This is a genomic window from Escherichia sp. MOD1-EC6300, from assembly GCF_002965045.1.
GTDB classification, from domain to species: Bacteria; Pseudomonadota; Gammaproteobacteria; order Enterobacterales; family Enterobacteriaceae; genus Escherichia; species Escherichia coli_F.
Genome location: NZ_PTRH01000020.1, coordinates 1 through 56,505, shown reverse-complemented (window position 1 = coordinate 56,505; position 56,505 = coordinate 1). Strand labels below are relative to the sequence as shown.

The following is a 56,505-nucleotide window of genomic DNA, read 5'->3' as shown; positions in this document are numbered from 1 at the left end:
CTGATCGGGCTGACTGTGATAACCGCCCCGCCCCGTCCTGTGCGGGGCATCACCGGAGAAATGAGGATGAGCGAATATTTCAGAATACTTCAGGGGCTGCCTGACGGTCCTTTTACCCGCAAACATGCCGAAGCCGTTGCCGCACAGTACCGGAACGTCTTTATCGAGGATGACCACGGCGAACAGTTTCGCCTGGTTGTCCGTAATAACGGTGCAATGGTCTGGCGTACCTGGAATTTTGAGGACGGTGCCGGGTACTGGATGAACCATGCCATCCGTGATTTCGGCATTCTTAAGTAAGAGAGGTGCCGGACGGGAACGCGTCCGGCAGACATACAACCATCCCGGTCAAAGGAGAAATATATGTCAGTTACAGAGTCTAAGACAAAAACGGAGCGTAAATCCAGCCGTAAACCGTCAAAAGAGCAGGAGACTGCCCTGTCTGCCCTGCTGGCGCAGACGGAGGAAGTGAGCGTGCCGCTGGCCTCACTGATTAAGTCACCGCTGAATGTGCGCACGGTGCCGTATTCTGCGGAGTCCGTCAGCGAACTGGCGGACTCCATTAAAGGTGTCGGCCTGTTACAGAATCTGGTTGTTCATGTCCTGCCAGGTGACCGCCACGGTGTCGCCGCAGGTGGTCGCCGACTGGCAGCACTCAACATGCTGGCAGAGCGTGGCATCATTCCGGCTGACTGGCCTGTCCGTGTGAAGGTCATTCCGCAGGAACTGGCGACTGCCGCATCAATGACTGAAAACGGTCATCGTCGGGATATGCACCCTGCCGAACAGATTGCCGGATTCCGCGCAATGGCGCAGGAAGGCAAAACACCTGCACAAATCGGTGATTTGCTGGGCTATTCACCCCGCCACGTTCAGCGAATGCTGAAACTGGCTGACCTTGCGCCTGTCATCCTCGATGCGCTGGCAGAAGACCGCATCACCACAGAGCACTGTCAGGCGCTGGCGCTGGAGAACGACACCGCACGCCAGGTACAGGTGTTTGAAGCTGCCTGTCAGTCGGGATGGGGCGGAAAACCGGAAGTACAGACCATTCGTCGTCTGGTGACCGAAAGTGAAGTGGTGGTGGCGGGGAACAGTAAATTCCGCTTCGTGGGGGCTGATGCCTTCTCGCCAGATGAACTGCGCACCGATTTGTTCAGCGACAACGAGGGTGGCTATGTGGACTGCGTGGTGCTCGATGCCGCCCTGCTGGAAAAACTCCAGGCTGTTGCTGAACACCTTCGGGAAGCCGAAGGCTGGGAATGGTGCGCTGGACGTATGGAGCCTGTCGGTTTCTGCCGTGAGGATGCCGGAACATACCGCAGTCTGCCGGAGCCGGAAGCTGTGCTGACGGAGGCGGAAGAAGAACGCCTGAACGAACTGATGGCACGTTACGACGCGCTGGAAAATCAGTGTGAGGAATCTGACCTGCTGGAAGCAGAAATGAAGCTGATGCGCTGCATGGCGAAGGTCAGAGCGTGGACGCCGGAGATGCGTGCCGGAAGCGGTGTGGTGGTGTCCTGGCGTTATGGCAACGTGTGTGTCCAGCGTGGTGTGCAGTTGCGCAGCGAGGATGACGTGGCTGACGACGCTGACCGCACGGAACAGATGCAGGAGAAAGCGTCAGTGGAGGAAATCAGTCTGCCACTGCTGACGAAAATGTCTTCCGAACGCACGCTGGCAGTCCAGGCGGCACTCATGCAGCAACCGGACAAATCTCTGGCACTGCTGGCATGGACGCTCTGCCTGAATGTGTTTGGCAGCGGAGCGTACAGTAAACCAGCACAAATCAGCCTGGAATGTAAACATTATTCGCTGACCAGCGATGCGCCGTCAGGGAAGGAAGGTGCCGCGTTCATGGCGATGATGGCAGAAAAAGCCCGTCTTGCGGCCCTGTTACCGGAGGGATGGTCACGGGACATGACGACGTTCCTGTCACTCAGTCAGGAGGTGCTGTTATCCCTGCTCAGTTTCTGCACCGCGTGCAGCATCCACGGCGTTCAGACCCGCGAGTGTGGTCACACGTCACGCAGCCCGCTGGACACGCTGGAGAGCGCCATCGGTTTTCACATGCGCGACTGGTGGCAGCCGACAAAAGCAAACTTCTTCGGACACCTGAAAAAGCCGCAGATTATCGCAGCCCTGAATGAGGCAGGACTGTCCGGTGCCGCACGGGACGCGGAGAAGATGAAGAAAGGCGATGCGGCTGAACATGCAGAGTTCCACATGAAAGACAACCGCTGGGTGCCTGGCTGGATGTGTGCACCACGCCCACAGACGGATGCCACTGAACGAACCGATAACCTGGCTGATGCCGCCTGATGAACAACCACACCGCCCCGCCGGAGACGGGGCGGCAGCAAGGGAGATACCGTGATGAAAACTGAACTGCCCCTGAATGTATTACAGACCATGAACGCACAGGAATATGAAGATATCCGGGCTGCCGGAAGTGATGAACGCCGTGAGCTGACTCACGCCGTGATGCGGGAGCTGGATGCGCCGGATAACTGGACGATGAACGGCGAGTACGGCAGCGAGTTTGGCGGCTTTTTCCCCGTCCAGGTCCGTTTCACGCCTGCCCACGAACGTTTTCACCTGGCGTTATGTTCACCGGGCGATGTCTCTCAGGTCTGGGTGCTGGTTCTGGTGAATGCCGGTGGTGAGCCGTTTGCGGTGGTTCAGGTACAGCGGCGGTTTGCACCGGAAGCCGTCAGCCATTCACTGGCACTGGCGGCGTCACTGGATACGCAGGGGTACAGCGTTAACGACATCATCCATATCCTGATGGCGGAAGGAGGTCAGGTATGAGCGTACGTTCACAGGCACTGGTTCCCCTCAGCACAGAGCAACAGGCCGCATGGCGGGCGGTGGCGGAGACAGAAAAACGCCGCCATCAGGGTAACACGCTGGCGGAATATCCGTATGCGGGGGCGTTTTTCCGCTGTCTGAACGGAAGCCGCAGGATATCGCTGTCTGACCTGCGATTTTTCATGCCGTCCCTGACCGCAGAAGAACTGCACGGCAACCGTCTTCAGTGGCTGTATGCCATTGATGTGCTGATTGAAACACAGGGCGAGGTCTGCCTCCTTCCCCTTCCCGGTGATGCTGCAGAGCGGTTGTTTCCGTCGGTGCGGTTTCGTGTCAGGGAGCGCAGTCGCCATAAATCCGCGCTGGTCATGCAGAAGTACAGCCGCCAGCAGGCACGGGAGGCAGAGCAGAAAGCCCGTGCGTACCAGGAGCTGGTCGCTCAGGCTGAAATCGAACTGGCATTCCATTCGCCGGAAACAGTCGGAAGCTGGCATGCACGCTGGAGTGACCGGGTGGCAGAGCATGACCTGGAAACCCTGTTCTGGCAGTGGGGCGAGCGTTTTCCGTCACTGGCCGGAATGGAACGCTGGCAGTGGCAGGATATGCCGTTCTGGCAGGTTATTGCGGAAGCCAGTCTTGCAGCAAGAGAGGCCGGTCACGCTGTCCGTGAGATGGAGCGGTGGATGGTGCCGAACAAACTCCGGGAGGCAGCGTGATGCGGCAACAATCACACAGATTACCCGTAAACAGCCTGAATGAGCGGATTATTTTCAGGAAAAGTGAGTGTGGTCAGCGTGCAGGGATATGGGCTATGATGTGCCCGGCGCTTGAGGCTTTCTGCCTCATGACGTGAAGGTGGTTTGTTGCCGTGTTGTGTGGCAGAAGGACAAAAGCCCCGTAGTTAATTTTTCATTAACCCACGAGGCCCCTGCATGCTTAGACAACATCAGGATAGCCTCTTACCGCGCTTTGCGCAAGGAGAAGAAGGCCATGAAACTACCACGCAGCTCTCTTGTCTGGTGTGTGTTGATCGTGTGTCTCACACTGTTGATATTCACTTATCTGACACGAAAATCGCTGTGCGAGATTCGTTACAGAGACGGATACAGGGAGGTGGCGGCTTTCATGGCTTACGAATCCGGTAAGTAGCAACCTGGAGGCGGGCGCAGGCCCGCCTTTTCAGGGCTGATGCTGGTCTGACTGCACTGAAGCGCCTTTATAAAGGGGCTGCTGGTTCGCCGGTGGCCCCTTTCTCCTTGCTGGCATTGTACGGGCATGAACAACCAGACTGCCAGGAAGGCCGTTTCCCTCCGGGAACGGGGATGAACGTGCGCCTGCGGCGCCCGTTCTTTTCCCCCGCCTTCTCTGTTTATGACCTGTCAGAAATCACATCACCTTCCCTTTGATTATTCTCTTTTTCCTCCTGTTCTGACTCTGATTACTGCTGCCCTGATTATTGTCTGTTTTGTTGTTCTCCTGCTTATGCCTTTTCCGGGCGTCCCCCTGGCGGGGCGGGCTGTCGTGAACGGAGCCAGCGAAGCTGTCTCCGCCCTGGCGGGCTTCCATCCCTGACGCGAAACCCCGGGCTTGCAGCGACCGTTCCGGTCGCGCCGCCTCTGTCGCGCCGTGGCCTGCGCTCCCGGCATCCCGGCAAAAGGCCGCCGGGATGTAAGGGGCAACGCCGTTTCGCAAACCGCGCTTCACGTCGTTGCGGCGGGTCCCTGCCCGTTGTTCTGTCCGGTGCCATTCACCTGTTTAAGCCCCTGTCGCCGGGGGCTGATACAGCCACAACCGTCTCCGCCAGTCCAGGGGGGAAATGCACATCCCGCAAAAGTTTTTGCCCAGAAGCAGGCAAAAACTTTTGCGGTCTGCCCCCGGACAGTCGTTTCCGGCCGTGGCAGTGATGCCCCTTGCGGCGAAGGTTCTCAAAAAGATGATGGTGAATACCGGAGGGAACAAAAGGCAGGTCCCCGCAAAACGTCAAAACCGCGGCTCCCGAAACTCAAAAGATGATGGGGGCTGAAAACAAGAGAGAGGAGAAAGCAGGATGAGTACCCGAAATATCCACGTTAACACCGCGTTGTACACGCTTCTTGTTGCCGGGAAGAAAAAAACACCGGGGAAGAGTGGGACGTCCTGGAATTCAGCAGCCTGACTGAGCTGAAAAAATATCGCAAAAGCCACCCGGAAAAGATGGCCTTCAGCTATAGCTACGCGCTCAGCCGGGGTGTGGATACGCAGTTCCGCCATATCAACATTGCGGAAGCCGATCACCTCAAACAGTTCCTGCGTCAGATTAAGCGTGCCGGCCTCGATATCCGGGCGATCTGCTGACTGGATGTTATGAATAATCCTCCTGATTGTTGCAATCTTGTTAATGGTGACCGGGAGGGATGATATTAAGCGGAAAAAATTTTTATTAAATTTATTCTTTCATAAAGGAGTAGCTGTTATGCGATCAGCTTCCCGTTTTGGTCGGTATAATTTCATCCGCCGTGAACGTCCTTTAACGGATGATGAATTAATGCAGTTCGTGCCTTCGGTATTTTCCGGTGATAAACATGAGTCCCGGAGTGAACGTTATACGTATATTCCAACAATCAATATCATCAATAAGTTACGTGATGAAGGTTTCCAGCCATTCTTTGCCTGTCAGAGTCGGGTTCGTGATTTGGGACGTCGCGAATACAGTAAACATATGTTACGTCTTCGCAGGGAAGGGCATATTAACGGGCAGGAAGTTCCTGAAATTATCCTGCTTAATTCACATGATGGTTCATCCAGTTATCAGATGATCCCCGGAATTTTTCGTTTTGTCTGCACAAATGGCCTGGTGTGCGGAAATAATTTTGGCGAAATCCGCGTTCCACATAAAGGTGATATTGTCGGGCAGGTTATCGAGGGAGCGTATGAAGTACTCCGTATCTTTGATAAGGTCACTGATAATATGGAGGCGATGAAAGAAATTCATCTTAACAGTGACGAGCAACATTTATTTGGCAGAGCTGCACTGATGGTCAGGTATGAAGATGAAAATAAAACGCCAGTGACGCCTGAACAGATAATTACTCCCCGTCGTTGGGAGGATAAACAGAACGATCTCTGGACAACCTGGCAGCGGGTTCAGGAGAATATGATAAAAGGTGGATTATCGGGGCGAAGTGCCTCCGGGAAAAATACCAGGACAAGAGCCATTACAGGTATTGATGGTGATATAAGAATCAACAAGGCGTTATGGATGATTGCCGAACAGTTCAGAAAGTGGAAGTCATGATAATATAAGTAAAGCCCCGAAAAATTTTCGGGGCTTTACTTATATTATCATTCTTCGGCATCGCTGTGTCGTCTGATATACCTCAATTTCATCAACTGGCTTTCCGGTTGTCTGTAAATATTGTGCCCGCGAAAAATGGTCTGGCAGGAGGCTGCGCAGTTACCGGGTATATATAAGATGGGTTCCCGCTTCGCGGGGCTTCAGCCAGTCAGTATTGTCACTCATATGATATTTTTGTGTGTGGCCTTCCATGCCGCTTTTGTGGCATAACCGGTATCTGACAATGTTTGTAAGATTAATTGTTCTGCACGCTGTTAATTTCCGGAAGTGATTTCTTCGTGGCCGGAATCCGGATACCTTTACTGCTTTTTATCCCGGTATAAATCCGGTAAACATCTGATGCGTAGGCAAGACGTCTCTGGTTCTGGCGTTCGGTCTTCCTGAATCCGGCATTGTATGCACCAACGGCCTCCCAGGAGACGCCCCATTTTTTAAAGGCTATTGCCAGATAATAAGCACCGGTATAAATGTTCATGCAGGGATCTGTTGTCAGATGTTCCGGCTTAATTCCATAGCGGGCCAGTTCGTTAAAATGCTGGGAATCTACCTGCATCAGTCCGCTGCCATATCCCGTTACCGGATTAATACCGATGGCATTAACCCGGTAACGGGATTCTTTCCATGATATTGCTCTCAGTAAATCAGGATCTATTTTGTAATCCCGGCCTGCAAGATCAAAGCAATCAGTGGCATGGCAGATCTCATTTATAAACATCAGGCAGATGGCTAACATCCATTTTTTCATTTTTCCACCTCTGGTGACTTTATCCGTAAATAATTTAACCCACTCCACAAAAAGGCTCAACAGGTTGGTGGTTCTCACCACCAAAAGCACCACACCCCACGCAAAAACAAGTTTTTGCTGATTTGTGTTTTAAATCATGTAATTAATGAATTGTATTTATATTATATAATTTTGAATTATATTGCAGAGATTCGTGATAGATTCGATAGTGAATCTATCACGAATTGTCAATGATTCAGTAATGACTATTTTTTTTGAAAACATCTATTTACTTGGCGCGTGAATCTATATTAGATTCGTCATTTGATGATTGCTGATTCGTATAGTGAATCGTGATTTTAGTATGATGAATCTAATGGCGATTCGTCATAAGGTGCAGAATAGAGAGCACGAAAATATATTGTTTGTTTAGGAAGGTGAATAAGGTGTGTTATGGCCAAAATTCAGGTTTATGTTAATGACCATGTGTCTGAAAAAATAAATGCTATTGCTGTGCAAAGGCGAGCAGAGGGAGCAAAAGAGAAAGATGTTAGTTATTCAAGCATTGCCTCTATGTTGCTTGAGTTAGGATTGCGAGTTTATGAAGCGCAGATGGAACGAAAAGAATCAGCGTTTAATCAGGCAGAGTTTAATAAACTTCTTCTTGAGTGTGTTGTAAAAACGCAGTCAACGGTGGCAAAGATTTTAGGTATTGAGTCTCTTAGCCCTCATGTTTCCGGAAAACCGAAGTTTGAATATGCCAATATGGTTGAAGATATCAGAGAGAAGGTGTCGGTTGAGATGGAAAGGTTCTTTCCAAAAAATGATGATGAATAAAGTGAAATAAATTTTGACTTTGTTCAAATATCATGGTTTTTTATGGTATCAAACTGATGACAATAATCAGAATAATTAGTATATTGATTATGTGGTTAATGCCACGTTAAAAATTGAAACTGAAAATCGCCGATGCAGGGAGCAGCCACTCCCTGCATCGACTGTCCATAGAATCCTTAGAGGAGGTTCCTATGTGTGCGATGGATCGTAGAGAAAGAGCACTCATCAGTCAATTGCATTTCCCTCATAGTCTTGGAGAGGCTATTTCGTTTTTAAAATATCCAGTATGTGTCCGCTTCGAGGATGGTTCTTTTATTCAGGAAAATAACCGCTTTGAAAAACTTATCAGATCGTCATTTAATTCATGTGATGAATGGTTTGATAGTTTAACGTTGGAATGTAAATTACAGTTATCCAGAGCAGAGATTGAATCATGCTCTTCAGTTTATGGTGTAAATTGTAATAATGACATATTACTTAATAATATGTTATGGAGTGTGATCATAGAAAGTGTTATCACACCATGCGGCTATTTCTTTATCTGGAGATTTATTTGGGTAGCAAATGATAATCTGTCATCGTTTGTTGTGTCTAAATACACCAATGAATTAATTGTACTATCTGATGAATATGTAGGCATTGAGCCATATCTGATAGGGTTTAGCCATCATTATTCATCAGCAAAGATGAACATCACTGTGTCTAAATCAAAGAAGAAAACCATGAAATTATTTAAACGACATGGATTTAGTTCTAGAGATCTCTGGTTGGATGAAATGATTAGAACAGAAAAGATACTTCCTTTATATGCTAAAGTAAAAGAAATATTGGGAAGATAGGCTGTTAACTTATTGTTACTTTGCGGGAACCATTGGTTCCCGTTTTTGTTAATATAATTTACTCTATTTTTGTTTTCATTAAAGATGATTTATATGATTATATTTTATTATCTCAAGTAATTATGCGGAGGAAACGTGAGCAGAGGGAGAACCAGAGCCGCACCGGGTAACAAAGTCTTATTAATACTGGATGAGACAACTAATCAGAAACTTTTAGCAGCTAGAGATCGTAGCGGAAGAACAAAAACTAATGAGGTGTTCATTAGACTAAAAGATCATCTCAATCGTTTTCCAGACTTTTATAATGCATCTTTAGTAAAGGAGGAAGCTGAAAGCATAGACGATATATAAAGAGTTTTATTTTTCACTATCAATATTAAACAGAGGAATCATATGGACGCCGTTTTAAGTGTTCAGGGTGTTTCTGCGCCCGTCAAAAAGAAGTCGTTTTTTTCTAAATTCACTCGTCTGAATATGCTTCGCCTGGCTCGCGCTGTGATCCCGGCTGCTGTTCTGATGATGTTCTTCCCGCAGCTGGCGATGGCCGCCGGCAGCAGTGGTCAGGACCTGATGGCAAGTGGTAACACCACGGTTAAGGCGACCTTCGGTAAGGACTCCAGTGTTGTTAAATGGGTTGTTCTGGCTGAAGTTCTGGTCGGTGCGGTCATGTACATGATGACCAAAAACGTCAAGTTCCTGGCCGGTTTTGCCATCATCTCTGTATTTATTGCTGTGGGTATGGCCGTCGTTGGCCTCTGACAGGAAATAAAACGATGTCGGGAGACGAGAATAAACTTAAGAAATATCGTTTCCCGGAAACACTGACCAACCAGAGCCGCTGGTTTGGCCTGCCACTGGATGAACTGATCCCCGCAGCAATCTGTATTGGCTGGGGTATCACAACATCGAAATATCTGTTCGGTATTGGTGCAGCGGTTCTGGTTTATTTCGGGATTAAAAAACTGAAAAAAGGGCGGGGCAGTTCCTGGTTACGTGACCTGATTTACTGGTATATGCCAACAGCCCTGCTGCGCGGTATTTTTCATAATGTTCCCGATTCGTGTTTCCGGCAGTGGATTAAATAGAACTGATACCAGGATTGTTATATGGAACACGGTGCCCGTTTAAGTACCAGTCGTGTAATGGCCATCGCCTTTATATTTATGTCAGTGCTTATTGTTCTCAGCCTCTCTGTTAACGTCATTCAGGGGGTGAATAACTACCGTCTTCAGAATGAGCAACGCACTGCCGTGACGCCAATGGCATTTAATGCCCCCTTTGCCGTGTCACAGAACAGTGCCGACGCCTCTTATTTACAGCAGATGGCGCTGTCATTTATTGCCCTCCGTCTGAATGTTTCATCAGAAACCGCCGATGCCTCACATCAGGCGCTTCTGCAATATATCCGCCCGGGCGCACAGAACCAGATGAAAGTTATTCTGGCTGAAGAAGCGAAGCGTATTAAAAACGATAACGTGAACTCAGCCTTTTTCCAGACCAGTGTTCGTGTCTGGCCTCAGTATGGCCGTGTGGAAATTCGTGGTGTGCTTAAAACCTGGATTGGTGATTCAAAACCTTTCACTGATATCAAACATTACATCCTTATTCTGAAGCGGGAAAACGGGGTGACCTGGCTGGATAATTTCGGGGAAACAGACGATGAGAAAAAATAATACAGCAATAATATTAGGCGGCCTGTTTTTTTCCTGCAGCGTGATGGCCGGAGTCGGTACGCTGGCCCCCACCGTGGTGCCAATGGTGAACGGTGGCCAGGCCAGTATTGCCATCAGCAATACCAGCCCGAATCTGTTTACCGTTCCCGGTGACCGGATTATCGCCGTGAACAGTCTGGATGGTGCCCTGACCAATAATGAGCAGACCGCCTCCGGCGGTGTGGTGGTGGCCACCGTCAACAAAAAGCCCTTTACGTTCATTCTGGAAACAGAACGTGGTCTGAATCTTTCCATTCAGGCCGTTCCCCGTGAAGGCGCGGGGCGTACCATTCAGCTGGTCAGTGACCTGCGCGGAACCGGAGAAGAAGCCGGTGCGTGGGAAACGTCCACGCCTTACGAATCCCTGCTTGTGACCATCAGCCAGGCCGTCCGTGGCGGAAAATTACCCGCAGGCTGGTATCAGGTCCCAGTGACAAAGGAAACCCTGCAGGCCCCGGCGGGGCTGTCTTCAGTGGCAGATGCCGTATGGACGGGGAATCACCTGAAGATGGTCCGCTTTGCCGTGGAAAATAAAACGCTGTCTGCCCTGAATATCCGGGAAAGTGACTTCTGGCAGCCGGGAACCCGTGCCGTGATGTTCAGCCAGCCTGCCAGCCAGTTACTGGCAGGTGCGCGCATGGATGTGTATGTCATCCGTGACGGGGAGGGCAACTGATGGCCAGTATCAATACCATTGTGAAACGCAAGCAGTACCTGTGGCTGGGGATTGTGGTTGTCGGTACAGCCTCCGCGATTGGTGGGGCACTGTATCTGTCTGATGTGGACATGTCCGGTAACGGTGAAACCGTGGCTGAACAGGAGCCTGTGCCGGATATGACCGGTGTGGTGGATACGACCTTTGATGACAAGGTGCGTCAGCATGCCACCACCGAGATGCAGGTGACGGCAGCGCAGATGCAGAAGCAGTATGAGGAAATCCGTCGTGAGCTGGATGTTCTGAACAAACAGCGCGGTGATGACCAGCGTCGTATTGAAAAGTTGGGACAGGACAATGCCGCCCTGGCAGAGCAGGTAAAAGCCCTGGGTGCTAATCCCGTCACGGCGACCGGTGAGCCTGTACCGCAGATGCCTGCCTCACCGCCCGGCCCGGAAGGCGAACCACAGCCAGGAAACACCCCCGTATCCTTCCCGCCGCAGGGCAGCGTTGCTGTTCCACCGCCGACGGCGTTTTATCCCGGGAATGGTGTCACGCCACCACCACAGGTGACGTACCAGTCTGTGCCGGTGCCTAACCGGATACAGCGTAAGGTGTTTACCCGTAATGAGGGAAAACAGGGACCATCACTGCCGTACATTCCGTCAGGAAGTTTTGCGAAAGCCATGCTGATTGAAGGGGCGGATGCCAATGCCTCTGTCACCGGTAATGAATCCACGGTGCCGATGCAGCTGCGTATCACCGGCCTGGTGGAAATGCCGAACAGCAAGACGTATGACGCAACGGGATGTTTTGTGGGTCTGGAAGCCTGGGGGGATGTGTCCAGTGAGCGTGCCATTGTACGCACCCGCAATATCAGTTGCCTGAAGGACGGCAAAACTATTGATATGCCGATTAAGGGGCATGTCAGCTTCCGGGGTAAAAACGGTATCAAGGGCGAAGTGGTGATGCGTAACGGCAAAATCCTCGGCTGGGCATGGGGCGCGGGATTTGTTGACGGTATCGGTCAGGGAATGGAGCGCGCCTCCCAGCCGGCTGTCGGGCTGGGTGCCACAGCCGCTTACGGGGCTGGTGATGTCCTGAAAATGGGTATCGGTGGCGGCGCATCGAAAGCCGCACAGACGCTCAGTGACTACTACATCAAACGTGCCGAACAGTATCACCCGGTGATACCGATTGGTGCGGGCAACGAAGTGACCGTGGTGTTCCAGGACGGCTTCCAACTGAAAACCGTGGAAGAGATGGCGCTGGAACGCACGCAGAGCAGAGCGGAAGAAGACAATCCGGAAAGTCCGGTTCCTGTTCCGCCATCGGCTGAAAGTCATCTTAACGGCTTTAATACTGACCAGATGCTGAAGCAGCTGGGCAACCTGAATCCGCAGCAGTTTATGTCCGGCAGCCAGGGAGGGGGCAACGATGGCAAATAATATGTCGTCCCGTCAGGCGTGCCATGCCGCCCGGTATGTTGTCGCCCGGGTTCTGCGAGGACTGTTCTGGTGTCTGAAGTACACCGTCATTCTGCCACTGGCCACAATGGCCCTGATGGCTCTGTTTGTTTTATGGAAGGACAACACCACGCCGGGGAAATTACTGGTTAAGGAGATTAACTTCGTAAGACAAACAGCACCTGCCGGACAGTTCCCGGTCAGTGAATGCTGGTTTTCTTCCTCTGATTCTTCAGGCAGATCAGAAATACAGGATATCTGCCATTACCGCGCGGCTGATGCTGCAGATTATGTCAGGGAGACTGACCGGTCACTGATGCAACTGGTCACCGCATTATGGGCAACACTGGCACTGATGTATGTCTCGCTGGCAGCGATCACCGGGAAATATCCGGTGCGACCCGGAAAAATGAAATGTATCCGGGTGGTAACCGCAGATGAACATCTGAAGGAAGTTTATACGGAAGACGCTTCCCTGCCGGGAAAAATCAGGAAATGCCCTGTTTATCTTCCTCATGACAGAACAAACAGAAACAACGGAGATAAAAATGAACATGCGTAATATTAATGTTATTACAGCCCTCTCTGTGCCGGGTAAAACCGTGTCAGATGATTTTATGCATGCTGTTCTCAGTAACTGCGCCACAAGAATCGTACTTCCTGCACCGGAGAAATTCGGTTCTGAGTCATTGCCGGACAATTTTAATATGACTGCTGTCGGTGTGATGAAGAATTCAGAAATATAAGGAACCCTTCGATGAATAAGCTGGTTTCTGATGGCAGCGTCAAAAAAATAAATTATCCGGTGCTGTATGAGTCCGGAATAACACCTCCGTTATGTGAAGTCAGTGCACCAGAACCTGATGCGGGTGGGAAACGCATTGTGGCATATGTTTATAAATCATCACGGAGTACGGTTTTTGAAAATCCTGACATTGTAAAAACCTGTACGGTCAGGGATTTGAAGAAGGATTTTGTGAACTGCGATGAGAAAGGTGAGGGACAATGAAACAGATTTCTTTCTTTATTCCTCTGCTGGGGACCTTATTACTTTCCGGCTGTGCCGGAACCAGTACGGAATTTGAGTGTAACGCCACCACATCCGATACCTGTATGACGATGGAGCAGGCCAATGAGAAGGCCAAAAAACTGGAGCAGTCCTCAGAAGCAAAGCCGGTTGCGGCATCACTGCCGCGCCTGGCTGAAGGGAACTTCCGGACAATGCCGGTGCAGACCGTCACCGCGACCACTCCGTCCGGCAGCAGACCTGCGGTGACAGCACATCCGGAGCAGAAACTGCTGGCACCTCGCCCGCTGTTTACCGCTGCCCGGGAAGTGAAAACGGTTGTTCCGGTCAGTTCAGTTACGCCGGTAACACCTCCTCGTCCGCTAAGAACGGGTGAGCAGACGGCAGCATTATGGATAGCGCCTTATATTGATAACCAGGATGTTTATCATCAGCCATCCAGCGTGTTTTTTGTTATTAAACCGTCTGCGTGGGGAAAACCACGTATTAATTAACTGGCCCTGAAGTTGTATATCAGCCGGCAATGCCGGCGGGCTTTCTGTATTCAAAATCTGCCTGTAAAACGAGTGCCCTGTGCGTGAAAAGGGATGGGCGGTAGCGTGTCAGAACATGTCGGGAGGAATATTCCGTGAGTGATGAAGCCGATGAAGCATATTCAGTGACAGAACAACTGACCATGACAGGAATAAACCGGATACGCCAGAAAATAAATGCTCATGGTATTCCTGTTTATCTCTGTGAAGCATGCGGAAATCCTATTCCGGAAGCCCGGCGGAAAATATTTCCCGGTGTGACGTTGTGCGTTGAATGTCAGGCGTATCAGGAAAGACAGAGAAAACATTATGCATAAGTCAGTCGCAGAACATAGTGATTTAATTCCGGATGAACATGAGTGGATATTCAGAAAACAGAAATCTTTGTATATGCGCCGGGAAATGGCGCGTTAATTACAGGTATTCCCTTCATGGCTACCGCATTTCTCGCTTTATTTTTCAACTAAGGAATTCATGTGAATAACCCACTTGAGGCCGTCACTCAGGCGGTTAACTCCCTCGTCACAGCACTGAAACTGCCTGACGAATCCGCAAAGGCCAATGAAGTTCTGGGCGAAATGAGCTTCCCGCAGTTCAGCCGTCTGCTGCCGTACCGTGATTACAACCAGGAATCCGGTCTGTTCATGAATGACACCACGATGGGCTTTATGCTGGAAGCCATCCCCATCAATGGGGCGAATGAGTCCATTGTGGAGGCCCTCGATCACATGCTGCGCACCAAACTGCCGCGCGGTATTCCGTTGTGTATCCATCTGATGTCCAGTCAGCTGGTTGGTGACAGGATTGAATACGGGCTGCGTGAGTTCTCCTGGTCAGGTGAACAGGCTGAACGGTTTAACGCCATTACCCGGGCCTATTATATGAAAGCGGCAGCGACACAGTTTCCGCTGCCGGAGGGGATGAATCTGCCCCTGACCCTGCGCCATTACCGGGTGTTTATCTCGTACTGTTCTCCTTCGAAGAAAAAAAGCCGGGCCGACATTCTGGAAATGGAAAACCTGGTGAAAATCATCCGGGCGTCGTTACAGGGGGCCAGTATCACCACACAGACGGTGGATGCACAGGCCTTTATCGATATTGTCGGGGAGATGATTAACCATAACCCGGACTCCCTGTACCCGAAAAGACGTCAGCTGGACCCGTATTCTGATCTGAATTATCAGTGTGTGGAGGACAGTTTTGATCTGAAAGTCCGGGCTGATTACCTGACGCTGGGCCTGCGTGAGAACGGCAGGAACAGCACGGCCCGCATCCTGAATTTCCATCTGGCCCGTAACCCGGAAATCGCCTTCCTGTGGAACGTGGCCGACAACTACAGCAACCTGCTGAACCCGGAACTGTCCATCTCCTGTCCGTTCATCCTGACGCTGATTCTGGTGGTGGAAGACCAGGTGAAAACCCACAGCGAAGCCAACCTGAAGTACATGGACCTGGAGAAAAAGTCGAAGACCTCCTATGCCAAATGGTTTCCGTCCGTGGAGAAAGAGGCGAAGGAGTGGGGGGAACTGCGTCAGCGGCTGGGCTCCGGTCAGTCCTCCGTGGTGTCCTACTTCCTCAACATCACAGCATTCTGCAAGGACAATAATGAAACGGCGCTGGAAGTGGAGCAGGACATCCTGAACAGCTTTCGTAAAAACGGTTTTGAGCTGATTTCACCGCGCTTTAACCACATGCGCAATTTCCTGACCTGCCTGCCCTTTATGGCCGGGAAAGGGCTGTTTAAACAGCTGAAAGAGGCCGGAGTGGTTCAGCGCGCAGAGAGCTTTAATGTTGCCAACCTGATGCCGTTAGTGGCGGATAACCCCCTGACACCGGCAGGTCTGCTGGCACCCACCTACCGTAACCAGCTGGCGTTTATCGATATTTTCTTCCGGGGGATGAATAACACCAACTACAACATGGCGGTCTGTGGCACCTCCGGGGCCGGTAAAACCGGGCTGATACAGCCACTTATCCGCAGCGTGCTGGACTCCGGAGGCTTTGCCGTGGTGTTCGACATGGGGGATGGATACAAGTCCCTGTGTGAGAACATGGGCGGGGTGTATCTGGACGGTGAAACCCTGCGTTTTAACCCGTTTGCGAACATCACCGATATTGACCAGTCAGCGGAGCGTGTCCGTGACCAGTTGTCAGTGATGGCCAGCCCCAACGGTAACCTGGATGAAGTGCATGAAGGTCTGCTGTTGCAGGCGGTCAGAGCCTCCTGGCTGGCCAAAGAGAACAGAGCACGTATTGATGACGTGGTGGATTTCCTGAAAAACGCCAGTGACAGCGAGCAGTATGCCGAGTCACCGACTATCCGCAGCCGTCTGGACGAAATGATTGTGCTGCTTGACCAGTACACTGCCAACGGCACTTACGGCCAGTATTTTAACTCTGATGAGCCGTCCCTGCGGGATGACGCAAAAATGGTGGTGCTGGAGCTGGGCGGACTGGAAGACCGTCCGTCACTGCTGGTTGCGGTGATGTTCTCCCTGATTATCTACATCGAGAACAGGATGTACCGCACGCCGCGTAACCTCAAGAAACTGAACGTTATTGATGAAGGCTGGCGTCTGCTGGACTTCAAAAATCACAAGGTCGGTGAATTTATTGAGAAAGGCTACCGTACGGCCCGCCGTCATACCGGTGCCTATATCACCATCACACAGAACATCGTCGACTTTGACTCTGATAAGGCCTCCAGTGCTGCCCGCGCGGCATGGGGTAACTCCTCCTACAAAATTATCCTCAAACAGAGTGCGAAGGAGTTCGCGAAATACAACCAACTGTATCCGGACCAGTTCCTGCCACTGCAGCGCGACATGATTGGTAAGTTTGGTGCGGCCAAAGACCAGTGGTTCAGTTCCTTCCTGCTGCAGGTGGAAAACCATTCCTCCTGGCACCGTCTGTTTGTGGACCCGTTAAGCCGCGCCATGTACAGCTCTGACGGCCCGGATTTTGAGTTTGTGCAGCAGAAGCGTAAAGAGGGGCTGAGTATTCATGAGGCAGTGTGGCAGCTGGCGTGGAAGAAGTCAGGGCCGGAAATGGCTTCGCTGGAAGCCTGGCTGGAAGAACATGAGAAATACAGGAGTGTGGCATGAGTTCAACGCAGAAACCCGCCGACGTCACGGCAGAACGACGCAGCCACTGGTGGTGGACGGTGCCGGGATGCCTGGCAATGGTGTTACTGAACGCAGCCGTCAGTTACGGCATTGTCAGACTGAACGCACCGGTGACTGTCGCCTTCAACATGAAACAGACCGTGGATGCGTTTTTTGACAGCGCCAGTCAGAAACAACTGTCAGAAGCGCAGTCAAAAGCCCTTTCAGCGCGTTTTAACACGGCACTGGAAGCCAGCCTGCAGGCGTGGCAGCAGAAACACCACGCGGTCATTCTGGTGTCGCCTGCTGTGGTACAGGGGGCACCGGATATCACCCGGGAAATCCAGCAGGATATTGCCCGGCGAATGAGGGCGGAACCATGAGATGCCGGGGGCTGATTGCCCTGCTGATATGGGGGCAGAGTGTGGCCGCCGCCGATCTTGGTACCTGGGGCGATCTGTGGCCGGTAAAGGAGCCGGACATGCTGACGGTGATCATGCAGCGCCTGACGGCACTGGAGCAGTCCGGTGAGATGGGCCGGAAAATGGATGCCTTTAAGGAGCGGGTAATCCGCAACAGTCTGCGGCCCCCTGCCGTGCCCGGTATCGGACGCACGGAGAAATACGGCAGCCGGTTGTTTGACCCGTCCGTCAGACTGGCTGCGGATATCCGGGATAACGAAGGGCGGGTGTTTGCCCGTCAGGGTGAAGTGATGAATCCGCTGCAGTATGTTCCTTTTAACCAGACGCTGTATTTCATCAATGGCGATGATCCGGCGCAGGTGGCCTGGATGAAACGCCAGACGCCGCCCACACTGGAGAGCAAAATTATCCTCGTGCAGGGCAGTATCCCGGAGATGCAGAAGTCTCTGGACAGCCGTGTTTACTTTGACCAGAACGGTGTGCTCTGCCAGCGCCTCGGCATTGATCAGGTCCCGGCACGGGTGAGCGCCGTTCCCGGCGATCGCTTCCTGAAGGTGGAATTTATTCCGGCAGAGGAGGGCAGAAAATGAAGCGAAGGCTGTGGCTGCTGATGTTATTCCTTTTCGCCGGTCATGTCCCTGCGGCGTCTGCGGATTCTGCCTGTGAGGGGCGTTTTGTAAACCCGATCACAGATATCTGCTGGAGCTGTATTTTCCCGCTCTCGCTGGGCAGTATCAAAGTCAGTCAGGGTAAGGTCCCCGACACGGCGAACCCGTCGATGCCCATTCAGATTTGTCCGGCACCGCCGCCGCTGTTCAGGCGTATCGGGCTGGCCATTGGTTACTGGGAGCCGATGGCGTTGACGGACGTCACCCGGTCACCGGGATGCATGGTGAACCTGGGCTTCAGCCTGCCGGCTTTTGGTAAAACGGCACAGGGAACGGCGAAAAAGGATGAGAAGCAGGTAAATGGGGCGTTCTATCACGTTCACTGGTACAAATACCCGCTGACGTACTGGCTGAACATCATCACATCGCTGGGCTGTCTGGAAGGTGGTGACCTGGATATCGCTTATCTTTCTGAAATCGACCCCACCTGGACGGACAGCAGCCTGACCACCATTCTCAATCCGGAAGCTGTCATCTTTGCCAATCCGATAGCACAGGGAGCCTGCGCAGCAGATGCGATTGCCAGCGCCTTTAATATGCCTCTCGATGTTCTGTTCTGGTGTGCCGGTTCGCAGGGAAGTATGTACCCGTTCAATGGCTGGGTGAGTAATGAGTCCAGTCCGTTGCAGTCCTCCCTGCTGGTCAGTGAACGCATGGCGTTCAAGCTGCACCGTCAGGGCATGATTATGGAAACCATCGGGAAAAATAACGCCGTCTGTAATGAATATCCGTCCCCAATCCTGCCCAAAGAACGCTGGCGTTACCAGATGGTGAATATGTATCCGGACAGCGGGCAGTGCCACCCGTTCGGGCGCAGCGTGACCCGCTGGGAAACCGGGAAAAATCCGCCCAACACAAAGAAAAACTTCGGCTACCTGATGTGGCGTAAACGTAACTGTGTCTTCCTGTGAGGTGAATGATGAAGCTGAGTATGAAATCTCTGGCAGCACTGCTGATGATGCTGAACGGGGCGGTTATGGCGTCAGAAAACGTGAACACTCCTGAAAACCGCCAGTTCCTGAAGCAGCAGGAAAATTTAAGCAGACAACTGCGTGAAAAACCTGACCATCAGCTGAAAGCCTGGGCGGAGAAACAGGTGCTGGAAAACCCCCTTCAGCGTTCAGATAACCATTTCCTGGATGAGCTGGTTCGTAAACAGCAGGCTTCGCAGGACGGGAAACCCCGGCAGGGTGCTCTGTATTTTGTGTCGTTTTCCATTCCCGAAGAGGGGCTGAAACGAATGCTGGGCGAAACCCGGCACTACGGTATTCCGGCCACACTGCGGGGCATGGTGAACAATGACCTGAAGACCACCGCTGAAGCTGTGTTGTCCCTGGTGAAAGACGGCGCGACTGATGGTGTTCAGATCGACCCGACGCTGTTTTCACAGTACGGCATTCGCACTGTACCGGCACTGGTGGTGTTCTGCAGTCAGGGATACGACATCATCCGGGGAAACCTGCGGGTCGGCCAGGCGCTGGAGAAAGTGGCCGCCACGGGTGACTGCCGGCAGGTGGCTCATGATTTACTGGCAGGGAAAGGAGATTCCGGGAAATGAAACGTATTTTACCTCTGATACTGGCTCTGGTTGCCGGCATGGCACAGGCTGACAGCAACAGTGATTACCGGGCCGGTTCTGATTTTGCTCACCAGATCAAAGGGCAGGGAAGCAGCAGTATTCAGGGCTTTAAGCCACAGGAGAGTATTCCCGGCTATAACGCGAATCCGGACGAGACAAAATATTACGGTGGCGTGACTGCCGGCGGGGATGGCGGCCTGAAAAATGACGGCACCACGGAATGGGCGACCGGTGAAACCGGAAAAACCATTACAGAGTCATTCATGAACAAGCCGAAAGACATTCTTTCACCGGATGCACCGTTTATCCAGACCGGCAGGGATGTGGTGAACCGGGCTGACAGCATTGTGGGAAACACCGGGCAGCAGTGCAGTGCGCAGGAGATTAGCAGGAGTGAATACACGAATTACACCTGTGAGCGGGATTTACAGGTGGAGCAGTACTGCACACGAACTGCCCGTATGGAGCTGCAGGGGAGTACCACATGGGAAACCCGGACGCTGGAGTATGAAATGAGTCAGCTACCTGCACGTGAAGTGAATGGTCAGTATGTTGTCTCCATTACCTCTCCCGTTACCGGTGAAATTGTCGATGCGCATTACAGCTGGAGTCGTACTTACTTGCAGAAGAGTGTACCTATGACAATTACAGTACTGGGAACCCCACTGAGCTGGAATGCCAAATACTCAGCAGATGCCTCATTTACACCAGTACAGAAAACACTGACTGCCGGTGTGGCTTTTACGTCATCTCACCCCGTCCGGGTCGGGAATACAAAATTCAAACGTCATACGGCAATGAAGCTGCGTCTGGTTGTCAGGGTAAAAAAAGCCTCGTACACCCCGTATGTTGTCTGGTCTGAAAGCTGCCCGTTCAGCAAGGAGCTGGGGAAACTGACAAAAACAGAATGTACGGAGGCTGGCGGGAACAGGACGCTGGTGAAAGACGGTCAGTCATACAGCATGTACCAGAGCTGCTGGGCATACCGGGACACGTATGTCACGCAGTCAGCAGACAAGGGAACCTGTCAGACCTACACCGACAATCCTGCCTGTACCCTGGTGTCACACCAGTGTGCCTTTTACTCCGAAGAAGGTGCCTGTCTGCATGAATATGCCACGTACTCCTGTGAGTCAAAAACATCCGGGAAAGTGATGGTCTGTGGGGGAGACGTATTCTGTCTCGATGGCGAATGCGATAAGGCTCAGAGCGGGCAGAGTAATGATTTTGCCGAAGCCGTTTCTCAGCTGGCGGCACTGGCCGCAGCAGGTAAGGATGTTGCGGCGCTGAACGGGGGGGATGTCCGTGCTTTCACCGGTCAGGCGAAATTTTGTAAGAAGGCTGCAGCCGGATACAGCAACTGCTGTAAGGACAGCGGCTGGGGACAGGATATCGGGCTGGCCAAATGCAGCAGTGATGAAAAGGCCCTGGCTAAAGCAAAATCAAACAAACTGACCGTCAGCGTCGGGGAGTTCTGTTCGAAGAAAGTGCTGGGTGTCTGTCTGGAGAAAAAACGCAGCTACTGTCAGTTTGATTCGAAGCTGGCGCAGATAGTCCAGCAGCAGGGGCGCAACGGTCAGTTGCGTATCAGTTTTGGTAGTGCGAAGCATCCTGACTGTCGGGGGATTACGGTTGATGAGCTGCAGAAAATTCAGTTCAACAGACTGGATTTCACTAACTTCTACGAAGACCTGATGAATAACCAGAAAATCCCGGACAGTGGCGTTCTGACGCAGAAAGTGAAAGAGCAGATTGCTGACCAGCTGAAACAGGCAGGACAGTAAGGTATGGGAAATAACCGGGGGAAATGATGAAAGTCATATTCACGTCGAACCGTTTTATTGATTTTCTTATCCGGCTTTTGATTACAGCGATTGTCATTTCTCCGGTAATTATCTGGTTGTGGGATACGGTAAAAGAAACCACGGCAGACGGGATGCTTGCCGCTGCTTTCGTTATCCTTTACTCCGGTGTGCTCCTGTTTATTCTGTATTTTTGTTTTTCTGCCCTGACTGACCTGCAGAAATCTGATGAAAGAAAAAGTGATGAAAGGAATGAAGATGAATAAAGCATTACTGCCACTGTTACTCTGCTGCTTTATTTTTCCGGCGTCAGGAAAAGATGCAGGCTGGCAGTGGTATAACGAGAAAATAAATCCGAAGGAAAAAGAAAATAAACCTGTACCTGCAGCCCCCCGTCAGGAACCGGATATTATGCAGAAACTGGCCGCACTGCAGACGGCAACAAAGCGGGCGCTGTACGAAGCCATTCTGTATCCCGGCGTGGATAATTTTGTGAAATATTTCCGGCTGCAAAATTACTGGACTCAGCAGGCCGGGCTTTTCACCATGAGCGCCAGAAAGGCCATGCTGGCACATCCTGAACTGGACTATAACCTGCAGTACAGCCATTACAACGGCACGGTACGGAACCAGCTGGCAGCAGACCAGGCGCAGCAGCGACAGGCCATTGCGAAACTGGCTGAACACTACGGCATCATGTTTTTTTACCGGGGGCAGGACCCCATCGACGGGCAACTGGCGCAGGTCATTAATGGCTTCCGGGATACGTATGGTCTGAGTGTTATTCCCGTTTCCGTGGATGGCGTGATTAATCCGCTGTTGCCGGATTCCCGGACTGACCAGGGGCAGGCGCAGCGCCTCGGCGTGAAATATTTCCCGGCCATGATGCTGGTTGACCCGAAACAGGGCAGTGTTCGCCCGTTATCATACGGCTTTATTTCGCAGGACGACCTGGCAAAACAGTTCCTGAACGTTTCTGAAGATTTTAAACCCAATTTTTAATCGCGGATTTGATTTATGAGTGAAGATTATTTGAAAATGTTTACAGGTGTTGTTCTGTTAATATTTGTCATTATTGCCGGTTATTTCTTTTCTGAGCGTAATGACAGGAAAATGTTTCTCCTGAGCTCACTGGTTTTCCTTGTTATTAATATCGCGTGTTTATATGTGCTTACCGCCAGTCTCTGGTTTCTGTGTGGTGCAATTATGAGTCAGGGCGCAGCACTGGTTGTTTCAATAGTTGCGGCCGCATTACCGGACGTTACGAGCTTCGACAGGTTCAGAAGAATATTTATCTGTATTGTGTTGTCATCGGTATGGTCCGGAGTGATGTGGTTTTTTATAAGGGGGCTTATGACAGGCTAAGTCATATAAAACGGTCATAAAAACCATACAAAATAATGAGGTTGATTACTGAAGACCATATGATAAACCATACCGCAATCCAGTGGCTTCTGAATAGCTCACAAAAATAAATATAGATAATTGAAAATAACCATAATACAACGATGCCTGCTGCGATACTTAATAAACTTATTACAAGATAGTCAGGGAAGGCATTGACCGGTAATGAATGTGATGCTGCATATATCAGCGCAATAATTGCCGCATTTCCCAGTAACGACTCTCTTATTATGTTTCTGATTATTTCCAGTTTTTCTTTAAAAGATCGCTTTTCCATTTGTACCTCTGATTAATATCACACAAACGCGAATATTACAGACATGAATACTCTCATGTAAATAATAACCGGAGTTTAACATGATAAGTAAACGCAGATTCTCTTTACCCCGGCTTGATATTACGGGAATGTGGGTATTTTCCCTGGGTGTCTGGTTTCATATCGTCGCCCGTCTTGTTTACAGCAAACCCTGGATGGCTTTTTTTCTGGCGGAGCTGATTGCGGCCATTCTCGTACTGTTCGGCGCATACCAGGTGCTGGATGCATGGATTGCCCGTGTCAGCCGGGAAGAGCGTGAGGCACTGGAAGCCAGGCAACAGGCCATGATGGAAGGGCAGCAGGAGGGCGGACATGTCTCTCACTAAATCACTGCTGTTCACCCTGTTGCTGAGCGCCGCTGCTGTGCAGGCCTCCACCCGGGATGAAATAGAGCGACTCTGGAATCCGCAGGGTATGGCTACGCAGACTGCACAACCGGCAGCAGGCACGTCAGCCAGGACAGCAAAGCCGGCTCCCCGCTGGTTCCGCCTCAGTAATGGCAGGCAGGTTAACCTGGCCGACTGGAAGGTGGTGCTGTTTATGCAGGGGCATTGCCCTTACTGTCACCAGTTTGACCCGGTACTGAAACAGCTGGCACAGCAGTACGGCTTTTCCGTTTTTTCCTACACCCTGGATGGTCAGGGGGATACGGCCTTTCCTGAAGCATTACCGGTGCCACCGGAGGTGATGCAGACCTTCTTCCCGAATATCCCGGTGGCCACACCGACCACCTTCCTGGTCAACGTCAACACGCTTGAGGCATTACCGCTTTTACAGGGGGCAACGGATGCCGCCGGTTTTATGGCGCGGGTGGATACCGTTTTGCAGATGTACGGAGGAAAAAAAGGTGCGAAATAAGCAGGTGGTGTTACTCATTGCCGGAATATCCGGCATCGTGACGGGAATAATCGTCAGCCTGAATATCCCCTTTATCCGTCAGGGGCTTTTTTATCCCGCCAGCCCTGTAGAAATTGTCGTTTCGCTGAGTCTTACCTTTTCTGTTTCTGTTGTGTTTTTTGTGGGGGCAATTGTGGGATGGATTTCGGTGTCTGAAATATATTACAGCCGCAGGACTGGTCTGAATGAATTATCGGAAATATCAGAGGGAACTTATAATGAGAGAAAATAAAAATAATCCTGAACTCAAAATCAGAAGTACAGAACGAGATTATAAATACATTTCCAGAATTACTGACAGGTATGCTGGATTGCCTCTGGTATTCCTGACTGCCGGAATTGTTTTATGGACAGCTATGAATATTATTTTTGATGCCTGTATTGATTCGTGGAAAATGGACCAGGAATTAAATAATTCGATTTATATGTGGAATATCCTGATATATGTCATTCCGTATGCGTTATATGCGCTTGCAGTCGGGTTTCTTGTTACATTTTTTCTGTTCCCAATGTACGAATTAATATACGGAAATATCGGGATATTCCTGTTGAAACGCCGTATGCGCCGGGAGAACACATTAAGGGAGGGCAGCAATAATGCTTCGCATTAAGCCTCTTTTTATTCTTTGTGCCGCCTTACTGACGGTGACGCCTGCAGCGTCAGCGGATGTGAACAGCGACATGAATCAGTTCTTTAACAAGCTGGGCTTCGCCTCCAATACCACACAGCCGGGCGTCTGGCAGGGGCAGGCTGCCGGCTATGCTTACGGCGGCTCCCTGTATGCCCGTACTCAGGTCAAAAATGTTCAGCTGATTTCCATGACGCTGCCGGATATCAATGCCGGATGTGGCGGCATCGACGCTTATCTCGGTTCGTTCAGTTTTATTAATGGTGAGCAGCTGCAGCGTTTTGTTAAGCAGATTATGAGTAATGCTGCCGGTTACTTTTTTGACCTTGCCCTGCAGACAACGGTGCCGGAAATCAAAACCGCAAAAGACTTCCTGCAGAAAATGGCAAGCGACATTAACAGCATGAACCTCAGTTCCTGCCAGGCGGCGCAGGGGATTATCGGCGGGCTTTTCCCCCGGACGCAGGTGTCCCAGCAAAAAGTCTGTCAGGACATTGCCGGTGAGAGCAATATTTTTGCTGACTGGGCGGCTTCCCGGCAGGGATGTACCGTTGGCGGTAAATCTGACAGCGTCAGGGATAAAGCCAGCGACAAGGATAAGGAGCGGGTGACCAAAAACATTAACATCATGTGGAATGCGCTTTCCAAAAACAGAATGTTTGACGGCAACAAAGAGCTGAAAGAGTTTGTGATGACGCTGACCGGCTCACTGGTGTTTGGTCCTAACGGCGAAATCACACCCTTGTCAGCCAGAACCACTGACCGCTCAATTATCCGGGCCATGATGGAAGGCGGCACAGCAAAAATTTATCACTGCAACGATTCTGATAAATGCCTGAAAGTGGTGGCAGACACACCGGTGACCATCAGCCGGGATAATGCACTGAAGTCTCAGATTACTAAACTTCTGGCCAGCATTCAGAACAAGGCTGTCAGTGACACGCCTCTGGATGACAAGGAAAAAGGCTTTATTTCCAGTACCACCATCCCCGTCTTCAAATACCTGGTTGACCCGCAGATGCTCGGTGTTTCCAACAGTATGATTTACCAGCTGACGGACTATATCGGTTACGACATCCTGCTGCAGTACATTCAGGAGCTGATACAGCAGGCCCGGGCGATGGTGGCCACGGGAAATTATGACGAAGCGGTTATCGGGCATATTAACGACAACATGAATGATGCCACCCGGCAGATTGCGGCGTTTCAGTCACAGGTGCAGGTACAGCAGGATGCGCTGCTGGTTGTCGATCGTCAGATGAGCTACATGCGTCAGCAGCTTTCCGCCCGCATGCTCAGTCGTTACCAGAACAACTATCACTTCGGAGGGAGCACGCTGTGAATGAAGTTTATGTGATTGCCGGTGGTGAGTGGTTGCGGAATAACCTGAACGCCATTGCCGCCTTTATGGGAACCTGGACGTGGGATTCCATTGAAAAAATTGCGCTCACATTGTCTGTTCTCGCGGTGGCCGTAATGTGGGTACAGCGGCACAACGTGATGGATTTGCTGGGCTGGGTGGCCGTGTTTGTGCTTATCAGCCTGCTGGTTAATGTCCGCACATCGGTGCAGATTATTGATAACAGTGACCTGGTCAAAGTTCACCGGGTGGATAATGTGCCGGTCGGACTGGCGATGCCACTTTCACTGACGACCCGTATCGGGCATGCAATGGTGGCCAGTTACGAGATGATCTTCACGCAACCGGACAGCGTCACCTACAGCAAAACGGGGATGCTGTTCGGGGCGAATCTGATTGTGAAAAGCACCGATTTCCTGTCCCGGAATCCGGAAATCATCAATCTGTTCCAGGACTACGTCCAGAACTGCGTGCTGGGTGATATTTACCTGAATCATAAATACACGCTGGAAGACCTGATGGCCTCCGCTGACCCCTACACGCTGATTTTTTCCCGCCCCAGCCCGCTACGGGGCGTTTATGACAACAATAATAATTTCATAACTTGTAAGGATGCGTCGGTCACGCTGAAAGACAGGCTGAATCTCGATACAAAGACGGGAGGCAAGACCTGGCATTATTATGTGCAGCAGATATTTGGCGGCAGACCGGACCCGGACCTGTTATTCAGACAACTGGTCAGTGACAGTTACAGTTATTTCTACGGCTCCAGTCAGTCTGCCAGCCAGATTATGCGCCAGAACGTCACCATGAATGCCCTGAAAGAGGGTATCACCAGTAATGCAGCCCGTAACGGTGACACCGCCAGCCTGGTAAGTCTGGCCACCACGTCATCGATGGAGAAACAACGTCTGGCACATGTCTCCATTGGTCATGTAACTATGCGAAACCTGCCGATGGTCCAGACTATCCTGACGGGGATTGCCATTGGTATATTCCCGCTCCTGATACTGGCGGCTGTCTTTAACAAGCTGACATTGTCTGTATTAAAGGGGTATGTGTTTGCCCTGATGTGGCTGCAGACCTGGCCGTTGTTGTATGCCATTCTGAACAGTGCCATGACATTCTATGCGAAACAGAATGGTGCGCCGGTCGTGTTGTCTGAACTCTCTCAGATACAGCTGAAATACTCTGACCTGGCCTCCACTGCCGGGTATCTTTCAGCCATGATCCCCCCGTTGTCATGGATGATGGTAAAAGGCCTTGGCGCAGGTTTTTCCAGCGTGTACAGCCACTTCGCCTCTTCATCTATCAGTCCAACGGCCAGTGCAGCAGGCAGTGTGGTTGACGGTAATTACTCCTACGGCAACATGCAGACGGAAAACGTGAACGGCTTCAGCTGGAGCACCAACAGCACCACGTCGTTTGGTCAGATGATGTACCAGACCGGCAGTGGCGCAACCGCCACACAGACCCGTGACGGTAATATGGTGATGGATGCAAGCGGAGCGATGTCCCGGTTACCGGTCGGTATCAATGCAACGCGTCAGATTGCAGCGGCACAACAGGAAATGGCCCGGGAGGCGTCGAACAGAGCCGAAAGTGCCCTGCATGGTTTCAGCAGCAGTATTGCCAGTGCCTGGAACACACTCAGTCAGTTTGGCTCTAACCGGGGGAGCAGTGACTCTGTCACTGGTGGTGCTGACAGCACGATGAGTGCTCAGGACTCCATGATGGCCAGCCGTATGCGCAGTGCAGTGGAAAGCTATGCGAAGGCGCATAATATCAGTAATGAGCAGGCGACGAGAGAACTGGCCTCGAGAAGTACAAATGCGTCGCTTGGCCTTTACGGTGATGCTTATGCTAAAGGGCATTTAGGCATAAGTGTATTGGGTAACGGTGGAGGGGTTGGTCTCCAGGCCGGAGCTAAGGCAAGCATTGATGGCAGTGATCTTGACTCACATGAAGCCAGTAGTGGTTCACGGGCCAGCCATGATGCTCGTCATGATATCGATGCCAGAGCTACACAAGACTTTAAAGAAGCCAGCGATTACTTTACCAGCCGCAAAGTCAGTGAATCCGGCAGCCATACTGACAATAATGCTGATTCCCGTGTGGATCAGTTGTCTGCAGCCCTGAATTCAGCGAAACAGAGTTACGACCAGTACACGACGAATATGACCCGCAGCCATGAATATGCTGAAATGGCATCCCGTACTGAGAGTATGAGTGGGCAGATGAGTGAAGATCTGTCGCAACAGTTTGCACAGTATGTGATGAAAAACGCACCGCAGGATGTTGAAGCTATTCTGACAAATACCAGTTCGCCGGAGATTGCAGAACGCCGTCGGGCTATGGCGTGGTCTTTTGTGCAGGAACAGGTACAGCCTGGTGTTGATAACACCTGGCGTGAATCCCGTAGAGATATAGGTAAAGGAATGGAGAGCGTACCTTCGGGTGGTGGCAGCCAGGTTATTATTGCTGATCATCAGGGACATCAGGCCATTATTGAGCAAAGAACGCAGGACAGTAATATCCGTAATGATGTAAAACATCAGGTTGATAATATGGTCACAGAATATCGAGGTAATATCGGAGATACTCAGAACAGCATCCGAGGCGAGGAAAATATTGTAAAAGGGCAGTATTCTGAACTACAAAATCATCATAAAACAGAAGCATTAACTCAGAATAATAAATATAATGAAGAAAAGCTGGCTCAGGAAAGAATACCTGGTGCTGATAGTCCGAAAGAGCTTTTAGAGAAAGCAAAGAGTTACCAGCATAAAAAATAATCATAACATGTTGGGTAGGGTATGGAGAGACCATGATTACACAACAAATTATCAGTAGTGAGTTGGAAGTTTTAAAGAAACATATTGACTCAGGAGATATTAGAATTCCGTCACTATGGCAGGGATTAAAACCCGGGCTTATCATCATGGGGTGGATGATTTTTTGTCCCTTGCTAATGTCATTTCTAATAACACAAAAGACAAGTGAAACACTCACTGCTGTGTTAGCCGGAGGATGGCTTGGACTTATTATTCTGTTTATTGTGGCAAGGATTAGAATGTTATATTTCTCTCTGCCGGAAGAATTCCTAAAGACATCATCCGTAATGAGGGTTATATCATCAAAACTTAAAGTGTATTTCATTGTGTATATGGGGGTTATATTTTTATGGTCTTTTTTAGGTGGAGGGATTATATACGGTTTTGGCGCAATTTTAGTGACGGTTATTATGGCGTTCTTGATTCAATTAGATATCGGTAGATATCAATTTGTTGGTGTTATTGATGCAATCAATAGTTACGTCAAAAACAAGAAGTTATCAAGAGTAAAATAAAAGATATTAGAGAGTAAATATATGATGAAAACAAAAAAACTAATGATGGTTGCACTGGTCAGTTCCACTCTGGCCCTTTCAGGGTGTGGTGCGATGAGCACAGCAATCAAGAAGCGTAACCTTGAGGTGAAGACTCAGATGAGTGAGACCATCTGGCTTGAACCCGCCAGCGAACGCACGGTATTTCTGCAGATCAAAAACACGTCTGATAAAGACATGAGTGGGCTGCAGGGCAAAATTGCTGATGCTGTGAAAGCAAAAGGGTATCAGGTGGTGACTTCTCCGGATAAAGCCTACTACTGGATTCAGGCGAATGTGCTGAAGGCCGATAAGATGGATCTGCGGGAGTCTCAGGGATGGCTGAACCGTGGTTATGAAGGCGCAGCAGTTGGTGCAGCGTTAGGTGCCGGTATCACCGGATATAATTCCAATTCTGCCGGTGCCACACTCGGTGTGGGCCTTGCTGCTGGTCTGGTGGGTATGGCTGCAGATGCGATGGTGGAAGATGTGAACTATACCATGATCACGGATGTGCAGATTGCAGAGCGTTCTAAGACAACGGTGACAACGGATAATGTTGCCGCCCTGCGTCAGGGCACATCAGGTGCGAAAATTCAGACCAGTACTGAAACAGGTAACCAGCATAAATACCAGACCCGTGTGGTCTCAAATGCGAACAAGGTTAACCTGAAATTTGAAGAGGCGAAGCCTGTTCTCGAAGACCAGCTGGCCAAATCAATCGCAAATATTCTCTGATTATCTTCAGGAGGCTGGTCTGACCGGCCTCCTGACTGATGTCTCGCTTTGCTCGTGGTCCAACCCCGGAAAGAAAAAAATAAATTTTATTTCTCCCCGGCGTTTCCGAAATAAATATGAAAACACTGAGCGGTTGTGCAAATTCTTTGTGCGACCGTGAAGTGTTGCCGGCGAAGCCGGAATTTAACGGTTATTAATCTTTTCATCATTAATAATCAGTCTGACTGACTTTTTTTCTTCGGAATATCATCATGAGTTTTAACGCAAAGGATATGACCCAGGGCGGTCAGATTGCGTCCATGCGTATCCGCATGTTCAGCCAGATCGCCAATATCATGCTTTACTGCCTGTTTATTTTTTTCTGGATACTCGTTGGTCTGGTTTTATGGGTAAAAATAAGCTGGCAGACGTTTGTGAACGGCTGTATTTACTGGTGGTGTACCACGCTGGAAGGCATGCGGGATTTAATCAAGTCCCAGCCGGTATATGAGATCCAGTATTACGGCAAAACCTTCCGGATGAACGCTGCTCAGGTACTGCATGATAAATATATGATCTGGTGCGGAGAGCAGCTATGGTCCGCATTCGTTCTGGCTACAGTTGTGGCACTGGTTATTTGCCTGATTACCTTCTTTGTTGTCTCCTGGATTCTGGGGCGTCAGGGTAAACAACAGAGCGAAAATGAAGTCACAGGTGGTCGTCAGCTGACAGACAATCCGAAAGACGTTGCCCGGATGCTGAAAAAAGACGGCAAGGACTCCGATATACGGATTGGCGACCTGCCGATTATCCGGGATTCCGAAATCCAGAACTTCTGTCTGCACGGCACGGTCGGGGCCGGTAAGTCGGAAGTTATCCGTCGTCTGGCCAACTACGCCCGTCAGCGTGGAGATATGGTGGTGATTTATGACCGTTCAGGGGAATTTGTTAAAAGTTACTATGATCCCTCCATCGATAAAATCCTGAATCCGCTGGATGCCCGCTGTGCCGCCTGGGATTTGTGGAAGGAGTGCCTGACACAGCCGGATTTTGATAATACCGCGAACACGCTGATCCCGATGGGTACAAAAGAGGACCCGTTCTGGCAGGGGTCAGGACGTACCATTTTTGCGGAAGCGGCGTACCTGATGCGTAATGACCCCAACCGCAGCTACAGCAAACTGGTGGACACACTGCTTTCCATCAAAATCGAAAAACTGCGTACCTTCCTGCGTAATTCACCGGCGGCCAACCTGGTGGAAGAGAAAATTGAGAAAACGGCGATTTCCATCCGTGCTGTGCTGACCAACTACGTGAAAGCCATCCGTTACCTGCAGGGGATTGAGCATAACGGTGAGTCTTTTACCATCCGTGACTGGATGCGTGGTGTCCGGGAAGATCAGAAAAACGGCTGGCTGTTTATTTCGTCGAATGCCGACACCCATGCCTCCCTGAAGCCGGTGATCTCCATGTGGCTGTCCATTGCCATTCGTGGTCTGCTGGCAATGGGAGAAAACCGTAACCGTCGTGTGTGGTTTTTCTGTGATGAGTTACCCACGTTACACAAACTGCCGGACCTGGTGGAGATCCTGCCGGAAGCCCGTAAGTTCGGTGGCTGTTATGTGTTTGGTATCCAGTCCTATGCCCAGCTGGAAGATATCTACGGTGAGAAAGCGGCTGCCTCGCTGTTTGACGTCATGAACACCCGTGCCTTTTTCCGTTCTCCCAGCCATAAGATTGCAGAGTTTGCTGCCGGTGAAATTGGTGAGAAAGAGCACCTGAAAGCCAGCGAGCAGTATTCCTACGGTGCTGATCCGGTACGTGACGGGGTATCGACCGGTAAGGATATGGAGCGCCAGACGCTGGTCAGTTATTCCGACATTCAGTCTCTGCCGGATCTGACCTGTTATGTCACCCTGCCCGGACCGTATCCGGCAGTAAAACTCTCTCTGAAATATCAGACACGACCGAAGGTCGCTCCGGAGTTTATTCCGCGTGACATCAACCCGGAAATGGAGAACCGTCTGAGTGCCGTACTTGCCGCAAGGGAAGCAGAAGGTCGTCAGATGGCCAGCCTCTTCGAACCGGATGTCCCGGAGGTTGTTTCCGGAGAAGACGTGACTCAGGCTGAACAGCCGCAACAGCCGGTGTCTCCTGCCATCAACGATAAGAAGTCAGATTCAGGTGTGAATGTTCCGGCAGGGGGGATCGAGCAGGAACTGAAAATGAAACCGGAAGAAGAGATGGAACAGCAACTGCCACCCGGGATCAGTGAATCCGGTGAAGTGGTGGATATGGCCGCTTATGAGGCATGGCAACAGGAAAATCATCCGGACATCCAGCAGCAGATGCAGCGTCGTGAAGAGGTGAACATTAATGTGCACCGGGAGCGCGGGGAGGATGTTGAGCCGGGAGATGATTTCTGATGAACAGGTCAACTCCAGTCTTCAATTCTCAGGCCGCCCACACGTTCAAATTCCCGGGTGTTATTAGTCACAATAATCAGTCCCCGACTGCGGGCATGACCTGCGATCATTTGATCAAATGGCCCGACAGGGCGTCCCTGACGGGCAAGTTCTGCTCTTATCTGGCCGGTGTGTGTGGCAGCAGCAGCGTCGTAATCCAGAACGTCAATGCGGGAAACAAATCCCTCGATCACAGCGAGATTACGTTCAGGCATCTGGCTTTTTTCTGCACCATATATCAGCTCCATCAGAGTGACCGAACTGATGCACATTCTCCCCTGGTTCAGGTTAAAACGTTCCCTGACACTGGCGGGTTTGTTCTTTATCGTAAAAATGCAGATGTTGGTATCGAGCATAAACTTCAGCATCAGAATGACTCCCTTTCCTGCATACCAGGCTGTTCCCTGTTATCCATAAAATCAGCGCTGACACTGTTTCCGTCGAACCATTCGTCCCATGTCTCTCCGGCAGGCGTAATGATTCGGGTTCGTCCGACAGCAATCACTTCAACGCGTTTTACGTTTTCCGGCAATGCAACCGCTTTTGGCAGTCTGACCGCCTGGCTGCGGTTGCTGAGAAATACGGTGGTTTCCATTATTTGCCTCCTTATGTGGATATGTCTTGTGTATATCCATTGTGGGATTGATGCCGGGATATGTCAAAGGGATATACGTTTATGATGAGTATTGCGCAGGTCAGATCGGCCGGAAGTGCCGGGAACTATTATACCGACAAGGATAATTACTATGTGCTGGGCAGCATGGGAGAACGCTGGGCCGGCCAGGGGGCTGAACAACTGGGGCTGCAGGGCAGTGTCGATAAGGATGTCTTTACCCGCCTTCTGGAGGGCAGGTTGCCAGACGGGGCGGATTTAAGCCGCATGCAGGATGGCCGTAACAGGCATCGTCCCGGCTACGACCTGACCTTTTCCGCTCCCAAAAGTGTCTCCATGATGGCCATGCTCGGGGGGGACAAACGTCTTATTGAAGCACATAACCAGGCCGTGGATTTTGCTGTCCGTCAGGTGGAGGCGCTGGCCTCCACACGGGTGATGACGGACGGACAGTCAGAAACGGTGCTGACCGGTAATCTGGTTATGGCACTGTTTAACCACGACACCAGTCGCGATCAGGAACCACAGTTACACACGCATGCGGTGGTGGCTAATGTCACGCAGCATAACGGCGAATGGAAGACACTGAGCAGTGACAAAGTGGGGAAAACGGGGTTCATTGAGAATGTGTACGCTAATCAGATTGCCTTTGGCAGGCTCTACCGGGAAAAACTGAAAGAGCAGGTTGAGGCGCTGGGCTATGAAACTGAAGTGGTCGGTAAGCACGGTATGTGGGAAATGCCGGGCGTACCGGTGGAGGCCTTTTCCGGACGCTCGCAGACTATCCGGGAGGCCGTCGGGGAGGACGCCTCGTTGAAATCCCGGGATGTGGCGGCACTGGATACGCGAAAATCCAAACAGCACGTCGATCCTGAAGTCAGAATGGCTGAATGGATGCAGACGCTGAAGGAAACCGGGTTCGACATCCGGGCATATCGTGACGCGGCGGATCAGCGTGCGGAGACCCGCACGCAGGCGCCCGGGGCTGTTTCACAGGAGGGGCCGGATGTGCAGCAGGCGGTGACACAGGCGATTGCCGGATTAAGTGAACGAAAAGTGCAGTTTACGTACACGGACGTGCTGGCCAGAACGGTCGGTATACTGCCGCCGGAAAATGGTGTGATTGAACGGGTACGCGCCGGTATCGATGAGGCCATCAGTCGTGAGCAGCTTATCCCCCTCGACCGTGAGAAGGGGCTGTTCACATCAGGAATTCATGTGCTCGATGAGCTGTCCGTCCGGGCACTCAGTCGTGACATCATGAAACAGAACCGGGTGACCGTACATCCGGAGAAAAGTGTCCCCCGGACGGCTGGTTACAGCGATGCGGTCAGTGTTCTGGCACAGGACCGTCCGTCGCTGGCCATTGTGTCCGGGCAGGGCGGTGCAGCCGGGCAGCGTGAGCGGGTGGCTGAACTGGTCATGATGGCCCGGGAGCAGGGGCGGGAAGTGCAGATTATCGCTGCTGACCGTCGCTCGCAGATGAACCTGAAGCAGGATGAACGGCTGTCCGGTGAGCTGATAACCGGACGTCGTCAGTTGCTGGAAGGCATGGCCTTCACGCCGGGCAGTACTGTTATCGTTGACCAGGGCGAAAAACTCTCCCTGAAAGAGACGTTAACCCTGCTGGACGGTGCCGCACGTCATAACGTACAGGTCCTGATAACCGACAGCGGGCAGCGAACCGGTACAGGCAGTGCGCTGATGGCCATGAAGGATGCCGGGGTGAACACATATCGCTGGCAGGGGGGAGAACAGCGACCGGCCACCATCATCAGTGAACCGGACCGTAATGTCCGCTATGCCCGGCTGGCAGGAGATTTTGCGGCCAGCGTGAAAGCCGGAGAAGAGAGCGTGGCACAGGTCAGCGGGGTACGGGAACAGGCCATACTGACACAGGCCATTCGCAGTGAGCTGAAAACACAGGGCGTGCTCGGACGCCCGGAGGTAACCATGACCGCCCTGTCGCCGGTCTGGCTGGACAGCCGGAGCCGTTATCTGCGGGATATGTACCGTCCGGGGATGGTGATGGAGCAGTGGAACCCGGAGACACGCAGTCATGACCGCTATGTTATCGACCGGGTGACGGCGCAGAGTAACAGCCTGACCCTGCGGGATGCGCAGGGTGAAACGCAGGTGGTGCGTATTTCCTCCCTGGACAGCAGCTGGTCGCTGTTCCGGCCGGAAAAAATGCCGGTGGCAGACGGCGAGCGACTGAGGGTGACAGGGAAAATTCCCGGACTCCGCGTCTCCGGCGGTGACCGCCTGCAGGTGGCATCCGTCAGTGAAGATGCGATGACGGTTGTTGTGCCGGGGCGGGCTGAACCGGCCTCCCTGCCTGTGAGCGATTCACCATTCATGGCACTGAAGCTGGAGAACGGCTGGGTGGAAACGCCTGGGCATTCCGTCAGCGACAGTGCGAAGGTTTTTGCCTCCGTCACACAGATGGCAATGGACAACGCCACCCTGAACGGTCTGGCCCGCAGCGGTCGTGATGTCCGGCTGTATTCCTCACTGGATGAAACCCGTACTGCGGAAAAACTTGCCCGCCATCCCTCCTTTACGGTGGTTTCTGAGCAGATAAAGGCGCGTGCCGGTGAGACATTGCTGGAAACCGCTATCAGTCTGCAGAAAACCGGGCTTCACACGCCGGCACAGCAGGCTATTCATCTGGCGCTTCCTGTGGTGGAAAGTAAAAACCTGGCCTTCAGCATGGTGGACCTGCTGACAGAGGCGAAGTCGTTTGCTGCAGAAGGAACCAGTTTTACTGAACTGGGAGGGGAAATCAATGCGCAGATAAAACGCGGTGATTTACTGTATGTGGATGTGGCAAAAGGCTATGGCACAGGCCTGCTGGTTTCCCGTGCGTCGTATGAGGCAGAAAAGAGCATTCTTCGCCATATTCTCGAAGGTAAGGAGGCGGTCACGCCACTGATGGAGAGAGTACCTGGCGAACTCATGGATAAACTGACATCAGGACAGCGTGCCGCTACCCGCATGATACTGGAAACGTCCGACCGTTTCACGGTGGTGCAGGGCTATGCCGGTGTGGGTAAGACCACACAGTTCCGGGCGGTGATGTCAGCCGTGAACATGCTGCCGGAGAGTGAACGTCCCCGTGTCGTGGGGCTGGGGCCCACGCACCGTGCGGTCGGTGAGATGCGCAGCGCCGGCGTGGATGCACAGACGCTGGCGTCCTTTCTGCATGACACGCAGCTGCTGCAGCGCAGCGGAGAAACGCCGAATTTCAGCAACACGCTGTTCCTGCTCGATGAGAGCTCTATGGTGGGCAATACCGACATGGCACGGGCATACGCCCTGATTGCGGCCGGTGGCGGTCGTGCCGTGGCCAGTGGTGACACGGACCAGTTGCAGGCCATCGCGCCCGGTCAGCCTTTCCGTCTCCAGCAGACGCGCAGTACTGCCGATGTGGCCATCATGAAGGAGATTGTGCGCCAGACGCCGGAGCTGCGGGAGGCGGTATACAGCCTGATTAACCGGGATGTGGAAAGGGCACTGTCCGGGCTTGAGAGTGTGAAACCGTCTCAGGTGCCACGTCAGGAGGGCGCATGGGTACCGGAGCACTCCGTGACGGAGTTCAGTCACAGCCAGGAAGCGAAACTGGCAGAAGCGCAGCAGAAGGCGATGCTGAAAGGTGAGGCTTTTCCGGATATTCCCATGACACTGTATGAAGCCATTGTCCGCGATTATACCGGCAGGACGCCGGAAGCACGGGAGCAGACGCTGATTGTCACGCATCTGAATGAGGACCGGCGCGTACTGAACAGCATGATTCATGATGCACGGGAAAAGGCCGGTGAGCTGGGAAAAGAGCAGGTCATGGTGCCTGTCCTGAACACAGCGAATATACGCGACGGGGAGTTGCGTCGTCTCTCCACCTGGGAGACACATCGGGACGCACTTGCCCTGGTGGATAATGTGTATCACCGGATTGCCGGTATCAGCAAGGATGACGGGCTGATAACCCTGCAGGATGCGGAAGGTAACACGCGGCTGATTTCGCCCCGGGAGGCGGTGGCTGAAGGCGTCACACTGTACACTCCGGACACCATCCGGGTGGGAACCGGTGACCGGATGCGCTTCACGAAGAGTGACCGGGAGCGCGGTTATGTGGCCAACAGCGTCTGGACGGTGACAGCGGTTTCCGGTGACAGTGTCACGCTGTCGGACGGACAGCAGACCCGGGTGATTCGCCCCGGTCAGGAGCGGGCAGAGCAACATATTGACCTGGCCTATGCCATCACCGCCCACGGTGCGCAGGGGGCAAGTGAAACCTTTGCCATTGCGCTTGAAGGCACGGAAGGTAACCGGAAACAGATGGCCGGCTTTGAGTCAGCCTACGTGGCCCTGTCGCGTATGAAGCAGCATGTGCAGGTGTATACCGATAACCGTCAGGGCTGGACGGATGCCATTAACAATGCCGTACAGAAAGGAACTGCCCACGATGTGCTGGAGCCGAAATCGGACCGGGAGGTCATGAATGCAGAGCGGCTGTTCAGTACGGCGCGGGAGCTGCGGGACGTGGTGGCCGGCCGTGCCGTTCTCCGTCAGGCAGGGCTGGCCGGGGGAGACAGTCCTGCACGGTTTATTGCACCCGGGCGCAAATATCCGCAGCCGTATGTGGCACTGCCGGCTTTTGACCGTAACGGCAAGTCAGCTGGTATCTGGCTGAACCCGCTGACCACGGATGACGGAAACGGGCTGCGGGGCTTCAGTGGTGAAGGCCGGGTGAAAGGCAGCGGGGATGCGCAGTTCGTGGCCCTGCAGGGCAGCCGTAACGGAGAGAGCCTGCTGGCTGATAATATGCAGGATGGTGTCCGGATTGCCCGTGATAATCCTGACAGCGGTGTGGTGGTAAGAATCGCCGGTGAAGGTCGTCCGTGGAATCCCGGTACCATCACCGGTGGTCGCGTGTGGGGGGATATCCCGGACAACAGCGTTCAGCCGGGAGCCGGAAATGGCGAACCGGTCACGGCAGAGGTACTGGCACAGCGGCAGGCTGAAGAGGCCATCCGCCGTGAAACGGAACGCCGTGCGGATGAAATTGTCCGTAAAATGGCAGAGAACAAACCTGACCTGCCGGACGGCAAAACAGAGCAGGCTGTCAGGGATATTGCCGGGCTGGAGCGTGACCGGTCTGCCATATCTGAACGGGAAGCCGCGCTGCCGGAGAGTGTACTGCGTGAACCACAACGGGTGCGGGAAGCGGTCCGGGAGGTTGCCCGGGAAAATCTGCTGCAGGAGCGACTGCAGCAGATGGAGCGGGATATGGTTCGTGACCTGCAGAAAGAGAAAACCCTGGGCGGAGACTGACACAGGAAGATAAACGCTGATGACAACGGATAACACGAACACAACACGTAATGATTCACTGGCTGCCCGGACCGATACCTGGTTGCAGTCGTTGCTGGTCTGGTCACCCGGACAGCGGGATATCATCAAAATGGTGGCACTGGTGCTGATGGTTCTGGACCATGCAAACCGCATTCTGCATCTGGACCAGTCGTGGATGTTTCTGGTCGGGCGTGGGGCCTTTCCGCTGTTTGCCCTGGTGTGGGGGCTGAATCTGTCCCGTCATACGCATATCCGGCAGGAGGCCATTAACCGGCTGTGGGGATGGGCGGTGATTGCCCAGTTCGCATATTATCTGGCCGGCTTTCCCTGGTATGAGGGGAATATCCTGTTTGCCTTTGCAGTTGCGGCACAGGTGCTGACATGGTGTGAAACGCGCACCTGGTGGCGTTCCGCAGAGACCATGTTGCTTCTGGCAATGTGGTTGCCTTTCTCCGGCACCAGTTACGGCATTGCCGGGCTGCTGATGCTGGCAGTCAGCCACAGGCTGTACCGGGCGGAAGACAGAATGGAACGTCTGGCGCTGGTCGCCTGCCTGCTGGCTGTTATTCCGGCGCTTAACCTTGCCACCAGTGATGCAGCGGCGGTGGCCGGCCTTGTGATGACGGTGCTGACTGTTGGTCTGGTGTCCTGTACAGGGAAATCACTACCCCGTTTCTGGTACGGGGATTTTTTCCCGACGTTCTATGCCTGTCATCTTACTGTGCTGGGCGTTCTGGCTGTGTGACTGGTATGATGCTGGCGCTGATTCTGCTTATTAATAAACAACATAACACAGGATATTTATGAAAATTACGGATCACAAACTCCCTGAAGGTATTGCCCTGACATTTCGTGTCCCGGAAGGAAATATAAAACATCCTTTGATTCTCTTATGCCATGGATTTTGCGGTATCCGGAATGTTCTGCTGCCTTCCTTTGCGAATGCGTTTACAGAAGCCGGGTTTGCAACGATTACTTTTGATTATCGTGGATTCGGTGAGAGTGAAGGGGAACGAGGTCGTCTGGTTCCGGCAATGCAGACCGAAGATATTATTTCAGTTATCAATTGGGCAGAAAAGCAGGTATGTATTGATAATCAGCGTATAGGATTATGGGGAACATCGCTGGGTGGGTGTCATGTATTCAATGCAGCTGCGCAGGATAAAAGAGTGAAAAGTATTGTCAGCCAGCTGGCTTTTGCTGACGGTGAGGTTCTGGTTACCGGAGAAATGAATGAACTGGAGAAAGCTTCTTTTCTGTCCACGCTGAATAAAATGGCAGAAAAGAAGAAAAATACCGGGAAAGAGATGTTTGTGGGGGTTACCCGGGTACTGAGTGATAATGAATCAAAGGTATTCTTCGAGAAGGTAAAAGGTCAGTATCCTGAAATGGATATAAAAATACCTTTCCTTACGGTTATGGAGACGTTGCAATATAAACCGGCAGAGAGCGCAGCCAAAGTACAGTGCCCAGTTTTGGTTGTTATTGCCGGCCAGGATAGTGTTAATCCACCAGAACAGGGAAGAGCCTTATATGATGCTGTTGCTTCTGGTACTAAGGAATTATACGAGGAAGCTGACGCATGCCATTATGATATTTATGAAGGCGCGTTTTTTGAACGTGTGGCGGCAGTACAGACGCAATGGTTTAAAAAACATCTTTAATTGTCGGTATTAATATGTCAGAGGTCGTTGAGGTCAGCTTAATATCATAGTGAGTAGTTTCAACGACCTGGAGGACATATTTTCACAAAGGTCAGGGCAATCATGACAGAGCAGAAACGACCGGTACTGACACTGAAACGGAAAACGGAAGGGGAAACACCGACCCGGAGCCGGAAAACCATCATCAATGTCACCACGCCACCAAAATGGAAGGTGAAAAAGCAGAAACTGGCGGAGAAGGCTGCCCGGGAAGCAGAGCTGGCGGCGAAGAAAGCACAGGCCAGACAGGCGCTGTCCATTTATCTGACGCTGCCCTCGCTGGATGAGGCGGTGAACACTCTGAAACCCTGGTGGCCGGGATTGTTTGACGGTAACACGCCCCGGCTTCTTGCCTGTGGTATCCGGGAAGTTTTACTGGATGAGGTGTCTCAGCGGAATATCCCGCTCTCTCATAAAAAACTGCGCAGGGCACTGAAGGCCATCACCCGTTCAGAAAGCTATCTTGGCGCTATGAAAGCCGGTGCCTGCCGCTATGATACAGAAGGCTATGTGACAGAACATATCACACAGGAAGAAGAACAGTATGCGCAGGTGCGCCTGGAAAAGGTGCGCAGACAGAACCGGATCAAGGATGAGCTGCGGGCGATCCTGGCAGAATAATAAAAGCGCCCTCTGTATGACAGAGGGCAACAGCGAAAAAAATCGGGAAAACAGACATCCAGAGTTTTGATGGAGAAAAACATCCAACCGTTCAGGGATGTTTCATAATGTTTCTGACATAATCCGGGTGTCGGGTCAAGAGGAGGGATAAAAAATGGCTGTGTCCAGTGGATTATCTGAACACAGCAGTATTTATCGCTATCAGCGCGAGGGGCGTCATGCCGCCCGTCAGGAGATTCGTGGCTTTTTCAGGGAAGCGGCAGAGGTCTGGCAGAATGCGGCCCGGCTGGCACCCTGTGAAGCATGGCGGGATTTTGCTCTGAAGAGGGCATCTGCATGTCGGTGTAAGTGCCGATAAAAATAACCCCCGTCGCGGAGCTCCGGGGGATCAGACTTATATGGCAGATCGTTATTATTATAGTGGTGTAAGAAGGAGTTGCCCTGTCTTTCAAACGGACATCACAGAATTAACATATTTCACATCCCGGGTAAGCCAGCAGGGATAAAAAATGTGATGAATTTCAAGAAGCAGGAGGTGACAGTGGCATGCATAACAGTAGGGTTATCCGGTGAATCTGACAGACAGCCGGGCTGTATTCGCGGCAGGATAAAGAAAAACCGGGAGATGACTCTCCCGGTCCGTCTTATCGCTAATCCCCTGAGCAGGGCATGTATGACTTATCTATGACCGTTATATTCAGCGCCACATCCGGTAGCCTGCGATATAACACAGTTATCCTGTCAGCAAGAGCAGGTATGATGAATACACGGAGATTAAAAATATAATCTCCGTCACATGTTACCCACGGAAACCGGTAACGCCTTCACGGGAAATATGTGACAGAAAAAGCAGCCTCCGTTACTCCAGGTATCAGGAGGCTGAATAATGCATGAGACGTTGTTTCTTATGTGTCTGGTCAGGCTGGCTGACCAGCGTTTTTAGTAACACATAGCCATATGTGTATTAAGTCACCTCATCTTATTTTGTTGAATTGATCACAACTCAACGGTTTATTTTTTTGCGTGATACGTGAGCCATTATTCATCCCGGCATGGAATTCATGCAATCACGAAAAGTAATCAGTGACGGAGAGTAAAATGAAGAAATATATACCAGTGGTATTATTTGTTTTTTCATGTCAGGTATTTTCTGCTGATATTCATGGACGGGGCGTGCGTGTTCTGGATGGCAATACCATTGACGTCATGTTATCTCAGCATCCGGTGCGTGTCCGTCTTGTTAATATGGATGCACCTGAAAAGAAACAGGAATATGGACGGTGGTCTGAAAAAATAATGAAATCTCTGGTTGCGGGAAAAACGGTTACTGTCACATATTTTCAGCGAGATCATTATGGTCGTATTCTCGGGCAGGTTTATGCACCAGACGGAATGAATGTTAATCAGTTTATGGTCCGTGCAGGCGATGCATGGGTTTATGAGCAGTACAACACCGATCCTGTTCTTCCTGTCCTGCAGGGAGAAGTACGACAGCAGAAACGTGGTCTGTGGGCAGACAGCGCTCCTGTTCCGCCCTGGGTATGGTGCTCACGGAAATAATGATATTTCTGTGGCTATTGAGTTCTCATTGAAATGCGATATTTAAAAGCATGAAGCATATTACATTATTAACTTATTTCTCTGTTAATGAAAGGTGAACAAATGAACTATCAGGCAGTATCAGAATTAATCACATCGTCTAATCATAATGTTCTTATAGTGGGGGAATCAGCTTCGAAGTTGATAGCTTTTTAAATAAACTGAATATCACTGATTATAAGTATTATGATTTCAGCCAGATTTACAGTTGTTCTGACAGAACATTAAATGATTATGCTGTTATTTTTATCAGGAATGCGCTGAACGCCAGTGAGCATATTATTATTTTTAATTGTACAGGATGGTCTGATTTGAATAATGAATCTGCCGTCATGCAGCTTGCCAGAGTGGCACGAAAATCAGGAAAACAACTGATAGTCGCAGTAAGAGAACAGGATATGAAAAAAATGGAAGCAGAGTTTGGAAGGATCATAAAAATCCACTGACGCCTTCGCGTTGCTCAGTTGTCCAACCCCGGGGACGGGAAAAAGCAAGTTTTCCCCGCCCCCGGCGTTTCTGTAGTGAAAAGCGGGAAATGGAGGGAATGGTCAGTAACAGGGAATGTGGTATTATCGCGGCGGGTGTCTGAGCCTTTCTGGTTCAGGCAAGACGCAGGTACCAGAAATGCGAAGACCCCACTTGTTAATCCATTAACTCGTGAGGCCTGCATGAAGTACCTTAACACTACTGATTGTAGCCTCTTCCTTGCAGAGAGGTCAAAGTTTATGACGAAATATGCCCTTATCGGGGTGCTCGCCGTGTGCGCCACGGTGTTGTGTTTTTTACTGATATTCAGGGAACGGTTATGTGAGCTGAATATTCACAGGGGAAATACAGTGGTGCAGGTAACTCTGGCCTACGAAGCACGGAAGTAAGCTGCCGGGCGGGGACGGAAGTCCCCGCTTTCCGGAAGTGTGAGGTATTTCAGGGGCAGACACCCGACATGCCAGAAACAGCCGGTCCCGCCCGGGGCCGGCACACAGGTTAAGGCATTTCCATCTTTTCAGTCATTTCATTATCAAAATCACATTAAACGGTCGTAATCAGACATGATTTGTGCGCCAACACAGATCATCGTCACAACTTTCAAGTCGCTGATTTCAAAAAACTGTAGTATCCTCTGCGAAACGATCCCTGTTTGAGAATTGAGGAGGCGAGATGTCGCAGACAGAAAATGCAGTGACTTCCTCATCAGGTACAAAGCGAGCATACAGAAAAGGTAATCCTCTGACGCTTGCAGAACGTCAGCAGGCATCCCTGGCAAGAAAACGAGCCACACATAAAGAACTCAGAGTGTTTATTCCTGCTGCGTTAAAAGCGCAATTGCAGGAGATGTGTGAAGCTGAGGGTGTTACTCAGGCTGAGATGATTGCCGAACTGATAAAGCAGAAGAGTGCTTTTAGCTAACTGAAATGTAGCGACATCACATTCTTGCCTGTTTCTGGTGTGCGTGATAGATTGCTGATCGTTTAAGGAATTTTATGGCTGGCCACGCCATAAGGTGGCAGGGAACTGGTTCTGATGTGGATGTACAGGAGCCAGAAAAGCAAAATCCCCGATAATCTTCTTTAACTTTGGCGAGTACAGAAAGATTACCGGGGCCATCTAAAAACCGTATAGCCAACAATTCAGCTATGCGGGGAGTATAGCTATATGCCCGGAAAAGTTCAAGACTTCTTTCTGTGCTCACTCCTTCTGCGCATTGTAAGTGCAGGATGGTGTGACTGATCTTCAACAAACGTATTACCGCCAGGTAAAGAACCCGAATCCGGTGTTTACACCCCGTAAAGGTGCCGGAACGCTGAAGTTCTGCGAAAAACTGATGGAAAAGGCGGTGGGCTTCACCTCCCGTTTTGATTTCGCCATTCATGTGGCGCATGCCCGTTCGCGTGGTCTGCGTCGGCGCATGCCACCGGTACTGCGTCGCCGGGCCATTGATGCGCTGCTGCAGGGGCTCTGTTTTCACTATGATCCGCTGGCCAACCGCGTCCAGTGCTCCATCACCACGCTGGCCATTGAGTGCGGACTGGCGACAGAGTCCGGTGCAGGAAAACTCTCCATCACTCGTGCCACCCGAGCCCTGACGTTCCTGTCAGAGCTGGGGTTGATTACCTACCAGACGGAATATGACCCGCTTATCGGGTGCTACATTCCGACCGACATCACGTTCACACCGGCACTGTTTGCCGCTCTCGATGTGTCTGAGGTGGCGGTGGCTTCCGCACGCCGCAGTCGTGTGGAATGGGAAAACAGACAGCGCAAGAAGCAGGGACTGGATGCACTGGGTATGGATGAACTGATAGCGAAAGCCTGGCGTTTTGTGCGTGAGCGTTTCCGCAGTTACCAGACAGAGCTTAAGTCCCGTGGAATAAAACGTGCCCGTGCGCGTCGTGATGCGAACAGGGAACGTCAGGATATCGTCACCCTGGTGAAACGGCAGCTGACGCGTGAAATCTCGGAAGGGCGCTTCACTGCCAATCGTGAGGCGGTAAAACGCGAAGTGGAACGTCGTGTGAAGGAGCGCATGATTCTGTCACGTAACCGCAATTACAGCCGGCTGGCCACAGCTTCCCCCTGAAAGTGACCTCCTCTGAATAATCCGGCCCGCACCGGAGGCATCTGCACGCCTGAAGCCTGTCGGCGAACAAAAAAACAGCACCGCATACAAAAAACAACCTCATCATCCACCTTCAGGTGCATCCGGTCCCTCCTGTTTTTGATACAAAACACGCCTCACAGACGAGGAATTTTGCTTATCCACATTTAACTGCAAGGGACTTCCCCATAAGGTTACAACCGTTCATGTCATAAAGCGCCATCCGCCAGCCTTACAGGGTGCAATGTATCTTTTAAACACCTGTTTATATCTCCTTTAAACTACTTAATTACATTCATTTAAAAAGAAAACCTGTTCACTGCCTGTCCTGTGGACAGACAGATATGCACCTCCCACCGCAAGCGGCGGGCCCCAACCGGAGCCACTTTAGTTACAACACACAAAGACAACCTCCAGAAAAACCCCGGTCCCGCGCAGAACTGAAACCACAAAGCCCCTCCCTCATAACTGAAAAGCGAGGCCGCCCCCGCCCGAAGGGCGGGAACAACATCGCTTTTAATTATGAATGTTGTAACTATAAATCGTCATCGCTGTCAGTCTTCTGGCTGGATGTTCTCAGTACACGCTCGTAAGCGGCCCTGACGGCCCGCTAACGCGGAGATACGCCCCGACTTCGGGTAAACCCTCGTCGGGACCACTCCGACCGCGCACAAAAGCTCTGTCATGGCTGAAAGCAGGTATGGCTTAGCAGGGCTGGGGATAGGTAAGGTGAAATCTATCAATCAGTACCGGCTGACGCCGGGCTTCGGCGGTTTTACTCCGGTATAATATGCAACAACGGAGTGCCGCCTTCCATGCCGCTGGCGCGGCATATGTTGGTGGCTGTGTCTGAAAAAGGTTATATACTCTGCATAAAACCAGACAACACGCAGATTACCAGGCGAATATCGATACTCTGACTCGTTATACCCATGCGTGCGGCATCATAAAACCTGCAATTGTCCTTTATTGAATGAAAGGGGGGGCATGTATAGGAAATTGAAAAAACAAGCGATACTGCGGTCTAGTTAAATGGCGTGATGAATAATTGAGCAACCCTGCAGCATTAGGAGCGCTAATATGCAGCTATTTTTATTTATTGGCGTCAAAAATTATATAGGGAAATTTCCCCCATATAATACCCTGAGAGCCGCATCACGTCTGGCCTGAGCGACATCCTTAAGATGTTAATAAGAATTAAAATCTTAAGGAGAAAAAGAACGCGCGTTGCTCGATATCTTTTTCTTTGAACTACAATTCGATGACCTTCGGACGACATCCAGACAGCCGCAAGAAAAAACATGGCCTAGCAGAGATAAGGGGCGCTGACATTGAAAACGACAAATTCAATCCTACGTGTAATCGCCAGCGTCATTGCTGCCGGACAAAATCAAATCTCAATCACTGAACTGGTAAGCCTCTCCGGTATTAGTCGACAGAGTGTTAAGCGGGCAATTCAGATACTGGAACAAACAGGGCAAATCACCGTTACCAGAACAACCACCAACGGCAAGCGCGGAGCCAACACCTACTACCTGCCAGACCAGGATTTGGGAGGCGGTTGCCGTTCAACATTATCTTAACCACGGCTGCTGCCTGGAGTTTACGGGGTCTGAAGCCCAACCGTACGAAAACGTACTATAAGGGCTTCCCCGGCATGTCAACGCCAGTTTTTATGTTTTTGCCTGCTTGACGTATAGGAATTTGAAAAACCAGGCGTCCTCATTAAAAATAAAGGGAAAAGACTGCGGTACTATAAACGGTCATAATGAATCGTCATCGATTCGGCCCCTGATGAAAGACGCTCGTGAGGTTCTTGTTCGCTAAGCGGATATGTATATCCTGTACGTTTTGCAGATATTCCTCACGGGGTATAACCCTTTATCATCAACGAGTTGTAGGTCAAATGGTCATACTGTTGCAGCGTGCTTTAGCTGGCTGAATACAGTCTGAAATCATAACCGTAATGCAATGATGCTCAGTACAGCCTTGCATTTTTGGCGGCGATGGCCACAACTACGCGCCAGTATCCTCTGCGCTCGACCAGTGAACAGTCCCAACGACTGAATGAGTCAGTCCTTTTCTCAGCACCAGTCAGTACTGAGCGAGCCCCCTGTACCAGAAGCGTTCGCAACTTGCCGAAATAACCTTGCCTGGTTGTGAGCTTCGGAACATGCCTCCATCCCGATAACACAGGGCTGCAAATCAGCAATCAGCTCAGGAAGCCCAATTCGTGATATTCTGGTGTTAACCAAAGCCGTTTACCATCCTGGTCAATACCGTGAACAGTAAGCATATTTTTAGCTAGATCGACACGATAGTAGCAATAGTCATAACGAATCCATCCGGACTATGCTTACCCTCATAATTGCACAAGAGTTAACCTGGTGCATATTCAGGGGAAGCCCCTTCCATCCGTTAAGTGTAATGGCCTACATTAACAACTGAAAACGAAAAGTCTTTTCTTCAAGTTTTCAGGAATTCTCCGCATGTTCAGCAATTTCATTAGCTTTTTGTGATGAACTATCTCTATGTCCGTTGGTTACAGGCACTCGACGTAAGAACAGAGTCAGAAATAGCCCTATAACTAGCGGTATAATAAACAGCATTGATTGAGTTGAAATTCCATATCCATATATACAGCTTTCAAGGCTTACCGCAATCAATGGAAAAATAAGGAAAACAAGAGAAGCCTGAAAGGCACTGGCCTTTTGCTGAAGGGCAAAGTAGCACAATATTCCAAAAACTCCGGCAAAAGCACCGAGATACAAGGTGGCTAATATTGAGTACACAGAGAAGGTCGATACCTCGGGTCTTTCGAAGAACCATCCTGTCGCAGAAAGTATCAATCCTGCCAGAAAGCACGGGAGCGCATTAAACGTTACCACAGAGACAGTACAACTTCTTTTCTTACATTGAGTATATATTATGGCATGAATGATTACCGCAGAAACAAGAGCAATAATCCCCTGCCAGTGACTCTCTGCACTTGTTTTCGATTCCTCAAGAAGGATGCCCGCCAGTGCAACTATTGCGATAGTTAAACCCATAATTTGCATTGAGTTCGTTTTTTCCTTCAAAAACAAAGATGAAGCTATCAAAACAGCTACAGGCATATTCGCAAATATAAGGGATGCGAGTCCGGAACTGACATAGGTTTCACCATAAATCATTAATGAGAAAGGAATGGAAAAATAAAAAATACAAATTACAAGCTGGAATAAGCGTTGTCCGGGTGGAAATAAAATTGGTATTTTTCTTAACCATGCAATACTGATTAAGAATGGTGCAGCAAACATAAACCTCATCCCGGTTGCAAAAACTGGGGGGATAGTTTCAGCGGCTATTCGCATAGCCAGCCATGTGGTCCCCCAAGTCAGTACAACAAGCAGGAATAATACCAAAATCGTCATTCTGCGCATAAGATTCCTCTACTATAGAAGATAAAAAAAACCGCCGAGACGGCGGTTAACTGCATGAGATTACAGGTATTGATAATCTGAGATGTCGGGTGCCTCCCGAAGAATATCTGATTGGTTACAGATATTCTGTGGTTTTCCCGCCAAACAATTCTACAAACCACCCTCGCACTGAGGAACATCTCTTTTCGTTATATTAACAACATTGAGATAGTGCATCACTGGCACCTCCAGGAAATTGCTACACCCTCCAGCAATGCACTATCCTCATATTGATAAAAAATAAGCACTGGAACTGTAGTTAACAAATATAAGTTATCACAGAACAGGATGATATAGGGTAATGAAAATATCCCACACAATTTGTGTCAGTGCCCAAAAACACGTCCAACTGCTTTTCTTTAGCGGGTGGTGGGAATCGAACCCACATCATCAGTCAGAAAAAAACTGAGGTAATTACCATTATACGATACCCGCACAACATATTAAAAATGAACATATTATTTATATGTCAATCAGCATTATCCTTGTCTTCCCGGCAATCCACTCTCAAGGTTTGTAAAACATAAAAAAAAGCTGGTTTCACACATCCATTTTATGAACGTGCTCATGATTTTCTCTTTGGAGCACGTGCTTGCGCAACCAGCATTAAAATAAAATGCAAGCGTCGGTATAGCCAAGTTGGCATCGGGGATGAATGCCATGAACTTTCGTAAAGAAGATTAAATCAATGTACATTTGTGTTGTTTGCTAATTGTGCACAAGTCTGCCACCAGATGACCAGCCCCCAGGATTAGATGCAGCTATCTGTTAGTAATGTCGCCATTCCACCACCGTGCTGCAAACTCTGATGGCATCTGATAATTCAGTACTGAATGTGGATGATACTCGTTATAATTCTGTCGCCAGCCATAATGACTTTCCTTAGCAAACGACATCCCTGAACCTGTGCTCATTCAGACATTCATCGCGAAATAGCCCGTTAAAGCGCTCAGGAAATATGTTCTACGTTAGTTTGTCCGACTGGATTCTGTTCAGGTCTTATCGTCACCGGATAGCCTTGAAACAGTGCAATGCAGTCCAGAATACGCGTGACCTGAAGACCTGAAGACCTGAAGACCTGAAGACCTGAAATCCCGAATACTGTGGTTATTGTTAAACACTCCTTCGTAAATGTCGTCCACGCAGGTCAGGCATTTGATTCTGCGACCAGTAACCAGCGTGTCCATGGCAAAATCCATCGACTTGGTCAGGTTTTGAACCTCCGGACAGAGTTACGGCAAGCGTTCTTGACCAGCCCTTTACGACGTCATCTGCATTTCACGCCCTGGCAGCTCAGATGATAAAGATGGTAAACGTGCTTGCGATTAGCATGAGCCCCTTCACGGTGCAGTACTACCAGATGTGGCGGTTGCCAAAACGTCTGCGCTTTAGTGACAGCATCAATGATGTGTCCTGCTCAATACGTATCAGAATACGTATTGAGCAGGACTCTGAGTCTCATCGCGCAGGTCGACAGGGACAAGTCAGCCTGCAGCAAGACGTTGCGTCAGAGCAGTCGTATCACATATAAAACGGTGCCTCGCTTCGGGTCTGCCATCAGTACTTTAGTCCTGGAGTCACCTGAAGCGCGTCCTTATCGGGATAGCTTGGGTAAGCAACACCTGGAGTCTGCGCCCTCTTCCTCAAGCGACTTCAGGGGCTTGACCTCGGGTATCTCCATACCACTATACTTCTTACACCAGGTATAAAAGAGTGCATCGGACATGGATGCGCTTGCTACAGAGCTCACGCTCCTCCGGCTATACTGATACTCTGTTTGCCGGAAAAATGCTTTTTCATAGGGATGTCCTCATGTGGACTATGAAGACATTGCTGACACCAAGATGCATCAATCAACGAAGAGGGGAAATCCTGTTACAGGATATACAAAAGTTAAAATTAATAAGATATTAGAATAAGGTATTTACGCACGCATTTGATATACCCAAACGACAGCTAGTACCCCATCAATCTGCATATAAAATTGCTGGCCACGCTACATCCTGTTAGCGAAAGTACTGATTAGTACTTCAATGGCCAGTGCAAAACTGAAAATCCAATTCAGGCAAATAAGGGATGATGATACCGTAAGTAAATCGTGATATCGCGTTAAATATATTGCCACATCCACACACGTTGAGTTTGCTTATTGTGCACTGATTTCTATGATGTACCCTGATCTTAGTCAGAGGTGACTCACATGACAAAAACAGTATCAACCAGTAAAAAAACCGTAAACAGCATTCGCCTGAATTTCGCAGTGAAGCACTAAAGCTTGCGGAACGCATCGGTGTTGCTGCCGCAGGCCGTGGACTCAGCTTGTATGAATCACAGCTCTACAACTGGCGCAGTAAACAGAAAAATCAGCAGACTTCCTCTGAACGTGAGCTGCCGGAACAGGATGAAGAGCTGGCCATACTCCAAAGGCAGCGACATACTTCGCGAAACGCCAGAAATGAAGTATGTCTTTATTGAAAAACATCAGGCTGAGTTCAGCATACAGGCAATGTGCCGCGTGCCCGCAGCGGCGGGCAAGGATAAAAGCACACGTCAGCAGTTCCGTCAGTACTGCAACAGCGTTGTCCACGCTGTTTTTACCCTGTCAAAACCGCGTTACGGTGCACTAAGCCTGCGCCGTTAGGGACTGAGGGCAAAAGCTTCCCGGAAGTTCAGCCTGGTCAGTCACCGCGCACACAGCCTGCCTGTGTCAGAAAATCTGCTTGAGCAGGATTTTTACGCTGTTGGCCCGAACCAGAAGTGGTCGGGAGACATCACGTACTTACGTACGTGATGAAGGCTGGCAGTATCTGGCAGTGGTCATTGACCTGGGGTCACGTGCCGCTATTGGCTGGTCAATGTCACCACGCATGACAGCGCAAATAGCCTGCGATGCCCTGCAGATGGAGCTGTAGCGGCGTAAGAGACCACAGAACGATATCATTCGGAGGCCAGTACTGCTCTGCAGATTATCAGGCATTGCTGAAGCGGCATAATCTGCGTGGCAGTATGATCGCAAAAGACTGCTGTTTCGATCATGCCTGCGAGGAAATCTTCTTTCATTCACTGAAAGTGGAATGTATCCACGGAGAACTCTTTATTAGCTGGGAAACAATATGGGCAACAGTGTTTAGTGTTTACAATCGCTGGCGACGGCACAGTGGATGTGGCGCCTTAGTCCTGAACAATTTGAAAACCAGAACCTCGCTTAGGGCGGTCCATATTACGTGGGTAAGATCACCCCTCCTGACCATGAGTGGGAGGAAGGAAACAGAACTCATTTAACGCACTTGCACCACCTTCATATCAAAAAATACACTTTTCCAACGAAACTTAGTGTTAAGTTTATGTTGCCTTTTTTCTGTCACCTCTTTTAATTTAATTGTTATGAATACCTGATTTATGAAGCCATACAAAAAACGCGATTTTGTTGGCTTATTGTGCACTGTGTGCTGCTTGCGCACAATAAGCTAATGCGAACGTATAGTAACCACATTAGACTTTATGCGTCTAAATGAGGTTAATGATGACGCACAGCACAATTAAGCAATTGACAATAAAAGCAATTCTCGAATACATCGAAGACAATATTGAGGTTAAAAGTATCGATATTGAATCGATAGTCTGTTTTTCTGGTTACAGTAGGAGATATTTGCAATCTCTGTTTAAGTCTCACATGGGAGTACCCATAGGGAGGTACATACAACTCAGAAGAGTTTCAAGGGCTGCGGTATTATTACGATTGACATCATTATCATTGGCCAGTATTGCAGGCAAACTCTGTTATGATTCTCAACAAACATTTACAAGAGAGTTTAAAAAAAACTCAGGTTTTACGCCTTTACAATATAGAAACAGTAATCTATGGACCTTTAAAAATCTTACCGGTCCAAAAGAACCATCAATTGTCATACCCAAACCGAAACTTTGTTATCTTGATGAAAATAAATTTAAAGGAATGCCGATGTCTTATGAAGAGGATATTCCTTTTTGGGGAGAAAATTCAGATAAAAAATGGAATTATGTAAAAAAATATTTTACAGAAAATAAAGAATCATATATAGCCATATCTCATGATGTTAATTCCTCTGCAAGAAAAAAAGTGAGAATTAAACTTATTTTCTGGTTTGAGAAAGAAAGGCATAATCACACAACAGGAGTGCTTACAGCCGGAACATATGCCAAGTTTGAGTATACTGGCAGCATAAAAAACTACATTCATTATATCAATAATGTTTATATGAACTCGCTCCCTTTTTATGGGTTGCAAAAGAAAAATGTATATGATCTTGAAATAATTCATAAGGATAAAGACGATAGTTATCGCTTTGAGTATTACTTACCAATATGCAACAAAACATAAAATATAAATATTGAATGTATATTCTAAAAATGGTTATTTTAGCAAAAAAAATAACACCCATCATTATTAATGTTTGTAAAGAGCCCACGTTTTCAGTGGGCTGATTAGTCCAAAAGCTGAAGTTCTTGGTGCTGAATAAATCCTGAATGAATTTTCCTTGTAGTGGTCAATAAAAACCGAACTCCATTTTATTTTTTATTTCTCTGCACACCTCAGTCAGTTTGATCAGCTGCTGAAAAAACTCAGCGTTGAAGCCGCTTTCAATGCAGAAATGGCACACCATCTCGGGTATGAAAAAAATCAGCCCCGTATTACCGGGACGGATAACTGCAAGTATCCCGCATAATCGTGCCATTCATATTTAGAAATCATCCGGCATAATCAATCTGCCAACGAAGGAGATCGCTATGCGTACAGCCCGTTTTACTGAGCATCAGATCATCGCTGTGATTAAGTCGATTGAAGCCGGACGAATTGTTAAAGATGTTTGCTGACCTGAGCCAGGAGAACCGAGTGCTGAAGGATGTTATCGAAAAAGCTTTAAAACAAGCCTGTAAGCGTGAGTTGGTTACTCATCTGATAACGACATTCGGGCTCAGCATCCGTCAGGCCTGCCAGAGTTTGAACCTGAGCAGAACGGCTTACCATTACCGCCCAGATACCACGCGTGATGAACCCGTTATAAACGGGGCTATTTATATGCTTACCTTTTGTGTATTACCCTCAATATTAAATTAATGTTGAGGGTATTTGGGTGCGATATTGTTTTTTTGAGGCGTAATTTTACAGTATTATTTCTGAAAAAATATTTGCGTATGCTATTTAAAGCAAAAAAAATCTTCAGTGTAGGCAATAAAATTATTGTTCCTTTCGCACTTCTGGCATAGCAATGTTACCGCCATACTGTTCTTCCAGTAATGATGCAAGAAATTTAAAAGATTTTTGTTGTTCTGGCGACCATTTGACATTAAGTGACTCGAAATGGATTGATGCCAGTGTTGGTAGCATTTGTTCTCTGGATAGCGAAAATGCGAGATATGAAAATGCGATCATTAGAGTATTTACGTCGTTCTGAAGTCTGGAAATGTGGTCGATTAATTCTCCAATAGAAATGTTTTTTCATCATAAAAAATCATCTTATTAATTTACTCGTATTTTTCGTAAACGCCAGTTATCTGACGGTGATTTGTAACTGTTTTGAACCTATGCTCCCTAAACCTTCTGTAAGTGCTTTACTGAAGTTGAAGGTGATCATATTCAGACTTAGCCAATGAGGTTCTATTCATCAATGAAATTCCGGGATGCTCACAAGACTCACCACAACGATTTGTGGAGCAACATTTTCTTGTTATTGTATATACTTATAGTCTTTTCTAATAATTAGTAATTCAGATGCCCAACCGATATGGTCGGGCATCTGATGCACATCAGGCGTTAAAAGTTTATCTTGAAGCCAACAGTCCCTGTTACCGGTGACTCTACATTGTTACCTTTTAAATAATTAGCCTCTCCCCATATACTGGCATTTGATGTTAGCTGAACATCCATACCCAAACCGTACTTTCCGGTTGTCCCGGATATGTCGTTAGTAAAATCATAGGCTTTATTGATTTTAACCTTATTATGATTTGAAAATTCATGACTGACTCCTGCGGTCAGGTAGGGCCTTATTTTGGTTTTACCAACATCAAGGTCCATCCCTAAATTAACACCAACCTCACCCTGGAAAGAATGTGTTGTGTTTATTTCAGCCTTCATTCCATTAGATAGACTGATATTGTCATCATTCACAGCAAGAGCTGTTGTTCGGGCATAAGGAAGTAACCAGGTATTCTCATTCAGAGAAAAATACTTGCCCACCTCCAGGCTACCACCGAAACCATTTTGATGATAATCTCCCGAAACCATAGTTCCATCACTCATATGGGTACGCAACTCATTTTTGAAACGGTTGAATTTGAGTACACCATCTATATAGTATCCGTGAGTATCATACGTCATGTACAAGCCAACACTTTTACTATCAATAGAACTTTTCCCTCCTCGATTATGCCTGATATTGTTATCAGAGAAGGAAACAAATGCCCCTAATGACAACACCCCATCGCTTAGGTCAAAACGCTTATCTCCGCCCGTCACTATTCCGTATTGGGTCAGGGAGTAACCCGCTCCTTTGCTGCTGATGTGTTTATCTGATCCTATATAGTGCCCCCATACTCCCCCAGAAGTACGTGAGTTTTCTGATTTTTCACTGTTACGGAATCGCAGCCCTTGTAATTCACTGTTAAAGATATATGTCGGAGCGCTTGCCATATTCAGTACAGCATCAGTAGACTTTGTGGTGTGCCGTACTGGAGGATTGGGTATACCCGGTTCCGGATTACCTGGTTGTGTAGTATCAGATTTTAGATACCAGTTAGTATTATCTTTACTCAGATAATATTCCCAAACTCCTGCATCCACTTTTCCTCCGTTTACTGTAAATACAGCATCTCCTCCACCGGTATAAACCACTGGTAATGGGTTACCCGGGGATACAGGCTCCTGACCGGTATTTTTGATATTCAAAACAAAATTACCGTTTGCATCCCCTGTGATGTTTAATTTATCACCAGTATATGATGCAATATCGGTATTCATCAAGAAGGTGCCATTTCCTGATAACTGTCCGATATTTAACGTTACTCCCTCAAGTTTTGTTTTAAACTGAGGGGACTGTATTGAATGAAAATCCACGGTTCCATTACTCATGTCTAATGAGTTAATAGTAGAGTCTCCGGATAATTTCCAGACAGAGTCAGCCACTATCAGATTTCCACCTTTCTTCCCATCCCCAGTAATGCGTCCAGCCAGGAGGCTACCATTCTCTAAGCGCAGAGTTGCATCAGGCTCGATTGTCACATTTGCCATAGCCCGTAGATTATCCATTATCATTGTTCCATGATTTTGGATAAAAATACCGCTATCCTGAGAAAAATTACCACTGAGAGTTAATTTTCCCCCATTCAGATTCAGACTACCGGTACCATCCAGTGTGCCGCTATAGTTTGCTGAACTATTGTCGAGAAAGTGCAGAACCCCATTATTGGTTATCTGGTTGCCAGACAGTTTGCCATCGTCTTTAATCAAGGTTGTACCCAATAGCTCAGAACCGCTCTCAACCTGTAATTCACCACCTTTAGATACCTGGGTATCTATAGCCTGATGGCCTTGCAGAACCATCAGGAGTCCACCATTTTCTAACAACATATTTCTGGCGCTACCATTAGTAATGCTGAAGCTACCATTTACGTTCGTTCCACTCAGGATGGCCGATGTGTTCGCTCTGATAGCGCCACCATTGTTTTGAATTATTCCCGTTCCACTACCACCTGCGGCAATACTCATTGTCCCTCCATTGTTAATGGTTGTGTCAATAGCACTGCCACCACTGGAGACTCGCTGCTCCCCGTTATTAATGAGAGTCCCGGAGACACTTCCGCCACCGAAAACAGTCTGCAGTCCCCCCTCAATGGTGGTGTCCACGGCA

At 49.9% G+C, this 56,505-nt stretch carries 59 protein-coding genes, 1 tRNA gene and 8 pseudogenes (1 of these 68 only partly in view); 56 read left to right on the top strand and 12 right to left on the bottom strand.

Annotated elements, in window-relative coordinates; all coding sequences use genetic code 11:
- From BGE37_RS21920 to BGE37_RS21895, 7 genes and pseudogenes are all read left to right on the top strand, one after another.
- On the top strand, positions 1–4 hold the 3' end of the coding sequence (locus BGE37_RS21920) for a single-stranded DNA-binding protein (RefSeq protein ID WP_000290811.1). It extends 536 nt beyond the left edge of the window; 4 of the gene's 540 nt are visible here — the last part of the coding sequence; the start codon falls outside the window, past its left edge; the stop codon is at positions 2–4.
- A 62-nt stretch (positions 5–66) separates the two neighbouring features.
- Positions 67–300, top strand: coding sequence for a DUF905 family protein (locus BGE37_RS21915; RefSeq protein WP_000005988.1), 234 nt, complete (start codon positions 67–69; stop codon positions 298–300).
- A gap of 63 nt (positions 301–363) precedes the next feature.
- Positions 364–2,322 carry a ParB/RepB/Spo0J family partition protein gene (locus BGE37_RS21910; RefSeq protein WP_097473858.1) on the top strand — a complete coding sequence of 653 codons (1,959 nt, stop codon included), beginning with the start codon at positions 364–366 and terminating at the stop codon, positions 2,320–2,322.
- A 54-nt stretch (positions 2,323–2,376) separates the two neighbouring features.
- The gene (gene psiB / locus BGE37_RS21905; RefSeq protein ID WP_000845873.1) at positions 2,377–2,811 is read left to right on the top strand and encodes a conjugation system SOS inhibitor PsiB; all 435 of its coding nucleotides are present in this window, start codon (positions 2,377–2,379) and stop codon (positions 2,809–2,811) included.
- Positions 2,808–3,570 (top strand): annotated as a pseudogene (locus BGE37_RS21900) (plasmid SOS inhibition protein A). Before psiB ends, BGE37_RS21900 begins: the two are co-directional and overlap by 4 nt.
- A 173-nt stretch (positions 3,571–3,743) precedes the next feature.
- Positions 3,744–3,893: pseudogene (locus BGE37_RS25740) on the top strand (DUF5431 family protein); the annotation flags it as partial.
- Positions 3,835–3,960 carry a type I toxin-antitoxin system Hok family toxin gene (locus tag BGE37_RS21895; protein ID WP_096937776.1) on the top strand — a complete coding sequence of 42 codons (126 nt, stop codon included), beginning with the start codon at positions 3,835–3,837 and terminating at the stop codon, positions 3,958–3,960. The pseudogene BGE37_RS25740 and the gene BGE37_RS21895, both read left to right, overlap by 59 nt.
- 276 nt (positions 3,961–4,236) lie before the next feature.
- On the opposite strand, the pseudogene BGE37_RS25470 reads toward BGE37_RS21895, so the two are convergent.
- Positions 4,237–4,558 (bottom strand): annotated as a pseudogene (locus tag BGE37_RS25470) (hypothetical protein); the annotation flags it as partial.
- Positions 4,559–4,627: 69 nt separating this feature from the next.
- Here BGE37_RS25470 and BGE37_RS25735 point away from each other — a divergent pair.
- The 3 genes and pseudogenes from BGE37_RS25735 (at position 4,628) to BGE37_RS21870 (ending at position 6,085) form a co-directional block, all read left to right on the top strand.
- Positions 4,628–4,834 carry a hypothetical protein gene (locus BGE37_RS25735; protein WP_040101106.1) on the top strand — a complete coding sequence of 69 codons (207 nt, stop codon included), beginning with the start codon at positions 4,628–4,630 and terminating at the stop codon, positions 4,832–4,834.
- Between the two features lie 24 nt (positions 4,835–4,858).
- A pseudogene (locus BGE37_RS21875) lies at positions 4,859–5,145 on the top strand (hypothetical protein).
- A gap of 118 nt (positions 5,146–5,263) precedes the next feature.
- A complete protein-coding gene (locus BGE37_RS21870) occupies positions 5,264–6,085 on the top strand; it encodes a DUF932 domain-containing protein (RefSeq protein WP_137466816.1) in 822 nt (273 codons plus the stop codon).
- A gap of 295 nt (positions 6,086–6,380) precedes the next feature.
- On the opposite strand, the gene BGE37_RS21865 is transcribed toward BGE37_RS21870, so the two are convergent.
- Positions 6,381–6,983, bottom strand: coding sequence for a transglycosylase SLT domain-containing protein (locus BGE37_RS21865; protein WP_000243701.1), 603 nt, complete (start codon positions 6,981–6,983; stop codon positions 6,381–6,383).
- Between the two features lie 339 nt (positions 6,984–7,322).
- Between BGE37_RS21865 and traM the strand changes: the two genes are divergently transcribed.
- The 22 genes from traM (at position 7,323) to trbA (ending at position 22,878) form a co-directional block, all read left to right on the top strand.
- Positions 7,323–7,706: a conjugal transfer relaxosome DNA-binding protein TraM gene (gene traM, locus BGE37_RS21860; RefSeq protein ID WP_001063020.1), complete on the top strand. Its 384-nt coding sequence runs from the start codon at positions 7,323–7,325 to the stop codon at positions 7,704–7,706.
- Between the two features lie 191 nt (positions 7,707–7,897).
- Entirely contained in the window at positions 7,898–8,545 is a 648-nt protein-coding gene (traJ, locus tag BGE37_RS21855; RefSeq protein WP_000332520.1) for a conjugal transfer transcriptional regulator TraJ, read from the top strand.
- 135 nt (positions 8,546–8,680) lie between these two features.
- Entirely contained in the window at positions 8,681–8,896 is a 216-nt protein-coding gene (gene traY, locus BGE37_RS21850; RefSeq protein WP_001352842.1) for a conjugal transfer relaxosome protein TraY, read from the top strand.
- 42 nt (positions 8,897–8,938) lie between these two features.
- Positions 8,939–9,304: a type IV conjugative transfer system pilin TraA gene (traA, locus tag BGE37_RS21845; protein WP_000340282.1), complete on the top strand. Its 366-nt coding sequence runs from the start codon at positions 8,939–8,941 to the stop codon at positions 9,302–9,304.
- Between the two features lie 14 nt (positions 9,305–9,318).
- On the top strand, positions 9,319–9,630 hold the full coding sequence (traL, locus tag BGE37_RS21840) for a type IV conjugative transfer system protein TraL (RefSeq protein WP_000012106.1): 312 nt from the start codon (positions 9,319–9,321) through the stop codon (positions 9,628–9,630).
- A 21-nt stretch (positions 9,631–9,651) separates the two neighbouring features.
- Entirely contained in the window at positions 9,652–10,218 is a 567-nt protein-coding gene (gene traE, locus BGE37_RS21835; RefSeq protein ID WP_000399790.1) for a type IV conjugative transfer system protein TraE, read from the top strand.
- On the top strand, positions 10,205–10,933 hold the full coding sequence (gene traK / locus BGE37_RS21830; protein ID WP_001230813.1) for a type-F conjugative transfer system secretin TraK: 729 nt from the start codon (positions 10,205–10,207) through the stop codon (positions 10,931–10,933). The genes traE and traK overlap by 14 nt, the downstream gene beginning before the upstream one ends.
- Complete coding sequence (gene traB / locus BGE37_RS21825) at positions 10,933–12,360, top strand: F-type conjugal transfer pilus assembly protein TraB (protein ID WP_000146685.1); 1,428 nt, start codon at positions 10,933–10,935, stop codon at positions 12,358–12,360. The genes traK and traB overlap by 1 nt, the downstream gene beginning before the upstream one ends.
- Positions 12,350–12,940, top strand: coding sequence for a conjugal transfer pilus-stabilizing protein TraP (traP, locus tag BGE37_RS21820; RefSeq protein ID WP_000002788.1), 591 nt, complete (start codon positions 12,350–12,352; stop codon positions 12,938–12,940). Before traB ends, traP begins: the two co-directional genes overlap by 11 nt.
- On the top strand, positions 12,927–13,124 hold the full coding sequence (locus tag BGE37_RS21815; protein WP_001324648.1) for a conjugal transfer protein TrbD: 198 nt from the start codon (positions 12,927–12,929) through the stop codon (positions 13,122–13,124). The genes traP and BGE37_RS21815 overlap by 14 nt, the downstream gene beginning before the upstream one ends.
- 11 nt (positions 13,125–13,135) lie before the next feature.
- The gene (trbG, locus tag BGE37_RS21810; RefSeq protein WP_001038342.1) at positions 13,136–13,387 is read left to right on the top strand and encodes a conjugal transfer protein TrbG; all 252 of its coding nucleotides are present in this window, start codon (positions 13,136–13,138) and stop codon (positions 13,385–13,387) included.
- A complete protein-coding gene (traV, locus tag BGE37_RS21805) occupies positions 13,384–13,899 on the top strand; it encodes a type IV conjugative transfer system lipoprotein TraV (RefSeq protein WP_000809838.1) in 516 nt (171 codons plus the stop codon). The genes trbG and traV overlap by 4 nt, the downstream gene beginning before the upstream one ends.
- Positions 13,900–14,033: 134 nt before the next feature.
- Positions 14,034–14,255 carry a conjugal transfer protein TraR gene (gene traR, locus BGE37_RS21800; protein ID WP_001278689.1) on the top strand — a complete coding sequence of 74 codons (222 nt, stop codon included), beginning with the start codon at positions 14,034–14,036 and terminating at the stop codon, positions 14,253–14,255.
- Between the two features lie 159 nt (positions 14,256–14,414).
- Positions 14,415–17,042 carry a type IV secretion system protein TraC gene (gene traC / locus BGE37_RS21795; protein ID WP_105288435.1) on the top strand — a complete coding sequence of 876 codons (2,628 nt, stop codon included), beginning with the start codon at positions 14,415–14,417 and terminating at the stop codon, positions 17,040–17,042.
- Positions 17,039–17,425, top strand: a complete 387-nt coding sequence (gene trbI, locus BGE37_RS21790) for a type-F conjugative transfer system protein TrbI (RefSeq protein ID WP_000099690.1) — start codon at positions 17,039–17,041, stop codon at positions 17,423–17,425. Before traC ends, trbI begins: the two co-directional genes overlap by 4 nt.
- On the top strand, positions 17,422–18,054 hold the full coding sequence (gene traW / locus BGE37_RS21785) for a type-F conjugative transfer system protein TraW (RefSeq protein WP_001203720.1): 633 nt from the start codon (positions 17,422–17,424) through the stop codon (positions 18,052–18,054). Before trbI ends, traW begins: the two co-directional genes overlap by 4 nt.
- A complete protein-coding gene (traU, locus tag BGE37_RS21780; RefSeq protein ID WP_000830183.1) occupies positions 18,051–19,043 on the top strand; it encodes a conjugal transfer pilus assembly protein TraU in 993 nt (330 codons plus the stop codon). The genes traW and traU overlap by 4 nt, the downstream gene beginning before the upstream one ends.
- An 8-nt stretch (positions 19,044–19,051) precedes the next feature.
- Positions 19,052–19,690: a type-F conjugative transfer system pilin assembly protein TrbC gene (trbC, locus tag BGE37_RS21775; protein WP_000777695.1), complete on the top strand. Its 639-nt coding sequence runs from the start codon at positions 19,052–19,054 to the stop codon at positions 19,688–19,690.
- Entirely contained in the window at positions 19,687–21,495 is a 1,809-nt protein-coding gene (gene traN, locus BGE37_RS21770) for a type-F conjugative transfer system mating-pair stabilization protein TraN (RefSeq protein ID WP_000821838.1), read from the top strand. Before trbC ends, traN begins: the two co-directional genes overlap by 4 nt.
- A gap of 26 nt (positions 21,496–21,521) precedes the next feature.
- Complete coding sequence (locus BGE37_RS21765) at positions 21,522–21,779, top strand: conjugal transfer protein TrbE (protein ID WP_063115180.1); 258 nt, start codon at positions 21,522–21,524, stop codon at positions 21,777–21,779.
- Positions 21,772–22,515, top strand: coding sequence for a type-F conjugative transfer system pilin assembly protein TraF (gene traF, locus BGE37_RS21760; RefSeq protein ID WP_001030378.1), 744 nt, complete (start codon positions 21,772–21,774; stop codon positions 22,513–22,515). Before BGE37_RS21765 ends, traF begins: the two co-directional genes overlap by 8 nt.
- A gap of 15 nt (positions 22,516–22,530) precedes the next feature.
- Positions 22,531–22,878, top strand: coding sequence for a conjugal transfer protein TrbA (trbA, locus tag BGE37_RS21755; RefSeq protein ID WP_001287910.1), 348 nt, complete (start codon positions 22,531–22,533; stop codon positions 22,876–22,878).
- A 1-nt stretch (position 22,879) separates the two neighbouring features.
- Here trbA and BGE37_RS21750 read toward each other — a convergent pair whose 3' ends face one another.
- Positions 22,880–23,194, bottom strand: a complete 315-nt coding sequence (locus tag BGE37_RS21750; RefSeq protein ID WP_000415566.1) for a protein ArtA — start codon at positions 23,192–23,194, stop codon at positions 22,880–22,882.
- A gap of 80 nt (positions 23,195–23,274) precedes the next feature.
- On the opposite strand from BGE37_RS21750, the gene traQ reads away from it, so the two are divergent.
- The 9 genes from traQ to traD all read left to right on the top strand — a co-directional run bounded on the left by traQ (position 23,275) and on the right by traD (position 32,629).
- Positions 23,275–23,559, top strand: coding sequence for a type-F conjugative transfer system pilin chaperone TraQ (gene traQ, locus BGE37_RS21745; RefSeq protein WP_000624109.1), 285 nt, complete (start codon positions 23,275–23,277; stop codon positions 23,557–23,559).
- The gene (gene trbB, locus BGE37_RS21740) at positions 23,546–24,091 is read left to right on the top strand and encodes a type-F conjugative transfer system pilin assembly thiol-disulfide isomerase TrbB (protein ID WP_063115183.1); all 546 of its coding nucleotides are present in this window, start codon (positions 23,546–23,548) and stop codon (positions 24,089–24,091) included. The genes traQ and trbB overlap by 14 nt, the downstream gene beginning before the upstream one ends.
- Entirely contained in the window at positions 24,021–24,362 is a 342-nt protein-coding gene (trbJ, locus tag BGE37_RS21735; protein ID WP_097409446.1) for a P-type conjugative transfer protein TrbJ, read from the top strand. The genes trbB and trbJ overlap by 71 nt, the downstream gene beginning before the upstream one ends.
- On the top strand, positions 24,349–24,741 hold the full coding sequence (gene trbF, locus BGE37_RS21730) for an F-type conjugal transfer protein TrbF (RefSeq protein ID WP_024248460.1): 393 nt from the start codon (positions 24,349–24,351) through the stop codon (positions 24,739–24,741). Before trbJ ends, trbF begins: the two co-directional genes overlap by 14 nt.
- Positions 24,728–26,101: a conjugal transfer pilus assembly protein TraH gene (traH, locus tag BGE37_RS21725; RefSeq protein ID WP_000944319.1), complete on the top strand. Its 1,374-nt coding sequence runs from the start codon at positions 24,728–24,730 to the stop codon at positions 26,099–26,101. Before trbF ends, traH begins: the two co-directional genes overlap by 14 nt.
- A complete protein-coding gene (gene traG, locus BGE37_RS21720) occupies positions 26,098–28,914 on the top strand; it encodes a conjugal transfer mating-pair stabilization protein TraG (RefSeq protein WP_097409445.1) in 2,817 nt (938 codons plus the stop codon). Before traH ends, traG begins: the two co-directional genes overlap by 4 nt.
- A gap of 32 nt (positions 28,915–28,946) precedes the next feature.
- Positions 28,947–29,468 carry a conjugal transfer entry exclusion protein TraS gene (traS, locus tag BGE37_RS21715; protein ID WP_000632670.1) on the top strand — a complete coding sequence of 174 codons (522 nt, stop codon included), beginning with the start codon at positions 28,947–28,949 and terminating at the stop codon, positions 29,466–29,468.
- 24 nt (positions 29,469–29,492) lie between these two features.
- Positions 29,493–30,224 (top strand): conjugal transfer complement resistance protein TraT, encoded by a 732-nt coding sequence (gene traT, locus BGE37_RS21710; RefSeq protein ID WP_097486084.1) that lies wholly within the window; start codon positions 29,493–29,495, stop codon positions 30,222–30,224.
- A 251-nt stretch (positions 30,225–30,475) separates the two neighbouring features.
- Positions 30,476–32,629, top strand: a complete 2,154-nt coding sequence (gene traD / locus BGE37_RS21700) for a type IV conjugative transfer system coupling protein TraD (protein ID WP_001603683.1) — start codon at positions 30,476–30,478, stop codon at positions 32,627–32,629.
- An 8-nt stretch (positions 32,630–32,637) separates the two neighbouring features.
- On the opposite strand, the gene vapC is transcribed toward traD, so the two are convergent.
- Together vapC and vapB are read right to left on the bottom strand one after the other, a co-directional pair.
- Complete coding sequence (gene vapC, locus BGE37_RS21695) at positions 32,638–33,036, bottom strand: type II toxin-antitoxin system tRNA(fMet)-specific endonuclease VapC (RefSeq protein WP_000911317.1); 399 nt, start codon at positions 33,034–33,036, stop codon at positions 32,638–32,640.
- Positions 33,036–33,263 (bottom strand): toxin-antitoxin system antitoxin VapB, encoded by a 228-nt coding sequence (gene vapB / locus BGE37_RS21690; RefSeq protein ID WP_000450532.1) that lies wholly within the window; start codon positions 33,261–33,263, stop codon positions 33,036–33,038. The genes vapC and vapB overlap by 1 nt, the downstream gene beginning before the upstream one ends.
- 81 nt (positions 33,264–33,344) lie before the next feature.
- Here vapB and traI point away from each other — a divergent pair, with 81 nt between their 5' ends.
- The 9 genes from traI to BGE37_RS21640 all read left to right on the top strand — a co-directional run bounded on the left by traI (position 33,345) and on the right by BGE37_RS21640 (position 43,966).
- Complete coding sequence (gene traI, locus BGE37_RS21685) at positions 33,345–38,615, top strand: conjugative transfer relaxase/helicase TraI (protein WP_105288433.1); 5,271 nt, start codon at positions 33,345–33,347, stop codon at positions 38,613–38,615.
- A gap of 19 nt (positions 38,616–38,634) precedes the next feature.
- The gene (gene traX, locus BGE37_RS21680) at positions 38,635–39,381 is read left to right on the top strand and encodes a conjugal transfer pilus acetylase TraX (RefSeq protein WP_097486082.1); all 747 of its coding nucleotides are present in this window, start codon (positions 38,635–38,637) and stop codon (positions 39,379–39,381) included.
- 58 nt (positions 39,382–39,439) lie between these two features.
- A complete protein-coding gene (uilS, locus tag BGE37_RS21675; protein WP_000704512.1) occupies positions 39,440–40,300 on the top strand; it encodes a UilS family quorum-quenching N-acyl-homoserine lactonase in 861 nt (286 codons plus the stop codon).
- Positions 40,301–40,402: 102 nt separating this feature from the next.
- Positions 40,403–40,960: a fertility inhibition protein FinO gene (locus BGE37_RS21670; protein WP_105288432.1), complete on the top strand. Its 558-nt coding sequence runs from the start codon at positions 40,403–40,405 to the stop codon at positions 40,958–40,960.
- A gap of 154 nt (positions 40,961–41,114) precedes the next feature.
- Positions 41,115–41,318 carry a hypothetical protein gene (locus BGE37_RS21665; RefSeq protein WP_040073114.1) on the top strand — a complete coding sequence of 68 codons (204 nt, stop codon included), beginning with the start codon at positions 41,115–41,117 and terminating at the stop codon, positions 41,316–41,318.
- A gap of 740 nt (positions 41,319–42,058) precedes the next feature.
- Entirely contained in the window at positions 42,059–42,520 is a 462-nt protein-coding gene (locus BGE37_RS21660; RefSeq protein WP_040073115.1) for a thermonuclease family protein, read from the top strand.
- Between the two features lie 350 nt (positions 42,521–42,870).
- Positions 42,871–43,005 carry a hypothetical protein gene (locus tag BGE37_RS25870; protein WP_258129258.1) on the top strand — a complete coding sequence of 45 codons (135 nt, stop codon included), beginning with the start codon at positions 42,871–42,873 and terminating at the stop codon, positions 43,003–43,005.
- Between the two features lie 222 nt (positions 43,006–43,227).
- Positions 43,228–43,434, top strand: coding sequence for a Hok/Gef family protein (locus BGE37_RS21645; protein ID WP_001553767.1), 207 nt, complete (start codon positions 43,228–43,230; stop codon positions 43,432–43,434).
- 283 nt (positions 43,435–43,717) lie between these two features.
- Positions 43,718–43,966, top strand: coding sequence for a replication regulatory protein RepA (locus BGE37_RS21640; RefSeq protein WP_000083838.1), 249 nt, complete (start codon positions 43,718–43,720; stop codon positions 43,964–43,966).
- Between the two features lie 72 nt (positions 43,967–44,038).
- Here BGE37_RS21640 and BGE37_RS25730 read toward each other — a convergent pair whose 3' ends face one another.
- Positions 44,039–44,164 carry a replication protein RepA gene (locus BGE37_RS25730; RefSeq protein WP_071590472.1) on the bottom strand — a complete coding sequence of 42 codons (126 nt, stop codon included), beginning with the start codon at positions 44,162–44,164 and terminating at the stop codon, positions 44,039–44,041.
- Between the two features lie 48 nt (positions 44,165–44,212).
- On the opposite strand from BGE37_RS25730, the gene tap reads away from it, so the two are divergent.
- The 3 genes from tap (at position 44,213) to BGE37_RS21610 (ending at position 46,738) form a co-directional block, all read left to right on the top strand.
- Positions 44,213–44,287, top strand: coding sequence for a RepA leader peptide Tap (gene tap, locus BGE37_RS21630; protein ID WP_001365705.1), 75 nt, complete (start codon positions 44,213–44,215; stop codon positions 44,285–44,287).
- Positions 44,280–45,137 carry an incFII family plasmid replication initiator RepA gene (repA, locus tag BGE37_RS21625; RefSeq protein ID WP_000131011.1) on the top strand — a complete coding sequence of 286 codons (858 nt, stop codon included), beginning with the start codon at positions 44,280–44,282 and terminating at the stop codon, positions 45,135–45,137. The genes tap and repA overlap by 8 nt, the downstream gene beginning before the upstream one ends.
- A 1,349-nt stretch (positions 45,138–46,486) precedes the next feature.
- On the top strand, positions 46,487–46,738 hold the full coding sequence (locus tag BGE37_RS21610; protein ID WP_001315600.1) for an HTH domain-containing protein: 252 nt from the start codon (positions 46,487–46,489) through the stop codon (positions 46,736–46,738).
- A gap of 395 nt (positions 46,739–47,133) precedes the next feature.
- On the opposite strand, the pseudogene BGE37_RS25725 reads toward BGE37_RS21610, so the two are convergent.
- The 4 genes and pseudogenes from BGE37_RS25725 to BGE37_RS25720 all read right to left on the bottom strand — a co-directional run.
- Positions 47,134–47,289 (bottom strand): annotated as a pseudogene (locus BGE37_RS25725) (IS110 family transposase); the annotation flags it as partial.
- 340 nt (positions 47,290–47,629) lie between these two features.
- Positions 47,630–48,577, bottom strand: a complete 948-nt coding sequence (locus BGE37_RS21600; RefSeq protein WP_001253824.1) for a DMT family transporter — start codon at positions 48,575–48,577, stop codon at positions 47,630–47,632.
- A 400-nt stretch (positions 48,578–48,977) separates the two neighbouring features.
- Positions 48,978–49,051 (bottom strand) — tRNA-OTHER (locus tag BGE37_RS25360).
- Positions 49,052–49,377: 326 nt separating this feature from the next.
- Positions 49,378–50,416, bottom strand: a pseudogene (locus tag BGE37_RS25720) (integrase core domain-containing protein).
- Between the two features lie 400 nt (positions 50,417–50,816).
- Between BGE37_RS25720 and BGE37_RS21585 the strand changes: the two are divergent.
- The 3 genes and pseudogenes from BGE37_RS21585 to BGE37_RS25715 all read left to right on the top strand — a co-directional run.
- Positions 50,817–51,825 (top strand): annotated as a pseudogene (locus BGE37_RS21585) (IS3 family transposase).
- Positions 51,826–52,139: 314 nt separating this feature from the next.
- Positions 52,140–52,976, top strand: coding sequence for a helix-turn-helix domain-containing protein (locus tag BGE37_RS21580; RefSeq protein ID WP_000149834.1), 837 nt, complete (start codon positions 52,140–52,142; stop codon positions 52,974–52,976).
- 407 nt (positions 52,977–53,383) lie between these two features.
- A pseudogene (locus BGE37_RS25715) lies at positions 53,384–53,660 on the top strand (transposase); the annotation flags it as partial.
- Between the two features lie 174 nt (positions 53,661–53,834).
- Here BGE37_RS25715 and BGE37_RS25710 read toward each other — a convergent pair.
- Together BGE37_RS25710 and BGE37_RS21565 are read right to left on the bottom strand one after the other, a co-directional pair.
- Complete coding sequence (locus tag BGE37_RS25710) at positions 53,835–54,089, bottom strand: hypothetical protein (protein ID WP_071988599.1); 255 nt, start codon at positions 54,087–54,089, stop codon at positions 53,835–53,837.
- 321 nt (positions 54,090–54,410) lie between these two features.
- On the bottom strand, positions 54,411–56,505 hold a 2,095-nt coding region (locus tag BGE37_RS21565; RefSeq protein WP_089564595.1), incomplete at its 5' end, for an autotransporter outer membrane beta-barrel domain-containing protein.

Excerpts from the sequence above, each read along its gene's own strand:
- BGE37_RS21915 (WP_000005988.1), top strand. The coding sequence starts at position 67 with ATGAGCGAATATTTCAGAATACTTCAGGGGCTGCCTGACGGTCCTTTT.
- BGE37_RS21910 (WP_097473858.1), top strand. The coding sequence starts at position 364 with ATGTCAGTTACAGAGTCTAAGACAAAAACGGAGCGTAAATCCAGCCGT.
- psiB (WP_000845873.1), top strand. The coding sequence starts at position 2,377 with ATGAAAACTGAACTGCCCCTGAATGTATTACAGACCATGAACGCACAG.
- BGE37_RS25735 (WP_040101106.1), top strand. The coding sequence starts at position 4,628 with ATGCACATCCCGCAAAAGTTTTTGCCCAGAAGCAGGCAAAAACTTTTG.
- BGE37_RS21870 (WP_137466816.1), top strand. The coding sequence starts at position 5,264 with ATGCGATCAGCTTCCCGTTTTGGTCGGTATAATTTCATCCGCCGTGAA.
- traM (WP_001063020.1), top strand. The coding sequence starts at position 7,323 with ATGGCCAAAATTCAGGTTTATGTTAATGACCATGTGTCTGAAAAAATA.
- traJ (WP_000332520.1), top strand. The coding sequence starts at position 7,898 with ATGTGTGCGATGGATCGTAGAGAAAGAGCACTCATCAGTCAATTGCAT.
- traA (WP_000340282.1), top strand. The coding sequence starts at position 8,939 with ATGGACGCCGTTTTAAGTGTTCAGGGTGTTTCTGCGCCCGTCAAAAAG.
- traL (WP_000012106.1), top strand. The coding sequence starts at position 9,319 with ATGTCGGGAGACGAGAATAAACTTAAGAAATATCGTTTCCCGGAAACA.
- traE (WP_000399790.1), top strand. The coding sequence starts at position 9,652 with ATGGAACACGGTGCCCGTTTAAGTACCAGTCGTGTAATGGCCATCGCC.
- traK (WP_001230813.1), top strand. The coding sequence starts at position 10,205 with ATGAGAAAAAATAATACAGCAATAATATTAGGCGGCCTGTTTTTTTCC.
- traB (WP_000146685.1), top strand. The coding sequence starts at position 10,933 with ATGGCCAGTATCAATACCATTGTGAAACGCAAGCAGTACCTGTGGCTG.
- traP (WP_000002788.1), top strand. The coding sequence starts at position 12,350 with ATGGCAAATAATATGTCGTCCCGTCAGGCGTGCCATGCCGCCCGGTAT.
- BGE37_RS21815 (WP_001324648.1), top strand. The coding sequence starts at position 12,927 with ATGAACATGCGTAATATTAATGTTATTACAGCCCTCTCTGTGCCGGGT.
- trbG (WP_001038342.1), top strand. The coding sequence starts at position 13,136 with ATGAATAAGCTGGTTTCTGATGGCAGCGTCAAAAAAATAAATTATCCG.
- traV (WP_000809838.1), top strand. The coding sequence starts at position 13,384 with ATGAAACAGATTTCTTTCTTTATTCCTCTGCTGGGGACCTTATTACTT.
- trbI (WP_000099690.1), top strand. The coding sequence starts at position 17,039 with ATGAGTTCAACGCAGAAACCCGCCGACGTCACGGCAGAACGACGCAGC.
- traW (WP_001203720.1), top strand. The coding sequence starts at position 17,422 with ATGAGATGCCGGGGGCTGATTGCCCTGCTGATATGGGGGCAGAGTGTG.
- traU (WP_000830183.1), top strand. The coding sequence starts at position 18,051 with ATGAAGCGAAGGCTGTGGCTGCTGATGTTATTCCTTTTCGCCGGTCAT.
- trbC (WP_000777695.1), top strand. The coding sequence starts at position 19,052 with ATGAAGCTGAGTATGAAATCTCTGGCAGCACTGCTGATGATGCTGAAC.
- traN (WP_000821838.1), top strand. The coding sequence starts at position 19,687 with ATGAAACGTATTTTACCTCTGATACTGGCTCTGGTTGCCGGCATGGCA.
- BGE37_RS21765 (WP_063115180.1), top strand. The coding sequence starts at position 21,522 with ATGAAAGTCATATTCACGTCGAACCGTTTTATTGATTTTCTTATCCGG.
- traF (WP_001030378.1), top strand. The coding sequence starts at position 21,772 with ATGAATAAAGCATTACTGCCACTGTTACTCTGCTGCTTTATTTTTCCG.
- trbA (WP_001287910.1), top strand. The coding sequence starts at position 22,531 with ATGAGTGAAGATTATTTGAAAATGTTTACAGGTGTTGTTCTGTTAATA.
- BGE37_RS21750 (WP_000415566.1), bottom strand. The coding sequence starts at position 23,194 with ATGGAAAAGCGATCTTTTAAAGAAAAACTGGAAATAATCAGAAACATA.
- traQ (WP_000624109.1), top strand. The coding sequence starts at position 23,275 with ATGATAAGTAAACGCAGATTCTCTTTACCCCGGCTTGATATTACGGGA.
- trbB (WP_063115183.1), top strand. The coding sequence starts at position 23,546 with ATGTCTCTCACTAAATCACTGCTGTTCACCCTGTTGCTGAGCGCCGCT.
- trbJ (WP_097409446.1), top strand. The coding sequence starts at position 24,021 with ATGCCGCCGGTTTTATGGCGCGGGTGGATACCGTTTTGCAGATGTACG.
- trbF (WP_024248460.1), top strand. The coding sequence starts at position 24,349 with ATGAGAGAAAATAAAAATAATCCTGAACTCAAAATCAGAAGTACAGAA.
- traH (WP_000944319.1), top strand. The coding sequence starts at position 24,728 with ATGCTTCGCATTAAGCCTCTTTTTATTCTTTGTGCCGCCTTACTGACG.
- traS (WP_000632670.1), top strand. The coding sequence starts at position 28,947 with ATGATTACACAACAAATTATCAGTAGTGAGTTGGAAGTTTTAAAGAAA.
- traT (WP_097486084.1), top strand. The coding sequence starts at position 29,493 with ATGAAAACAAAAAAACTAATGATGGTTGCACTGGTCAGTTCCACTCTG.
- traD (WP_001603683.1), top strand. The coding sequence starts at position 30,476 with ATGAGTTTTAACGCAAAGGATATGACCCAGGGCGGTCAGATTGCGTCC.
- vapC (WP_000911317.1), bottom strand. The coding sequence starts at position 33,036 with ATGCTGAAGTTTATGCTCGATACCAACATCTGCATTTTTACGATAAAG.
- vapB (WP_000450532.1), bottom strand. The coding sequence starts at position 33,263 with ATGGAAACCACCGTATTTCTCAGCAACCGCAGCCAGGCGGTCAGACTG.
- traI (WP_105288433.1), top strand. The coding sequence starts at position 33,345 with ATGATGAGTATTGCGCAGGTCAGATCGGCCGGAAGTGCCGGGAACTAT.
- traX (WP_097486082.1), top strand. The coding sequence starts at position 38,635 with ATGACAACGGATAACACGAACACAACACGTAATGATTCACTGGCTGCC.
- uilS (WP_000704512.1), top strand. The coding sequence starts at position 39,440 with ATGAAAATTACGGATCACAAACTCCCTGAAGGTATTGCCCTGACATTT.
- BGE37_RS21670 (WP_105288432.1), top strand. The coding sequence starts at position 40,403 with ATGACAGAGCAGAAACGACCGGTACTGACACTGAAACGGAAAACGGAA.
- BGE37_RS21665 (WP_040073114.1), top strand. The coding sequence starts at position 41,115 with ATGGCTGTGTCCAGTGGATTATCTGAACACAGCAGTATTTATCGCTAT.
- BGE37_RS21660 (WP_040073115.1), top strand. The coding sequence starts at position 42,059 with ATGAAGAAATATATACCAGTGGTATTATTTGTTTTTTCATGTCAGGTA.
- BGE37_RS21645 (WP_001553767.1), top strand. The coding sequence starts at position 43,228 with ATGAAGTACCTTAACACTACTGATTGTAGCCTCTTCCTTGCAGAGAGG.
- BGE37_RS21640 (WP_000083838.1), top strand. The coding sequence starts at position 43,718 with ATGTCGCAGACAGAAAATGCAGTGACTTCCTCATCAGGTACAAAGCGA.
- BGE37_RS25730 (WP_071590472.1), bottom strand. The coding sequence starts at position 44,164 with ATGGCCCCGGTAATCTTTCTGTACTCGCCAAAGTTAAAGAAGATTATC.
- BGE37_RS21600 (WP_001253824.1), bottom strand. The coding sequence starts at position 48,577 with ATGCGCAGAATGACGATTTTGGTATTATTCCTGCTTGTTGTACTGACT.
- BGE37_RS21580 (WP_000149834.1), top strand. The coding sequence starts at position 52,140 with ATGACGCACAGCACAATTAAGCAATTGACAATAAAAGCAATTCTCGAA.